The sequence below is a fragment of the Aquitalea sp. ASV11 genome (assembly GCF_016429185.1).
GTDB lineage: Bacteria > Pseudomonadota > Gammaproteobacteria > Burkholderiales > Chromobacteriaceae > Aquitalea > Aquitalea pelogenes.
The window spans coordinates 1-57671 of the sequence record NZ_JAELUD010000018.1 but is presented as its reverse complement, the minus strand read 5'-3'; the positions used below and the strand labels follow the sequence as shown (position 1 = coordinate 57671).

Here is a 57671-nt window from a genome sequence, read left to right as displayed (position 1 = left end):
ATAAAAAGATCCTCTTCCTGGTGGCCCTGGCCGCCATTTTCTCTGTCATTGTCGGTGCCGTTGTCCTGAACCGGCAGCCCAGCTATAAAATCCTGTTTTCCAATATTGCCGACCGTGACGGCGGTCAGGTTACGGCTGCCCTGCAGCAAATGAACATTCCTTATCAGTTGGGCGATGGCGGAACCGTGTCCGTACCGGCTGACAAGGTGTATGACGCCCGTCTGCGCCTGGCTGCCCAGGGCCTGCCCAAGGCCGGTGGGGTCGGCTTCGAACTGATGGACAACCAGAAGTTCGGCATCAGCCAGTTTGCCGAACAAGTCAATTACCAGCGCGCCATTGAAGGCGAGCTGGCCCGCACCATTGAGGCCATCGGTTCGGTGGAAACGGCCCGTATTCACATTGCCATTCCCAAGCAAAGCGTGTTTGTGCGCGACCAGCAACAGCCAACCGCCTCGGTGATGCTGAACCTGTTCCGCGGCCGCACGCTGGATCAGGGCCAGGTGGCCGGCATCGTGCATCTGGTGTCCAGTGCCGTGCCGAATCTGCCAGTGAAGAATGTCACGGTGGTGGATCAGGACGGCAACATGCTGTCCAAGCTGTCCGACAAGGACACTGCCGGCATGGACCAGACCCAGCTTGGCTATGTGCGCCAGGTGGAAGATGGCTACGTCAAGCGTATCGAAAGCATTCTGGAACCCATTTTCGGCCAGGGAAACATTCATGCCCAGGTAACGGCCAATGTGGATTTCTCCGAAGTGGAGCAGACTTCGGAAAGCTATCGTCCCAACTCGTCACCCAATCCGTCCGCCACCCGCAGCCAGCAAATCGTGGAGCGGCTGGGTAGTGGCGCTGCCAATGCCGGTGGCGTCCCCGGCGCACTGTCCAATCAGCCTCCATCTGGTGCTTCCGCTCCGATTACCTTGCCGCCGGGTGCTGCACCGGGTACGGCCACCTTGTCGGGTCAGGCCATGGGCCAATCGGGTGCGCTGGAACGTGACATCACCACCAATTACGAGGTGGACAAGACCATTCAGCACACCAAGATGCCGCAAGGCGTGGTGAAGCGCCTGTCTGCAGCCGTGGTGGTGAACTACCGCAAGATGCCGGACAAGAACGGCGAGATGAAACCCACGCCGCTGACCGCCCAGGAAATCCAGCAGATCAATAATCTGGTCAAGGAAACCATGGGCTACAACGGTCAGCGCGGTGACACGCTGAACGTGGTGAATGCCGCCTTTGCCGATGCCGCGGTGCCAGTGACCATGCAGGAGAAGGTGACCGACTACCTCACCAACAATGCCTCCAGCCTGATCAAGTACGCCTTGCTTACCATTGCCGTGCTGTATTTGCTGTTTGGTGTGGTGCGGCCTATCGTCAAGGACCTGGTCAAACCGCAGGATGCCGTCAAGAAAGGCCCGGATGGCAAGCCGCTGGCAGATGCCGGTGGGCGCTTGCTGGCCGTTGCCGGTGACGATGAGGGTGGTGCCGAGGGTGCGGCTGCTGGCGGCAAGGGTGCCGTGGCGACCAACCCGGATGGCACGCCGGAAAATCCGAAGGATGCCCAGATGCGTCAGTACAACCAGAATCTGGAAGCCGCTCGTGAGCTGGTGAAATCTGACCCGCGCATGGCAGCCCAGATCATCAAGGAATGGATAAGCTCCGATGAGTGATAACGGTGTGCACCGCAGTGCGGTTCTGCTGTTCAGCCTGGGGCAGGCCGAAGCGGTTGAAGTGTTCAAGTATCTGGGCCCCAAGGAAGTGCAGAAGATTTCGCTGGCCATGGCGGCCATCAATAATCTGAGCTACGACCAGATCGACGACATTGTCGGCAAGTTCCGCGAAGAGTGTGCGGCGCGCGCCAGCATCGGCGCGTCGGACGAATATCTGCGCAATGTGCTGATCGAAGCGCTGGGCCCGGACAAGGCGGCCAACCTGTTGGACAAGATCATGCAGGGCAACGATCACAGTGGTATCGAAAGCCTGAAGTGGATGGACCCGTCCTCGGCGGCCGATCTGATCCGCCACGAGCACCCGCAGATTATTGCCACCATCCTGGTGCATCTGGAGCCGGACCTGTCCAGCTCCATCCTGTCCTTCTTCCCGGAGCGGCTGCGCAACGAGGTGCTGATCCGTACCGCCACGCTGGAAGGCGTGCAGCCGCAGGCGCTGCGCGAACTGAACGACGTGCTGACCCAGCTGTTGTCCGGCTCGGACCGCATCAAGAAGAGCGCATCCGGCGGCATCAGCCTCACGGCGGAAATCCTCAACTTCATGGGGTCCAATGTGGAAGGTTCGGCGCTCAACTACATCCGCGAGTACGACCCGGAACTGGCGCAGCGCATCCAGGACAAGATGTTCGTGTTCGAGAACATTCTCGACATCGACGACCGCTCCATCCAGACCATCCTGCGCGAAGTGCAGTCCGATTCCCTGGTGGTGGCGCTCAAGGGCACCAGTGCCGAACTCAAGGACAAGATCTTCCGCAATATGTCGCAGCGTGCGGCCGAAATGCTGCGTGACGATCTGGAATCCAAGGGACCGGTCAAATTGTCCGAGGTGGAAGCCGAACAGAAGGAAATCCTCAAGGTTGTCCGCAAGCTGGCCGACGATGGCCAGATCGTGCTAGGCAGCAAGGGTGGTGACGAAGGCCTTGTCGAATAATCCCATCATTCCGGGTGAGCAACTGCAAGGCTGGCAAAGCTGGACGCCAACCGAGCTGACCCAGGGCGACGACGGTTTCAGCCCGACCCAGCTGGCCGGGCTGGAAGCCTTGCGCCGCCATCTGGAGCAGGCACCCACGGTCGCCGATGCCCAGCGGGCAGAAGGGGAGGAGGAGCCATCTTCCCCGGGCGAAAATGCCCCCGAAGCCGAAGAGCCGGCTGCGTCCGGCTATCCAACGGCCTCCGAGCTGGAAGCCATTCACCAGGAAGCGTGGCAGACCGGTTACGACGAAGGGGCGCAAGCGGGCCATGCCGAAGGTTTGTCCATGGGCTTGCAGCAGGGGCATGATCAGGCTGTGGCGCAATTTGCCCAGCTGTGGACGCCGATGCAGGACTTGGCCGCCAGTTTTTCCCGTGAAATCAGCCGGGTGGAAGAGGAGCTGTCCGGCACCTTGCTGTCACTGGCCATGCAACTGGCCGAGCGCCTTGCCGGTGAGCATCTGGCACAAAGCGATACTGCGATCATCGCCCAGCTGCGTCAGGTACTGGGCGAGCTGCCTGCCACCATGAGCCAGGCCCGGCTGCGGGTGAACCCGGCCGACCTGGAAGCGGTGCGGCAATTCTTGCAACAGGAAACCCCGGAAACCCAATGGCAATGGATTGAAGACCCGCATATCCAGCGCGGCGGTTGCATCATCGATACCGCAGCCTTGCAGCTGGACCTGCGTCTGGCTTCGCGTCTGGCTGCACTGCGCAGCGCCATGGGTCTGGATGCCGAGCACAATGACTACCCTGATTGACCGCCAGCGTTCCTTTCTGAATGACTGCATGCAGGCTGCACAGGAAGCACCGCTATGGCAGCCGTGCGGGCGTTTGCTGCGTGTCACCGGCATGGTGATGGAAGCTACCGGCATCAAGCTGCCGGTTGGTAGCGCCTGTCAGGTTGAACTGGCGGACAACCATGTGGTGGAAGCCGAAGTAGTGGGTTTTTCCGGAGACCGGGTATTCCTGATGCCGCTGGCCAATGTGCACGGCTTGCTGCCGGGTACGCCGGTGCGGCCGATGACGCCCTGTCATCCGCCCAGCTACGGGCAAAGAGTGGTTTCCGCCCGGGTCAACGGCCCGGCCGGGCGTCAGGTGCCGGTAGGTGAAAGCCTGCTTGGCCGCATTCTCGATTCACTGGGCCGTCCGCTGGATGGCAAGGGCCCCATTCATCCCGAAGCCTATTTCCCGCTGCACAGCCAGCCAATGAACCCGCTGGACCGCTCGCCGGTAAAGCAGGTGCTGGATGTGGGCGTGCGTGCCATCAACGGCCTCTTGACGGTAGGGCGTGGCCAGCGTCTCGGCCTGTTTGCCGGCTCCGGTGTCGGCAAGTCGGTACTGCTGGGCATGATGGCCCGCTTCACCCGCGCCGATGTGGTGGTGGTGGGGCTGATTGGCGAGCGGGGGCGCGAGGTCAAGGACTTCATCGAGAACATTCTGGGCGAGGAGGGCATCGCCCGCGCCGTGGTGGTGGCTGCACCTGCCGACATGCCGCCGCTGATGCGCCTGCATGGCGCGGCTTATGCCACGGCCCTGGCCGAGTATTTCCGCGCCCAGGGCAAGGACGTGCTGTTGCTGATGGATTCGGTCACCCGTTATGCCATGGCGCAGCGTGAAATCGCACTGGCCATTGGTGAGCCGCCGGTGACCAAGGGCTATCCACCCTCGGTGTTCGCCCGCCTGCCACAGTTGATTGAACGGGCCGGTAATGCGGCAAATGGCGGCGGCTCGATTACCGGTTTTTATACCGTGCTGTCCGAAGGCGACGACCAGCAAGACCCGATTGCCGACTCGGCACGTGCCATTCTGGATGGTCACTTTGTGTTGTCGCGCGAGCTGGCCGAAGCAGGTCACTATCCGGCCATCGACATCGAACAGTCCATCAGCCGGGTGATGGTGGATGTGGTGTCGCCCAAGCAGATGGATCAGGCGCGCTACTTCAAGCAGCTGTACTCACGCTACCAACGCAATCGCGACCTGATCAGCGTGGGGGCTTATGTGCCGGGCTCCGACCCGGTACTGGACGAGGCCATGCGTCGCCAGTTGCAGATGACCAGCTTCCTCACCCAGCCCATGCACGAATCCCAGGACTACACCACCAGCCAGTTGCAACTGGAAAGCGTACTGGCGTAAGGCGCTTAGGCCATGGCACAGAGCAAATACACCTTCCTGATCAAGCTGGCCGAGGACAAGCAGGCTGCGGCAGCCGAGCGCATGCGCCAGGCGCAGGCCAAGGTGCTGGACGCGATGAACCGGCAGGAGCAGCTGGAAAATTTCCGCAATGAATACCGCGAGCGGCTGACCACCGGTGGGATGAAGGGCATGAGCATTGCCCAGTGGCAGGACTTTCAGAAATTCCTGGGCCGGCTGGATGAAGCCGTGCGCATCCAGCAGGGCGATACCGAATTTGCCAAGCAGCGCTTCATCATGGAGCGACAGGCCTGGCGCAACGAGCACAAAAAGCTCAAGGCCTACGAAAAACTGCTGGAACGGGAACTGGAGCGCGAGCAGCTGGTACAGGCGCGGCGCGAACAAAAAACGACGGATGAATTTGCCACCCGTCGTTTCTGGGACCAGACCCACGGCGACGATTGAGTCGTACCTTCAGGGTCTTTGCACTTAGGCCGGCAGCAAATGCGCCCGGCCCTGCACGGCAATCCCCACCATGCTGCCCGGAGAGGGCAGATTCCAGCTGCTGGTGCGCAATTGCAGCACGGTATTGTCGTGCGGCAATTGCAGGTCGATCAGGCTGTCATGGCCACCGAAATCACACTCCAGCACGCGTGCCTGTGCCTGGGATTGCTGACTGCCCGCCAGTTGCAGTTCCAGCTGTTCCGGCCGCAGCATGATGCGCCCCTGGCCGCTGAACTGGCTGTCATTCACTGCAATGCTGCCCAGCCCACACTCGGCCTTGCCCTGATGAATCTGCGCCGGCAGGATGACCGCCTCGCCCAGAAACAGTGCCGTGGCTTCATCGGCAGGCTGGCTGTACAGCTGTTGCGGGCTGCCGGACTGAATCAGCCGTCCCTGGCGCATTACCGCCAGCTGGTCGGCAAAGGACAAGGCCTCGGCCTGATCGTGGGTGACCAGAATGGCGGTGATGCCGGCATCACCCAGCAGTTGCGCCACCATCTTGCGCATGGCCGCGCGCAAGCCGGTGTCCAGCGCCGAGAACGGTTCGTCCAGCAGCATCAGCCGTGGTTGCTGGGCCAGTGCCCGTGCCAGCGCAATACGCTGTTGCTGGCCACCGGATAGCTGATGCGGCCAGCGTTGCAGCATGGTCTGGTCCAGCGCCACCATTTCCAGCAGCTCGGCAATGCGCCGATTGCGTGCTTCGCCTTTGAGTGTCAGGCCGAAACCGATATTGTCCGCCACCGTCAGGTGGGGAAACAGCGCGCCATCCTGGGCCACATAGCCGATACCGCGCAAATGGGCGGGCAGGGCCCGGCCATCGGCTGCCAGTGTTTGCCCGTCCAGGATGATGCTGCCCTGGTCCGGGTGTTCGAAACCGGCAATCATGCGCAGCAAGGTGGTCTTGCCCGAGCCGGACGGGCCGACAATGGCCACGCGACTGGCTGCCGTGCAGCTCAGCGATACATCCTGTACCGCCTGGGTGGCGCCGTAGTGTTTGCTCAGGTGTTGCAGGTGCAGGGAAGTCATCGTCCGGCACTCCGTTTGGAATGGTCATGCAAAAGCCAGGTGAGTGGCAGCGATAGCAGCACCATCAGCAAGGCATAAGGTGCGGCCATGATGTAGTCGATTTCACTGGTCATCGCCCAGAAACCCGTGGCCAGCGTGCGCGTGCCATTGGGTGCCAGCAACAAGGTGGCTGTCAGCTCGTTGCTGATGGCGAGGAACACCATGGCAAGGCCTGCCGCTGCGCCCGGAGCCGCCAGACGCAAGGTGACCCGGCGCAAGGCCTGTCCCGGTGTGCTGCCCAGACTGCCCGCTGCCTGTTCCAGCTCGGCCGGTGCCTGGGCAATGCCGGCCCGCAGGCTGACCAGCGCGCGGGGCAAAAACATCAGCAGATAAGCCAGCAGGATGGTGAAGATGGTCTGGTAGAGTGGCCGGGCGTAATGGATGGTGATGGTGACCAGTGCCAGCGCGGTGACGATGCCGGGGAGGGCGCTGGTGATGTAGTTGCAGCTTTCTTGCAGCCTTTGCAAGCGACTGACAGCGCGCACCGACAGCCAGGCCAGTGGCACTGCAGCCACCACGGTCAGCACTGCGCCCAGCAGGCCCAGCAGCACGGTCTGTTGCAGTGCAGGCCACAGGCTGTCGTTTTGCCAGGCCTCGATGCCACCCTTCCACAGCCAGTGACCCAGCGTGATCAGTGGCACCCCCAGGCTCAGTGCGGCGGATAGCAGGCACAGCAGTAGCGCAGGCAGTGTCCATGCACCCAGACGAACCGGGGTGATCTGTCGCGCCGAGCCCGAACCCAGCCTGGCGTAGCGTGCATTGCCGCGTGTTCCCGCCTCCAGCCACAGCAGGCCCAGACAGCACAGTGCCAGTACACCGGCCAGCATATTGGCTGCCGGGCCGTTAAAGCTGGACTGGAACTGATCGAAGATGGCGGTGGTGAAGGTGTCAAAGCGCAACATGGCGTACAGGCCATATTCGGCCAGCAGGTGCAGGCTGATCAGCAGGCCGCCGCCCCATATGGCCAGCTTGAGTTGCGGCAGGGTAACGCGCCGGAACACCGCCAGCGGTGTCAGGCCCAGCGAGGCCGCGCTGTCTTCCAGTGCCGGGTCCATGCGGCGCAAGGCGGCGGTAACCGGCAGGTAAATGAATGGCGTGTAGGCAATCACCGACAGCAGCACAGCCGCGCTGATGCCATTGAAGGCAGGTAGCAGGCTGATCCAGGCGTAGCTGTGCACAAAGGCGGGCACGGCCAGCGGGGTCACCGCCAGTGCGCGCCAGCAGCCACGTGCCGGCAGGGTGCTGCGCTCGGTCAGCCAGGCCAGGGTGACGCCCAGCAGCGTGCACAGCGGCACGGTCAGTACTACCAGCAAACTGGTATTGAGCAGAAGTTCAGCCACCCGTGGCCGGAACACCAGTTGTACGACGGTGCTCCAGCCGGTCTGGATGGAAATGGCCACAATGAACACCACCGGCAACAAGGCCAGCAGTGAAACCAGCAAGGAGCTGCCTTGCAGCCAGAGCGGCACTTGCCGCCCCGGCCGACGCAGTCCTGCCGTGCTGGTCTGGCTGTCATGGGCGGACAATCCGCCCTGTGCAGTACGGGAAGACGATGTCGTCATGTGTTTACAGCAAACCTGCCTGTGTCATCAGTTCTACCGTCTTGCGGCTGTTCAGGCGGGAAGCGTCGATCTTGGGTGCGTCCAGATCCTTCAGCGGAACCAGCTTGGGATTGGACTGCGCGCCCTGGCCGACTGCATATTCAAACGAATTTTCGGTGCGCAGGATGTTCTGGCCACCCTTGCCGGTCACCCACTTCAGGAAGGCCTGGGCCTCTTCCTTGTGCTTGCTGGACGCCAGGACCGCACCGCCGGAGATGCTGACAAACGCACCCGGGTCTTGCTGCTTGAAGTAGTGCAGGGCGGTGTTCTTGCTGTTTTCGCCGGTCTTGTTCTGATCGCCGAAGTAGTAATAGTGATAGATCACCCCGCCGTCGATCTGGCTGGCATTCACCGCTTTCATCACCACGCTGTTGCCCTTGTAGGGCTGAGCGTTGGTTTTCATGGCTTTCAGCCAGGCCAGCGTGGCCGCTTCACCCTTTTGTTCCAGCAAGGCACTCACAATCGCCTGGAAGTCGGCACCGGCCGGTGCTGCGCCCCAGCGGCCTTTCCATTCCGGTTTGGCCAGGTCCAGCATGGACTTGGGTAGCTCTTTCGGGGTCAGGCGGTTCTTGTTGTAGACAAAAACGGTGGAGCGGGCGGCAATGCCTACCCAGCGGCCATGAGCAGGGCGGAAGGCCGGGTCCACCTGCGCGGTGGTGGCCGGGGACAGCGGGGCCAGCAGCTTGGCATTATCCACCAGCACCATGGCCGGGGAGTTTTCGGTCAGGAATACATCCGCCGGCGAGGCCGCGCCTTCCTGTACGATCTGGTTGCCCATTTCGCTGTCACTGCCATTGCGCACGGTAACCTTGATGCCGGTTTCCTTGGTAAAGCCTTCCACCCAGGATTTGGTCAGGCTCTCATGCTGGGCGTTGTACACCACGATACCTTCGGGGCTGGGAGCGGCATGCGCGGTGGCGGCAAACAGACTGGACAGCAGCAGGGCGGTGGTGATGCGTGCAAATGGACGGGACATCGGGCTGATACTCCTTGCATTGTTCAACAGGCAAAGCAGTGCGGTAAGGGTGGACCGCAACTGGATGAAGGCCGGATTGTAATGCAAAGGATAATGATTCGCATTAATTATCTGGTTGGGCGTGTGCTCGGATCAACTGGTGAATTTCCCTGGCATGTAAATTGCTGCATAGCCTCCATCTCTTCAGGGGGTTTAGGCCATGACAATTACTGTAGTTCCGGCGAGCAATGCCAAGGCAATCATGCCCAGCAGCAATGCCGACACCGCCACGCAAGATGCAGGCGGGCTGTTTGCCAGCTTGCTCGGCGCGCAATTGGTCAGTCTCAATCCTGTACTTCCAGGCCAGGGAGATGGTAGTGCCGGCAACGGGAAATCCAGTCAGGACAAGGATTCCACCGCCAAGGACGATACGGCTGCCACCGATAATTCCGCCAATATGCTGCTGGCAGCAATGCCCATGTTGCAGGCAGGCTTGCCCACCACGCCAGTACAAGACAAGCCGCAGGTCAGCACTACGGCCACTGACATCAGCAACAGCATGGTGAAGGACATCGCACTGGAGGCGGCCCTGCCAACAGCGGCGGCAAGCAAGCACGCCAATGGCCTGCAAGCGCAAGAATTGCCGGGCAAGGATGCCGCAGCACTGCAATTCTTGCCGCCGTCTGCCGATCAGCTGGCCGCCAGTCAGGCCGCCAATCAGAATAATCAGCAGGTGCAGCAAGTCAGCCAGACCAAAACCCTGACCATTTCCCAGCCGATGACCGATCCGAACTGGTCCAAGGCGCTGGGCGATCAGGTAATGTCCATGGTCAGCATGAAAATGGACAAGGCCACCATCCAGGTCAATCCGCCGCAACTGGGGCCGGTGGAGGTGACGCTCAAGATGAATGGCAACGACCAGGCACAGGTGCTGTTTACTTCGGCAGTGCCGGCAACGCGTGAAATTCTGGAAAACAACATGCCCAAACTGGTTTCCATGATGGCTTCCAGTGGTATAGCTCTTGCCGATGCACAGGTTTCCAGCGGACAATCCGGGAATCGGCAACAGCAATTCAATCAAAACCAGAATGGCCGCCGCCAGAATGCCGCTGGCAACGATGAGGACGATACTCTGGCTGCCATCACGTCCGCACGCGGGATACTCAGTATCTTTGCTTGATATGGCTCACAAGGGGGCTCTGTTCAGTTCGTGCGGAAATCTGGAAAATAAAATAAGGAAATGGCTTAAGCTTTCCTTATAAACCTAACCGACGGACTGAATACCCATGGCAGAAGACAAAAAAGCGGACAAGGCGGACAAGGGCGAGAAAAAAGCAGGGGGTGGCAACAAGCTGATGCTGGTGGTGGTCATCCTGCTGGTATTGGTTCTCGCTGGCATGGGTGGTCTTGCCTATGTGATGTTCACCAACATGAACAAGCCGCACGACGCTGCCCAGACCGAGCAGACCAAGGAAAAACCGAAGAAAAAGAAGGAAGGTCCGCCGATCTTTGAAAAAATCGATACCTTCGTGGTGAACCTGTCCGGTGGCGATGGCAGCCTGCTGCAAGTGGACATGCAGGCTGAGCTTGGCGATGAAGAAGCCAAGAAGAAGTTTACCGATTACATGCCGAAGATCCGCAGTGCACTGATCCTGTTGCTGTCTTCCAAGACCGCAGCCGAATTGTCCAGCCCGGACGGCAAGGTCAAGCTGAAGGCCCAGGTCAAGCAGATCATCAACGAATCGATGGATTCCGGCGAAGAAGAGCTGGTTCAGAGCGTACTGTTCACTTCCTTCATCATTCAGAAGCAGTAAAGCGATGGGCGACGATATCCTGTCCCAGGAAGAGGTGGATGCCCTGCTCAGGGGCGTCACCGGCGAGGACGAAGATGATGATGGCGCGCAGGACTCACAGGGAGTCCGCGGCTATGATATTGGCCGGCAGGAGCGCATTGTGCGCGGCCGTATGCCAACGCTGGAAATCATCAACGAACGTTTCGCCCGTAACCTGCGTATAGGCTTGTTCAACTTTATCCGGCGCAATGCGGAAATATCCGTCGGGCCGGTGCGCGTACAGAAATACAGCGAATTCATTCGCAACCTGGTGGTGCCCACCAACCTGAACCTGGTGCATGTCAAACCGCTGCGTGGTACCGGCCTGCTGATTTTCGATCCGGATCTGGTGTTCCTGATCGTGGATAACCTGTTCGGCAGCGATGGCCGTTACCACGTGCGGGTGGAAGGTCGGGACTTTACCCCTACCGAGCAGCGCATCATCCGTCGCTTGCTGGAAGTGGTGTTTACCGAATGCCAGAAGGCATGGGAACCGGTACACCCCATCGAGTTCGTCTATCTGCGTTCGGAAATGAATACCCAGTTTGCCAACATTGCCACGCCAACCGAAGTGGTGGTGGCCATGACCTTCCATATCGAACTGGGTGCCGGTGGCGGCGACTTCCACATCTGTCTGCCTTATTCCATGGTGGAACCCATTCGCGACGTGCTGTCCAGCACCATGCAGGCGGACCGCACGGAAGTGGACAATCGCTGGGTCAGCCTGATGACCCATCAGGTACAGGCGGCCGAGGTGGAACTGGTGGCCACCCTGGCGGAAACCAAGGTCACGCTGGGGCAGATTCTCAATTTGAAAAACGGGGATGTAGTGATGCTGGAAGTGCCTGACACCGTGGTAGTGGATGTGTCCGGCATACCGGTTCTGGAGTGTCACTATGGTACCGTCCAGGGCCGTTACGCCCTGAAGGTAGACAAGGTATTGGCCGGGGCTGGCGAGTTCGCCGAGCCCGCAGGAGAAAGCAAGCAATGACTGAGCAGCTAGAAGAAGGTCAGAACCCGGGGGCGGGTGAGGAAGAGGTATCAATGGATGACTGGGCTGCCGCCATGGCAGAACAGGAAACCACCGATGCCGCGCAGGCTGAGAATGTGCAGCCGGCTACCAACCTGTTTCAGGAGCTGGGCAGCGGTGAAGCCGCGCTGAATGTCCCCAGCAACCTGGACATGATTCTGGATATTCCGGTCCAGCTGACGGTGGAGCTGGGCCGGACCAAAATTGCCATTCGCAACCTGTTGCAACTGGCGCAGGGTTCGGTGGTGGAACTGGACGGACTGGCTGGCGAGCCGATGGACGTGCTGGTCAATGGCTGCCTGATTGCCCAGGGCGAAGTGGTGGTGGTGAACGACAAGTTCGGTATCCGCCTGACCGACATCATTACCCCGGCGGAACGCATCCGTCGCCTGCAAAAGTAATGTGCACAACAATCAGACCTGTTGCGGCGATGCTGGCTGCCTGCTCGGCCATCGCCCAGGCCGGGACGCTTGCTTCCCAGCCGCTGGTGGCTGCCAGCAGTCCCACGCCGGTCAGCAGCCTTTTGCAGGTCATTCTTGGCCTCGCTGTGGTGCTGGCTGCCATTGTCGGCCTAGCCTGGCTGTTTCGCCGCATGTCCGGTGGCATGCTGGGCGGCAGCAACCGCTTGCGCGTGGTCAGCGGCGTGCTGGTGGGACAGCGTGAAAAGGTGGTGATTGTCGAGCTGGAAGGCGAATGGCTGGTATTGGGTGTCACCAGCCATAGTGTCAACCTGCTGACCAAGATGGACCGCCCGCCCGATGCCGGGACTGATGTCGTGCAGCCTGGCGAGCCCTTTGCCCGCTGGCTGAAGGCGGCCATGGAAAAGGGCCGTCAGAAATCCGAAGCCGTAAACAGATAATGAAATTCACATCTCGCGTGTTGCCCTGGCTGCTGCTGGGGCTGCCCATGCTGGCACAGGCTGCCGGCCTGCCCTTGATGACCAGTACCCCGGGCGCCGGTGGCGGTCAGAATTATTCCCTGTCCTTGCAAATGCTGTTGTTCATGACAGCGCTGGGTTTCATCCCGGCCATGCTGTTGATGACCACTGCATTCACCCGCATCGTCATTGTGCTGTCCCTGCTGCGCCAGGCCATGGGCGTAACCCAGTCGCCACCCAATCAGGTGATTCTGGGCTTGTCGCTGTTCCTCACCCTGTTTGTGATGGGGCCAACCTTCGATCAGGTGTACAACAAGGCCTGGGCGCCGTTCTCGGACGACAAGATCAGCTTCAACCAGGCGGTGGAAGAGGCCAGCAAGCCGATGAAGGCTTTCATGCTCAGCCAGACCCGTGAGAAGGATCTGGCCTTCTTCATCGAGATTTCCCGCTCGGAAAAACCAGCTACCAAGGCTGATGTTTCCATGAAAACGCTGATTCCGGCCTATGTCATCAGCGAACTGAAAACCGCGTTCCAGATCGGCTTCATGGTGTTCATCCCCTTCATGATCATCGACCTGGTGGTGGCCAGCATCCTGATGGCCATGGGGATGATGATGGTGTCACCGGTCACCATATCCTTGCCCTTCAAGCTGATGCTGTTTGTGCTGGTGGACGGCTGGACCCTGCTGATGGGTTCGCTGGTCCAAAGCTTTTATACGGGCTAGGCATGGAATTCCACCCCATTACGCCGGACATGCTGCCGCTGTGTCATGCCTTGTGTGCCGATTGCATAGCCGCCTTGCCGGATGATGCCTACCCGCTGGCCGCCCGCCTGGCCTGGGCCGGTATCTGGGATGATGAAACCGCTTCAGCCTGGGCTGCGCGCCTGTCCGCCAGCTGGAGCGTTGCCGTCAGCGCGGCTGGTGAGTTGCTGGGTTTTGCCTGGCTGACCCATGCCGGAGAGTTCGACATGTTGTATGTGACGCCTGCTGCGCAGCGACGGGGGCTGGCATTGCAGATGATCCGTCAGCTGGAAGAGACGGCGGCGCAGGCCGGGCTTGTGGCCCTGCATGCCTGGGCCAGTCATGCAGCCCGGCCGGTATTCGAACAGGCGGGATATGCGGTGTTGCGCGCCAATACCGTGATGCGGGATGGCGTAACACTGGAAAACTGGCTGATGGCCAAAGGCGGCTGGCAGGAGCCTGCCGACGCAAGGAGAGAATCATGAGTCCGGAACTGGTCATCAATCTGGTGCAGAACGCACTGTATATCCTGATCATCGTCTCGGCACCGGTGCTGCTGGTGTCGCTGGTAGTAGGCCTGTTGGTCAGCGTGTTGCAGGCTGCCACGCAAATCAACGAAATGACGCTCACCTTCATTCCCAAGCTGCTGGCCATGTTTCTGGTGCTGGTGCTGGCCGGGCCGTGGATGCTCAATACCCTGGTGGAATACACCACCCGGCTGTTCCAGAGCATTCCCAGCGTGATTGGCTGACGTCACACCCCATGTTCAGTATTTCTGATGCACAGATCAGTGCACTGGTTACGATGTTTGCCTGGCCCTTTGCCCGCATCATCGGCCTGTTCCTGGTGGAACCCTTGTATGCCTATCGCGGTGTACCGCGCCGCTTCAAGGCCGGTTTCGCGCTGATGCTCACCGTGCTGGTGGTGCCATTGCTGCCACCGGTGCCAGCCGTGCCGGTATTTTCCGCAGCAGGCATCGCCATTTTGTTCCAGCAATTGCTTATTGGCCTTGCCATGGGCTTTGTCATGCGGCTGACCATGACAGCGGTGGAAATGGCCGGTTTCATCATGGGTGCGCAGACCGGTCTGGGCTTTGCCATGTTTTTCGACCCCATGCACGCAGCGCAGGTGCCGGTCGTGTCCCAGTTGCTGTCCATGTTTGTATTCCTGCTGTTCCTCACCTTTGACGGTCATCAAGTCGTCATTTCCACCCTGGTGGAAAGCTTCCAGGTGCTGCCCATCGGCATGAGCATGCCAGCCCAGGGGCTGAAGGCGCTGGTGTTATGGGGCAGCCACATCATTTCCTGGGGCATCTGGCTGTCCATGCCGGTGATTGCCGCCTTGCTGGTGACCAACCTGGCCATCGGCGTGATGACCCGTGCAGCACCACAGTTCAATATTTTTACCTTTGGCTTTCCGCTGACCTTGATGATCGGTTTCATCACCATTTATCTGACGTTGCCGTTGATGGTGCCGGCCATCGAACAGATATACGGTCAGGCCTTCACCTTCATGTTGGCCATGCTGAAGGCGAAATAGCTTTCTGCTAGAATAGCGGCCAAATTTTCGGCATTAAACCGGCCCGGTGACGGGCCAAACCAGATTGAGGCAATTATGGCAGGTCATAGCAAATGGGCGAACATCCAGCACCGCAAGGGTCGTCAGGATGCCAAGCGTGGCAAGATCTTCACCCGTCTGATCAAGGAAATCACCGTTGCTGCCAAGATGGGCGGCGGCGATGTCAACATGAACCCGCGTCTGCGTCTGGCAGTGGACAAGGCCAAGGCCGAATCCATGCCCAAGGACAATATCGATAACGCCATCAAGCGCGGTACCGGTCAGCTTGAAGGCGTGGATTATGTCGAGTGCCGTTACGAAGGTTATGGCATTGGTGGCGCTGCCGTGATGGTGGACTGCCTGACCGACAACAAGACCCGTACCGTGGCCGATGTGCGTCATGCCTTCTCCAAGTATGGCGGCAATATGGGTACCGACGGCTGCGTGGCTTTCCAGTTCAGCCATTGCGGTTTCCTGGTGTTTGCTCCGGGCGTGGACGAAGACGCGCTGATGGAAGCCGCACTGGAATGCGGTGCCGAAGACGTGATCACCAATGATGACGGCTCCATCGAAGTCATCACCGGCCCCTATGAATTCAGCGATGTGAAGCAGGCGCTGGAAGACAAGGGCTTCAAGGCGGAAATGGGCGAAGTCACCATGAAGCCGCAGAACGAAACCGAACTGGCCGGCGAAGACGCCATGCGCATGCAAAAGCTGCTGGATGCGCTGGAAGACCTGGACGACGTGCAGGACGTGTACACCTCGGCTACCCTGCTGGATTGATGGTCTGATGCCATACGGCAAGGCTTGCCCACGGGCAAGCCTTTTTCATGCCCGCCATTTACTGATTGTCAGCATCGGCAGCGCTGTCGCAGCAGTGTAAACTGCAGCCATGCCGGGATGTTGGCCGGTTCAAGTCATGCGAAAGAGTCATCATGTACCAGAGTCATGCCGAACGCCGTACGCGTCTGATGCAGCAGATGGGGGAGGGCATTGCCATCCTGCCTACCGCGCCCGAAGTGGTGCGCAATGCCGACAGCCACTACCCCTACCGGGCGGACAGCCACTTTCTCTATCTGACCGGCTTTGCCGAGCCGGAAGCCGTACTGGTGCTGGATGCCGGTGCCGGCAAATCCATCCTGTTCTGCCGGGAAAAGAACCTGGAACGCGAGGTCTGGGAAGGTTTCCGCTTTGGTCCGGACTGCGCGCGTGAAGCTTTCGGCTTTGATGAAGCCTATCCCCTCAGTGAGCTGGATATCCGCATGCCCGACCTGCTGAGTGGCCAGAAATCGCTGTGGTGGAATGTAGGCCGTCAGCCCGCTTTCGATGTGCGGGTGAATGGCTGGCTGGACGCCGTGCGCCAGCGTTACCGCAGTGGTGAGCAGCCGCCCGCGCTGTACCACGACCTGCTGGTATTGCTGGATGAAATGCGCATGATCAAGGACGCTGGCGAGCGCGCCACCTTGCGCCGCGCCGGACAGATTTCCGCCCAAGGCCATATCCAGGCCATGCGTGCCACCCGGCCGGGCATGATGGAATACCAGGTGGAAGCGGAAATCCTGCACACCTTCATTCGCAATGGTGCCCGCTATCCCTCCTACGAAAGCATCGTGGCTGGCGGAGCCAATGCCTGCACCCTGCATTACGCAGCCAATAATGCCCGCCTGAATGATGGCGATCTGCTGCTGATTGATGCGGGTTGCGAACTGAACGGCTATGCCGGCGATATCACGCGCACCTTCCCGGTGAATGGCAAGTTCAGCCCGGCCCAGCGCGATGTCTACGAAATCGTGCTGGCTGCGGAACTGGCCGGCATTGCAGCGGTCAAGCCTGGGGCAGTCTGGAACGAGCCGGGCGATGCTGCGCTCAGGATACTGGTGCAAGGCATGCTGGACCTGAAGCTGCTTGACGGCAGCGTGGACGGGGTGATCGAATCCGGTGCCTTCCGCCAGTTCTACATGCATGGCATCGGTCACATGATCGGCCTTGATGTCCATGACGTCGGCCAGCGCAAGCAAGGTGGACAGTGGCGTACCTACCAGCCCGGCATGTGCACCACCATCGAACCCGGCCTGTATATCCGCCCGGCTCCGAATGTTCCGGCTGCGCTGCACAATATCGGCATCCGTATCGAAGACGATGTGCTGGTGACTGAAACCGGGCACGAGGTGTATACCGCCGACGTGCCCAAAGAAATCGATGCAATTGAAATCCTGATGCAGGGTGTCTGAACATGAAGAACACAGACAGACAACACAGCCGCGACTGCGGCCACGATGGTGGCGAACACGCCGACATCATTATTGTTGGCGGCGGGCCGGTAGGTGCGCTGGCCGCACTGCGCTTTGCCGCCGCCGGACGGCGGGTACTGCTGGTGGAAGCCCGCGCCAAGGATGCGCCGCTGACCGATGCGCGCGCGCTGGCACTTTCCTGGCATAGCCGGGAAGCGCTGGCCGCTTCCGGCGCATGGCCGGAGGACTTGTCCGCCAGCCAGATCGACAGCGTGCATGTGTCGCAGCAGGGGACGTTTGGCCGTACCCGGCTGGATGCGGCTGATCTCAAGCTGCCACATCTGGGCGTGGTGGTGGATTATACGGCGCTCACCCTCGCCATCAATGCCCGGCTGGAGCAGGCTGGCGTGCAGGTGTGGTGGGAAACCCGGGTGGAGTCGGTCAACAGCATGGCCTGCTATGCCACAGTGAAAACCAGCGGCGTGCATGGCGATATCAGCCTCACTGCCCGTCTGGTGGTGCTGGCTGAAGGCGGTGCGCTGGCGGACAGCCTGCCTGGTATCAAGCGTCTGGTGCATGACTACCAGCAATGCGCGGTTCTGGCCGAAGTCAGCACCGAACTGCCGCCGGCCGGTGTGGCGTATGAACGCTTCTCGAAGCAGGGGCCGTTTGCCCTGCTGCCACACGGTGATAATTACATGCTGGTGTGGACGCGTAGCCACGACGATGCCAAGGCCTTGCAACAAGCGCCGGATGAACAGGTGATGGCCGAGTTGCAGCAAGCCTTTGGCGAACGCCAGGGCAAGGTGCTGTCCGTCGGCCCGCGTGCCAGCTTTGCGCTGGCACTGCGCCAGGTCAACCGCGTCAGCAGTGGTCGGGTGGTGCTGATTGGCAATGCGGCCCAGACCATGCATCCGGTGGCGGCGCAGGGCCTGAACCTGGGCCTGCGTGATGCCATCGGCCTGACCGATGCCCTGAACGAGGTCAGCGATCCGGGCGATGCAGCTGCCTTGGCGGTATATGCCGCCAGCCGTAAACTGGACAGCCATGCCGTGGTGGGTTTCACCCATGGCCTGATCAAGCTGTTTGATGGTGACTCGGCCCTTGTCAGCACCTTGCGCGGCGTGGGCATGAGCACGCTGGACAGTGTGCCGCCCCTGCGCCGTGCATTTGCCCGCCATCTGGTATTCGGGCTTTAGGAAAACAATACATGACACAGTACGACGTCATCATCGTTGGTGGTGGCCTGGTAGGTGCCAGCCTGGCACTGGCGCTGGCTGATAGCGGGCGCAAGATTGCCTTGCTGGAAGGCTCAGACGCACGTTTTGAAGATCTGGAGCAAGGCTGGGATGCCCGCATTTACGCTGTCAGCCCGCTTAACCGCCGTTTTCTGGAACAACTGCAAGCCTGGCCCGACATGTCCCGTGTCGGCACCATCGCCAGCATGGATGTCTCTGGCGATGCAGGTGGCCGCATCCAGTTTGCCGCCAGCGATGCCGGTGCCAGCGCCCTGGCCTGGATTGTGGAAAACCGCTGGTTGCTGGCCAGCCTGTGGCAGCGGCTGGCTGCCAGCCCGGTCAGCTGTCTGACTGGTGTGCGACCCGCCTCACTCTCCACTACCGCCAGCACGGCCAGCCTGACGCTGGACGATGGCCGGGTGCTGCAAGCCAGCCTGGTGGTAGGGGCCGACGGGGCCAACTCCTGGGTGCGCAGCCAGACTGATCTGGCCGCCAGCATCAAGCCTTATGGCCAAAGCGGTGTGGTGGCCAATTTCAGCTGCGAAAAGCCGCATGGCAACATTGCCCGCCAGTGGTTCACCGGCGACAGCATCCTGGCCTGGCTGCCCATGGCAGGGAATCGCATTTCCATGGTGTGGTCTACTGCCAAGCCAGATGAACTGATGGCTTTGTCCCCCGAGCAACTGTGTGCCCGCGTGGCGGCAGCCGGCAATCACCAACTGGGGCATCTGGGCCTGCTTGGCCCGGCGGCAGCGTTCCCGTTGCGCTTGATTCAGCCCGCGGCTGTGGTCAGCCAGCGCTTGGCGCTGGTAGGCGACGCCGCCCATACCGTGCACCCGCTGGCCGGGCAGGGCGTCAACCTGGGCTTTCAGGATGCGGCGCAACTGGCCGCCTTGCTGCAATCACCGGGTGATGCTGGCGACTGGATGCTGTTGCGTCGTTACGAGCGCGAGCGGCGCGAAGCGGTAAAAACCATGCAGTTCACCTGTGACGGCCTGTACCGGCTGTTCCATACCCAACATGTGCCCGGCCTGTCCTGGCTGCGCAATACCGGCCTGAGCCTGACTAACCGGCTGACCCCGCTCAAGCGTCAGTTCGCCCGTCATGCCATTGGCTTCTGAACCCGAGGATATTGAATGAACACCACTGTAAAAGCGCTGGCGCTGGCTGGCACCCTGTTGCTCACCATGACGGCCTGCAATGCCAATGCCACCTCCACTGGCACCGAGCAGGTACAGAAAGCCTTCACCACCCGCTTCCCCAATCGTCAGGTGCTCAGCGTCAGCGAAACCCCGGTAAAAGGCATTTTTGAAGTGGTGGTGAAGGGCAAGCAGATTGTCTACACCGATGCTTCGGCCAAATACCTGTTCGTTGGCGACCTGATTGATGCCGATGCCAAGGCCAGCCTGACTGAAAAGAAAATGGCCGAGCTCAATCACGTGGATTTCAACAAACTGCCACTGCAGTACGCCATCAAGGAAGTCCGTGGCAACGGCGCACGCAAGCTGGCGGTGTTTACCGACCCGGACTGCCCGTATTGCAAGCAACTGGAACGTGAAAGCCTGCCGGGCATCAACAATGTCACCATTTACACCTTCCTGTACCCGCTGGCCCAGCTGCATCCTGATGCACCGCGCAAGGCCCGTCAGATCTGGTGTTCCAAGGACAGGCTGAAAACCTGGACTGCCTTCATGCGCGATGGCCAGGAGCTTACCGGCAGCGACAAGTGCGATACCAGTGCGCTGGACAAGGTGGAAGCGCTGGGTGACGAGCTGGGCATCACCGGCACGCCGGGCTTGCTGTTTGCCAATGGCCGTCTGGTGCCGGGAGCCATTGCCAAGGAAGACATCGAAAAGCTGCTGGATGCCAAGTAAACGTCCTGCCAGCATTCCTTTTGCATCATGAAGCTGCCTTTCGGGCTGCGCTGGCTGCCGGGGTCTTGGCACTGGTCTGCGCTTGGTGATGCAGACAGGCTGATGCTGGCGCTCAGCCTGTCCTTGCTGTTGCACGGCCCCTTGCTGTTGCGGTTGCTGCCGGATGGCAGCCCGCAAGGCAAGCCACAGCCCTTGCATGTGCGTTTGCAAGGTCAGCCCACGCCGCTAGCCCGGCCAGCAAAGCCCGCACCACCCGTCTTGCCGGTGGTTAAAAAACCGCCAGTCAGCCCGGAAATCATGACCGGGCACAGCCAGTACCGCCTGCCCAAACAAGCCAGTGCTCCCCAGGCCTTGACGGCTGAAACACTGGCACAGCAAGCACCTGCCAGCGCACCGCAGGCCAGTCAGCCGGCTGTTGCGGCCGATCAGCCACTGCCAGTACAGACTGCCACAGCGGCAACGACCGATACGGGTGCGGATGCCCAGCAATGGGGTGTGGATGTCTACTATGCCGCCCGGCAGGTGGATGCGGTGGCGCTGGAACAAATGCCCATTGTGTTGCTGGCCCCTTACGGGCTGGGCATGGACGATGTGGATGTCACCTTGCGGGTGTATATCAACGAGCAGGGTACGGTGGATGCCGTGCAACTGGTGTCTGCGCAGCCTGCAGGGGTGGAACAACCATTGATTGAAGTGTTCCGTCAGGCCAGGTTCTATCCGGCGGTGCGCGACGGCCGTGCGGTGAAAAGTTTCAAGCTGGTGCGCATTGGCCCGCAGGGTGACAGCGATGCTTCGGCTGCCCAGTGAGGGCGCATCAGTTCGTGGCAAGCGGTGGCAAGCACGCTTGCCGGTTTCATGCTAAATTCAGCCATCCCGGCCTAGCCGGGCAGGTCCGGTCCCAGTGGCAAGGACCGCTTACAGTACAGCGGAACATACCGCTTTTTTATCCGACCACGAAGGAAGAAACATGTCTGATCTGAATACACTGTTCACCCAGGCCCAGGCTGACGTTACCTCGCTGTCCGAACGTCCGGACAACCAGACCCTGCTGCAACTGTATGCGCTGTACAAGCAAGCCAGTGAAGGGGATGTATCCGGTGAGCGTCCTGGCATGATGGATTTCATCAACCGCGCCAAATACGATGCCTGGGACAAGCTCAAGGGCATGGCCAGCGATGAAGCCAAACAAGGCTATATCGATGTGGTGCAAAAGCTGCTGGCTGAGTAATCCGCCGGGAGTTACAGGGATACCCCTGCTACCGGGCCATTACCCGGCAGATGGACGAAAAAAAACCGCTGACCCATTACATGGGCAGCGGTTTTTTACTGCTGTTTCCGCTCAGGAGGCTGCCTTGATGGCCTCTACCGGGTCGACATAGGGGTAGCCAAGATCATCCGCCACAGCCTTGTAGGTGATCTTGCCGTGACAGACGTTCAGGCCGTTACGCAGGTGGGCATTATCCAGCAGGGCCTGACGCCAGCCCTTGTCTGCCAGCTCCAGAGTGAAGGGCAGGGTGGCATTGTTCAGGGCCTGGGTGGAAGTGCGTGCCACGCCGCCGGGCATGTTGGCAACGCAGTAATGCACGATGCCGTCCACCACGTAGATGGGGTCCTGATGTGTCGTTGCACGGCTGGTTTCAAAACAGCCGCCCTGGTCGATGGCCACATCCACCAGCACCGCACCGGGCTTCATATTGCCCAGCATGGCACGCGTTACCAGCTTGGGCGCGGCAGCGCCCGGAATCAGCACCGCGCCCACTACCATGTCCGCCTCGCGGATGGATTCGTCGATATTGGCGGTATTGGATACCAGAGTCTTGATGCGGCCGCCAAACACCATGTCGATTTCTTTCAGTCGCGGCAGGGACTTGTCCAGAATGGTGACATCAGCACCCAGCCCGGCGGCCATGCGGGCCGCATTCAGGCCGACCACGCCACCACCAATCACCACCACGCGTGCCGGGGCTACGCCGGGCACCCCACCGAGTAATACGCCACGGCCTCCCTGGGCTTTCTCCAGCGCATGGGCACCCGCCTGAATGGCCATGCGGCCAGCTACTTCCGACATGGGGGCGAGTAGCGGCAGGCCGCCACGTTCATCAGTGACGGTTTCATAGGCAATGGCCACCGCACCGGATTCGGTCAGCAGCTTGGTCTGCTCCGGGTCCGGTGCCAGGTGCAGGTAGGTGAACAGGATTTGTCCCGGACGCAGCAGACGGCATTCCACCGGCTGAGGCTCTTTCACCTTGACCACCATTTCCGCGCGGGCAAAGACATCTTCGGCAGAAGATGCAATGGAGGCTCCGGACTGTATGTATTGTTCGTCAGTAAAACCGATGGCAAGGCCCGCCTGGGTCTGCACCAATACCTTGTGGCCATGGGCAACCAGTTCGCGCACGCCAGCAGGGGTGAGACCCACGCGGTACTCGTGGTTTTTGATTTCCTTGGGTACACCGATCAACATTACCGTCTCCTTCTGTTATTGGATGGAAGCAACAGCAAACGTCACGGGCAGGGGGGGAGCAGCCGGGCAAGACTGCCTGCACGACAAGCCGGATTGATGGCGTCCAGTCTCTCCGAAGGAGCCTGTGCCAAAGGCGGATTCCCGGCATTGATTGATTTGTAGTATATGGAGCGCGGCTTGGTCTTATTCACTGTTGTTGAAAAAATGGACAGTGAAATTTCATGTCCTAGTCAAAAAAATCAGTGATGAAATGCTGTTTTTACATGCGGCTGAAGCGGGCTTGATCATGGTCAAACAAAGTGTCCCGGCCCGGTACTTTTGCAGGCGTAAACAGTGCAATGCAGCATGGCTGGCGGCAGGCTGGCGCTAATTGAAACGGTAGCAATCACCGCCGGCATGCTTGGCCAGGTACATGGCCTGATCGGCTTCCTGCATCAGTGAATCGGCCGTGCTGTCTGGCCCGGCCAGGCTAAGACCAATGGAAATACCCACCTTGTAGGCATGGGTGCCGATGCGTAATGGTTCCTGCATGGCCTGAATGCATTTGTCGGCCACGGTGCGTACTGCTTCAGCAGCGTGCTCATCCAGATTGCACATCAGCAGGACAAACTCGTCGCCCCCAATACGCGCCAGGGTATCGGTCTCGCGCACGATGGCTTGCAGGCGGGTGGTCACCATACGCAGCGCCTCGTCACCTGCCTCGTGCCCCATGCTGTCGTTGATCTGCTTGAAACCGTCCAGGTCCATGAACAACAGGGCCAGATGGGTGCCGTGGCGGCGCGACTGCGCCAAGGCCAGTTTCAGGCGGTCTGCCAGCAGGCGGCGGTTGGGCAGGCCGGTGAGAGGGTCGTGGTGGGCAATACGCTCCAGCTGGCCTTGCTGTTCGTGCAACTTGCCCAGCAAACGATTGAAGGCGGCAATCAGATGTCCGACTTCATCATTGCGCCGGATCGACAAGGGAACCAGCGGGGTTTCGCCGCGCGTCATCCGCTCGGCATCTTCCGCCGCCTGAAACAGCGGGCGCAGCACGATATACATGCACAGGGTGGCCAGCATGGCAAACAACACGGTGGCGATGATGGAGCCGCGCACGGCAAAGCCTTGCGCATGCCTTACCGTAGCAAAAGCTTCGCTGGCCGGTGTATACGCCACTACCAGCCAGCCGGCGCTGGGGACGGTTACCGTGGTGGATACTTGTTCTTCTCCCCGTGTGTTGGTGGTGATCTCCGTGCCGTGATAGCCGCTCAGGGCGGTATCCTGCAGCGGATTCACGCCGACGGGCGACAGGGAGGCCATGGCCAGCTGCTTCTGGGTGTCGGCAATAAACAATTTGTCGCGTGGCGATAACAACAGGAATCCGCCCTTGCCATTGCCAATACGGGATTTCTGCATTACATCCAGAAAGCCGGGGGCGGACAGTGGGGTGATACCGACCAGGATGGCTGTCACCTGCATATTGTGGTCAAACAAGGGGGTGGCCATCGGCAGGATGGGAATGCGCAAGGCGTAACCGATCACCGGCTTGCCGATATAGCGTTTGCCTTGCTGGGCGGCGTGGATATAGTCGCGGTCCGTGTAACTGTGGTTCTGGCGTCCCGGTGCGGTAGGGTAGTCTGCAATCACCCTGCCTTGGGCGGTGGTGACAAACAGGCCGCCGGGAAACAGGCTTTGGTAACGGTAGTGCTGACGCAGCCAGTCCTGCAGGGCGGCAGGTTGTTGCAGCAGTTGCTGTGGCAGGTCGGTGGCCAGTTGGTCAAGCAGGGCCTCGCGCTGGGTGATCTTGTCATCAATGTCACGCGCAACATAGCTGGCCAGTGTCTGTTGCTGTTCCTGCACCACAGTGCTGAGGTCCTGGCGCAAAAAACTGCCCAGCGCAAAATAGCGCACCACCGTACCCAGGCTCACCAGGCAAACCACCATGATCACCAGACGGGTGATGATGCTGTCAAAAATACGGCGCAGGCTCATCAGTACACGGGAGGTAAAGGAAATGACCGGCCAGTTTAACCGACGTCATTCCTTCCGTATATCGCCAATCCCCTTTTCTTGTTATGGAATTGTCATGGCCGTCGCTGTAAGGCGTCAGGCTTCCTTGCTGCCTTCCGTATCCGGCTCGGTCGGACTGCCGGCTGGCGGAATGAAAAACTGCAAGGGCTGGCGGATAAAGCGTTTGAACAGCAAGGGCAGCAGGGGCAACACCTGATGTCCGGAGAGCTTGCGCGACCGTAGCGCCACCCACAAGGCCAGAATGAAACTGACTGCCAGGTTGGTCAGACCGATCAGCGCCACACCGCCGGCGTAGAGTGCCATCTGCGCCAGCGGCAACTGGAAATCCAGCGTCACCAGGCCAAAAGCCAGGTTGGCGGCCGAGAAGGTAATGTGCCGGATGTCCAGCGGCAAACCCAGCATGATGCCGATGGTGCCGGTCAGGCCCAGAAACAGGCCGAAATAGAAGTTGCCGGCCAGTGCGCCCAGATTGTGTTCCACATAATGCCCCAGCTTCCAGGCGCGGTGCTTGCCCAGCAATCTGTTCAAGAGCGGGTGGTTGGCCAGCCGTTCCGGAATGCGCCGGTAAATGGCCTTGTTGTCGTAATAACCGGCAATCAGCCCGGACAGGAACAGGTAAACCCCGGCAATGCCGGCATGCAGCAAGGCCAGGCTGTGCCACGGGTCCAGATCGTGCAGCAGGTGTGCTGCCTTTTCTGTCGACACCACCGGTGTACCGAACAAGGCCTGCCAGCCATAGGCAATCAGTGCGGCAGTGGGGATGGCCAGCAGCACATTCCCCAGAATGGCGACAAACTGGGTGCGCATGACCTTGGTGACCAGATCGGCCAGATCATCCAGTGCAACACGGCTGCCGCTCTTTTCCTGCTGATGCAGCGCCGCAGCAATACGTGCTGCCGTCATGGCCGGTTGCTTGGTGGCAATGGTGAAGTGCAACAGCTGCACGATGATGAAGCCGATGGCGTAGTTCATGCCATAAGCCAGGCCTTCCCACAGCAAGGGCAGGTGAGCCTGCGCCAGCAGCAGCTTGATCAGCGCCATTACGCCGACAATCAGTCCGGCACCCATGGCGGCGCGCGCCATGCTCCCCCATTCCCGGCGTGTTTCGGCAATATAGTGCTCGCCATGGCGCCCGGCATGTTCGGTTACCTGCAAGGCCAGTAGTTCGGTATTGGATTTGAATACATCGCTGACGCTGTATTTGCGGTTTTCCGCCCGGGCAAAGTCCAGCAGCAAGTGGAACAGTGCAGGATTGCGCGCCGGGTCGTGATCCGGTTCCAGCAGGCACAGCAGGGCACGCAGGCGGTTCAGGCTTTGCAGCAGGCGCAGGGCCTGATAAGTGAGATTGACCGAGATGCCGTTGCGCGAGGCATTCTTGCGGATCTTGCCCAGAATCAGCTCGCATTGCTCCAGCAATACCAGAATGTGCTTGTCGTCCTCCGCCAGCGCTGTGCCATCGGCCAGTGCCTGGCGATAACTGTCGGCATAGCTCAGCACGGCGGCGTTCAGGTGCAGGAAGGGCGACTCGAAGCGTTCGATGTCCGGATACACCCGCACCAGTTCCGGCTCCAGGCCAATGGCCGTGACCCGCGCGCTGAGGATTTGCACCGCTTCCACCATTTGCAGGCGGGTCTGGGTCCAGCCGGTGCGGTCTTGTTCTTCATGCCAGGCCATGGCTTGCCACAGCTGCTGCCAGGTGTCGTCCGGAATACCGGCCAGCCAGACATGATCGCGTTTCCAGCGGAACAGGCGGCCAAAGCGGTCTTGCAGCGAATCTTCACGCACCGGCATGGGCAGCAGCCGTTCACCCACCCGCTTTGACAGGGTGGAGAAAAAGCCGGTATTGGCGAGGATGCCGGACTCGGTATACAGCGGAATCTGGCGGGTTTGGGTCAGTAATTCCAGCAAGGCGCTGCGCAAGGCCTGGCGGTAGTCGGCGTTGTGCTCCAGCAGCCAGCTGAGCGCACGCATGTTCATTACCGCTTGTTCATGCCTGTCGGCATGGGACGGGCGCAGCTGGCGCACCAGCTCGGCCAGTGCCGCACCCGGGGTGATGTTTCCCTGCTGCAGATCGAAAAACAAGGTGTCTAGCGTGGAGTTTGGCAAGGTGAACAGCGCTCCGTGGTTGGTGCCAGCCGCAGGGCCGGGCAGTGTTGCAGCAGTTTCCACTGCACAGCGCAGTGCAATACAGCGCCGCTGTGGGTACTTGACTGAAACATGGGCTGGTAAAGGAAATATCAGACTATTCTTATGTTAATTCAGTTCAATCCAGAGTTTATTAATCCGGATCGAGAGTGCCATTTTTCCGTTCAGCGTTCTGCAGCAAGAGTTTGCTGAATAATGGCCTGAACCGCCATGTGCTGCAATTTACGGCGGTTGGTAATGGCGTAATAGTGTTCTTCCACTCCACTGACTTGCCCCAGCAGGCCCAGCTTGCCGTTTCCGGTAATGTCATCAGCAGAAAATGCCGGTGCAGGAAACAGGCCCGCGCCTTGTTCGCCAAAGGTTTGCAATAGCGCGCCATCCTTGAATTCCCCCACGATTTCCGGCCGTATGCCCAGCTCGTCCAGCCAATGCTCCAGTTGCGCCCGCAGCACATTGTCACGGCTGGGGAGCAGCAAGGGCGCGCGGTGCAGGCTGTGCGGGAAGTCCGCCTGGTAGCGCGCGGCCAGCTCTGGCGTGGCGTAGATCATCACCGGGCAGCGTGCCAGCAAATGCGATTGCATGGCTTGCTGTCCGGCGGCCGGGGCCGGGCGGTCGGCCAGTACCAGATCCAGGCTATGGCTGGCCAGTTCGTTCAGTAATTGGTCGAAAGCCCCTTCCGTGCAGTGCAGTCGCAAACGCTGTGGCAAGGCCAGTGCCGGTTTGAGCAGACGGTAGGCAATGCTTTTGGGGAGAACATCGCTGACGCCGCTGCTCAGGCGCAGCGTGTTGTCCAGTTGTTCGTCGGCCAGCAGCTCCTGCAACTCCTCGCCCAGCTGGAAGATGCGGTCGGCATAGGTCAGTGCCATGCGTCCTGCCTCGGTCAGCACCAGGCCACGGCCTTGCTGCTTGAACAGGGCGCGGCCGATTTGCTGCTCCAGTCGGGAAATCTGGCCGCTTACCGTCTGGGCGCTCATGCCCAGCTGCTGGGCGGCGGCAGTCACACTGCCTGCGCGTGCCACTGCCCAGAAATAATGCAAATGCTTGTAGTTTAGATTGCTGAGCATGATGATTCGAAAAAATCGTAAAAACATTACTATTTTATTTGATTTTTTCGTGGAGAAGAAACATCTATCATGCAGCATCTGAATGTCGTGGCCACGTAAGGGATACGGGCCATCAACCAACCACCACCGAGGGGATAGATCATGAAACGCGTGATTCTGCTGATCGCCACCAATATTGCGGTGATGCTGGTGCTGAGCATCGCCGCCCAGTTACTGGGTATCAACCGCTTCATCACCGCCGGCGGCCTGAACATGGGCAGCCTGCTGGCCTTTGCTGGCCTGATGGGCTTTGGCGGTGCCTTCATTTCGCTGTGGATGTCCAAGACCATGGCCAAGTGGAGCACCGGTGCCCGTGTGATTGAGCAGCCGGCTAACGAAACCGAGCGCTGGCTGCTGTTTACCGTACGCAAGCTGGCTGACCGTGCCGGCCTGCCGATGCCGGAAGTCGCCGTGTATGAGGGCGAGCCGAATGCCTTTGCCACCGGTGCCAGCAAGTCCAATTCGCTGGTGGCGGTGTCTACCGGCTTGCTGGCCTCCATGACCGAGCAGGAAGTGGAAGCCGTATTGGCCCATGAAATTGCCCATATCCAGAATGGCGACATGGTGACGCTGACCCTGATCCAGGGCGTGGTGAATACCTTTGTCTTCTTCCTGGCCCGTGTGGTGGGCTATGTGGTGGACAACTTCCTGCGCCGCAATGACGAGGAGTCGTCCAGCGGTACCGGTATCGGCTACTTCATTACTGTCATCGTGTGTGAAATCGTGTTCGGCATCCTGGCCTCTTTCATCGTGATGTACTTCTCGCGTCAGCGTGAATACCGTGCCGATGCCGGTGCGGCCAAGCTGCTGGGCAGCCCGCAGCCCATGATTGCCGCGCTGCACCGTCTGGGTGGTGTGCATGCTGGTGAACTGCCGCAGAACATGGCCGCGTCCGGTATTTCCGGTGGCGCCGGCCTGATGGGGCTGATGTCCAGCCACCCGTCGCTGGAGTCGCGCATCGCTGCCTTGCAGGCTGCGCGCTGATTCATCCGGGCGGTTTCAGGAGTGAACGATGAGCAGGCCCGGCCTGCTCATCTGCGTTTTATCCGGTCACCTGCCGTCATGGCAGTGAACCAAAAGGAAAGATGAAAACAATGGAATGGCTGAATCTGCTGTTTGCCGGTACGCCCTTGTGGATGTGGCTGATGTTCATGGGCATCGTTGCGGCCTTGCTGGTATTTGACCTGGGCGTGCTCAACAAGGACGACCACGAAATCGGGGTACGCGAAAGCCTGAAGCTGTCGGCCTTTTACATTGCCATCGGGCTGGCGTTTGGTGGCTGGGTGTGGTGGTATCGCGGTGGCGATGCCGGCATGCAGTACCTCACCGGTTATCTGGTGGAAAAATCGCTGTCGATGGACAACATCTTCGTGATGTCGCTGATTTTCAGTGGCATGGCGGTGCCGCGCCTGTATCAGCACCGGGTGTTGTTCTGGGGCATTCTGGGCGTCATCGTGTTGCGTGCCGTGATGATAGGCCTGGGGGCGGTGCTGGTGGCCGAATTCAAGTGGGTGCTGGTGTTGTTCGGCCTGTTCCTGTTGCTGACCGGGGTCAAGATGCTGTTCAGCCAGGAGGAAAGCCACCCGTCGCTGGATGACAACAAGCTGTATCAGTGGCTGCGCCGTCACCTACGCCTGACGCCCACCTTGCATGGCCATCATTTTCTGGTGCGTGGCGAGCAGCACGGGCTGAGCCGCGGCTGGTGGGCGACCCCCTTGCTGCTGACGCTGCTGCTGGTGGAAAGCGCCGATCTGGTCTTTGCGGTGGACAGCATTCCGGCCATCTTTGCCATCACCCAGGACCCCTTCCTGGTGTACACCTCCAACATCTTTGCCATCCTCGGCCTGCGCGCGCTGTACTTTGCCCTGTCCGCCATGGTGCACCGCTTTGAATACCTCAAGTACTCGCTGGCCGTGGTGCTGGTGTTCATCGGGGTGAAAGTGGGGCTGGTGTATCTCAACGATATCCAGCTGGTGCAGTTCCATATCCCGACTGGCGTGTCGCTGGTGGTGACACTGGGCCTGCTGGCCGGTGGCGTGCTGTATTCGCTGTACAAGACACGCAATGAGTCGGGCGACAGTCTGTCCTGAGGCTGATCTGCCGGTTTAATACCTGTTCTGCTGCTGGTCTGGCCGGGCTGTCCCTTTGGGGTCGCCCGGCTTTTTGCTTGTCGCCGGCCGGCTTTGCCGCTAGCATGACTTTTCTTCGGGAGATGGCATTCCTCCCGCCTGTTGGCTGCTTCCTGCCCGGACGTAGCGGCAGCGAACCGCCCGTCCGGGCTGATGATGCCTGCAGGTATCCCGTGCCGGGAGCTGCAGGTGCGTCAGTATGTTCCGGCATTGGGGGTGATTTCGAGTCCTCATTCAGAAGAATTCCATGTCTGCCATTTCCCGTTCCGAAACCCTTGCCATGCTGCCGCGCATGAGCAAGCTGCTGTTACTGGCCTGCCTGGTTGCCCTGTTGGCCGGTTCTGCTTCTGCCTTCTTTCTGCACAGCCTGGTGTGGGCCACGTCCCTGCGCGTAAGCCAGCCCTGGTTGTTGTTTCTGCTGCCGCTGGCCGGTTTTGCCGTGGGCTGGGTCTACTTGCGCTATGGCCGTCAGGTGGAGGCCGGCAATAATCTGCTGATCGATGAAATCCACGACCCCACCCGCATCGTGCCCCTGCGCATGGTGCCGCTGGTGCTGTGGGGCACGGTGATGTCCCACCTGTTTGGCGCATCGGTCGGGCGCGAAGGCACCGCCGTGCAAATGGGCGGGGCGCTGGCCGATCAGGTCACCCATTTGCTGCGACTGGGCAATGCCGACCGGCGCATCCTGCTGATGTGCGGGATTGCCGCCGGGTTTGCCTCGGTATTCGGTACTCCGCTGGCCGGGGCGGTGTTTGCGCTGGAGGTGCTGGCCATTGGTCGCATGCGCTATGACGCGCTGTTTCCCAGTCTGCTGGCGGCCATCGTGGCCGATCAGGTGGGTCTGGCCTGGGGCGTGCAACACACCCATTACGCCATCAGCCAGTTTCCCGTGCTCAGTGCCTGGACCTTGCTGGCCACGCTGGTGGCCGGGGCGCTGTTTGGCCTGGTTGGCAAGCTGTTTGCCAACAGCACCCATGCCTTGTCGGCACTGATCAAGCGCCATGTGTCCTATGCGCCCTTACGGCCCTTGCTGGGCGGCGTGTTGCTGGTGGCCATTGTCTGGCCCAGCGGTGCCGAGCGTTTTATCGGGCTGGGTATTCCCACCATTGTTGATGCCTTCACCCAGCCGCTGCCTGCCTATGACTTTGCCGCCAAGCTGGGGCTGACCGTACTGTCACTGGCCAGCGGCTTCAAGGGCGGGGAAGTGACGCCGCTGTTTTTCATCGGCGCCACGCTGGGCAATGTCCTGTCGCCGCTATTGCACCTGCCGTTCTCCCTGCTGGCAGGACTGGGCTTTGTCGCGGTATTTGCCGGGGCGGCCAATACGCCATTGGCTTCTACCATCATGGCGATGGAGCTGTTTGGCAGTGAGGTGGGCATCTACGCCGCGCTGGCCTGCGTGGCCAGTTATTATTTTTCTGGCCATAGCGGTATTTACCGCTCACAGCGTATTGCCCATGGCAAGCACCGGCCTTTTCCGCGTGGCTTGCGCCTGAGCGAGCTGGCTGCCTGGCGGCGTCGCCAGGAGTGAATGAAGCTGCTGTAAATGCAGTTTTTTCTGACGGTCTTACTGTCCTGCAAGGCAGTAAATTTCATGGGTGAAATTAAATGTTCATCCATGGAATTATTTTGACCGCGGGATAGGTGACTGGTTTGATGGAGCCAATACTCTAGTCAAGGAGTTTGGCCCCATGCAGTGCTATCAGAATTTCATCAACAACCGCTTTGTCCTGCCCGAGAGCGATGTCAGTTTCATCGTGGCGGACCCTGCCACCGGCCAGCCTTGTGCGCAGGTGTCCGCTGCCACCACTGCCGAGGCGCTGTCGGCAGTCGAGGCGGCAACGGCAGCACAAAAAGGCTGGGCAGCCTTGCCTGCCTGTGAGCGGGCACAGTATTTGCACAAACTGGCTGAGGCACTGCAGCTGCGTTCACCGCAGATTGGTGCCGCACTGGCTGACGAGTCTGGCAAAAGCCTGAGCGATGCCATGGCCGAAGCTGGCTATGCGGCTGAAATCACCCGCTTTCACGCCGAATGGGCCAGACGTATCGAAGGGGAGGTCATCCCCAGCGATAACCCGCAGGAAAACCTGCTGCTGATGCGCGAGGCCATCGGCGTGGTGGTCTGCCTCATTCCGTTCAACTTCCCTGTCTACACCTTGCTGCGCAAGATTGCGCCAGCACTGATCACCGGCAATACCGTGGTGGTGCGGCCCAGCAACAACACCCCGTGCTCGGCCTTTGAAATTGCCCAGGCGGTGCTGGATGCCGGCCTGCCTGCCGGGGTGGTGAATATCCTGACCATGAGTCATGTGGTGGCCGAAGCCGTGTGCACGCATCCGCGCGTGGGCATGATCACCCTCACCGGCAGTGTAGGGGCCGGCCGCAAGGTGCTGGAGTATTCCCAGGTGAATATTGCCAGGTCATCGCTGGAATTGGGTGGCAAGACCCCGGCCATCATCGAGCCGGATGCCAGGCTGGTGCAGGCTGCCAATGACATCGTGGCATCCGCCCTCAGCCACTGCGGCCAGCTGTGTACCTCGGTGGAGCGGGTGTATGTGCAGGAAAGCGTATACGACGATTTTGTGCGCTTGCTCAAGGAGCGCTTTGCGGCACGCCAGTACGGCAATCGGGCCCGGCATCCCAACTACATGGGTCCGCTGGTGAATGCGACCACCCGGCTCAATATCCACCAGATGGTAGAGCGTGCTGTCGATGATGGCGCGGTGCTGGAAACCGGCGGTTTCATTCCGCAAGGCCCTGGTTATTTTTACCCGCCTACCTTGCTCACCGGCTGCCGTCAGGACATGGAAATCGTACAGGAAGAAATATTCGGTCCTGTGCTGTGTGTCCTGAAATACAGCACGGCAGAAGAGGCCTTGCAACTGGCCAACGACCACCAGTTTGGCCTGGCCTCGGTGCTGTTCACCGAAAACTACCGCACCGCCATGCGTTTTGCCAACCACATCGAAGCGGGCGAGCTGTATGTCAACCGCACCCCGGCCGACCCCTACCAGGGCTATCACGCCGGCTGGAAACGTTCCGGCCTGGGCGGAGATGACGGCAAGCACGGCATGCTGGAGTTCACCCAGACGCGGCTGGTTGTCCTGAAATACTGAGCTTCCGCCCGGTCATTCATCCGGAATCACAACAAGTCTGCACACGACAGGATGGCCAACGCATAAGGCCAGCCACAAGTCCTGCGGTGCAGCAGGAGACACCATCAAGATGAATCATGCTGAGTCTTTGACAGCAGCGTCGCCGCTGCATGTCCGCAATCGTTTGCGCTTTTTCCAGTTTGGCCTGCTGCTGCTGGCCGCCGGTGCCATCTATCCGCTGCTGTATCTGCGGCAGAATTTTGAAACCACCATCCTGCAAAGCTTCCACATCAGCAGCAGCGATCTGGGCGTGTTTTATTCCATGCTCGGCGTGGTGTATGCCGTCAGCTACTTGCCCAGCGGCTGGCTGGCAGACCGCTTCCCGCCACGCTTGCTGATTTCCTTTTCCTTGTCTGTTGTGGGTGGTCTGGGGCTGTGGTTTGCCACCTTTCCGGCGTATCAGGCTTTGGAAATCATCTTTGTCGGCTGGGGACTGGCCGCCGGGCTGACCTTCTGGGCGGCACTGCTCAAGGGGGTGAAGATGCTGGCCGCAGCCAATGAGCAAGGGCGTTTCTTTGGCATTCTGGATGGCGGCCGCGGCCTGGTCGAGGCGGTGCTGGCCTCCATTGCGCTGGCCATCTTTGCCTTTCATGTCCAGCAGGGCGACGAGGCAAAGCTGGCATTGCGGCAGGTGATTTATCTGTATTCCTTTACCTGCCTGGCCATTGCCGTGCTGATTCTGCTGTTTCTGGACAAGGGCGTGGCGGAGCGCGACAGCGGGGCGGCGCGCCAGAGCAATGTGCTGGCTGATTTGCGGCTGTTGCTGGGCATTCCGCAAGTCTGGCTGCTGGCTGTCATCATTTTCTGTGGTTATCAGCTGTTCTGGGCCACCTATTCCTTTTCGGCCTACTTGCAGCAGGGCTATGGCATGAGCGCGGTGGCGGCCGGTTTCATTACCGTCACCAAATTGTGGATGCGTCCCATCGGTGGGATTGGCGGCGGTTTTCTGGGCGACCGCTTTTCCAAGGAGGGCGTACTGGGGCTGTGCATGCTGTTTGCCTCGCTCAGCCTGTGTGGCCTGATCTTTTTCCCTGGCAGTGGCGGAATGTATTTCCTGCTGGCGCTGGTGCTGCTTATCGGCGTGCTCACCTATGCCATCCGCGGCTTGTATTGGTCCTTGCTGGATGCCTGCCGGGTGCCGCTATCCGTAACCGGACTGGCCATTGGCCTGATTTCGGTCATCGGCTATTTGCCGGACATTTTCCTGCCCATGATCGATACCGCGTTTACCGCGCATTACCCCGGTATCGATGGCACCCGCTTCTATTTCGCTTATATCGCCTGCTGCGGCCTGCTGGGCACGGTTGCGGTGTTTTATTTCAAACAACTGAATAAACAAGGGGAGTCTGTGTGATGAAAATCATCTCCATGGAAACACATGTAGTGGCAGTTCCTCCACCACATGTTGGCGGTATGTACTGGATTTTTGTCACCCTGAAAACCGACTGCGGTATCGAGGGCGTGGGCGAAGTGTATGCCGCCACCTTCCACCCCGCGGTGATGGTGCCTGCCATCAACGACGTCTTCGAGCGCTATCTGTTCAATCATGACCCGCATCAGGTGGAACGCTTCTTCCGCGAGTGTTATTCCAGCGGTTTTACCCAGCGCCCGGACCTGACCATGATGGGCATCACCAGCGGCCTGGAAATGGCCTGCTGGGACATCATCGGCAAGGCGGCCAATCAGCCGGTTTACCAGCTGATTGGTGGCAAGGTGCATGAGCGCCTGCGCTCCTACACTTATCTTTATCCCGAGAATGCCCACGGCCAGTACGATTATGACGACCCCGACCTGGCGGCAGAATGTGCCGCACAGTACATGCAGCAAGGCTTTACCGCACTGAAGTTTGACCCGGCCGGGCCTTATACCGTGTATTCCGGCCACCACCTGTCACTGGAGGTGATGGACCAGTGCGAATTGTTCTGCCGCAGAATTCGCGAGGCCGTAGGCAGCAAGTGCGATCTCTTGTTCGGCACCCATGGCCAGATGACGCCGGCCTCGGCCATCCGCCTGGCGAAACGGCTGGAAAAATATGACCCGCTATGGTTCGAGGAGCCGGTGCCGCCCGGTCAGGCCGATGCCATGGCGCAAGTGGCCAGCAAGACCAGCATCCCGATTGCCACTGGCGAGCGCCTGACCACCAAGTATGAATTCCATGAGCTTTTGCAAAAGGGCGCGGCTTCCATCTTGCAGATGAATCTGGGACGGGTGGGCGGCATTCTGGAAGCCAAGAAAATTGCCGGCATGGCCGAAGCTCATTACGCCCAGATTGCCCCGCATCTTTACAACGGGCCGGTGGGTGCTGCGGCCAGCATTCAACTGGCCACCGCCACGCCTAATTTCCTGATCCAGGAAAGCATCATGACCTGGGATGGTTTCCATTCCCAGGTGCTCAAACAGCCTATCCGCTGGGAAGACGGTTTCATCATTCCGCCGACCGAGCCTGGCCTTGGCGTGGAACTGAACATGGACGTCGTCAAGGCGCACTCGCCCTATGTGGGCGAGCGTTTGCACTTGCTGATGGACCCAAAGCCGTTTGATGTGCTGACGCAGTCATCCGACGCCTGGAAAAACCGCTGGAACACGGATAAAAGCCTATGAGCCAACAATTCGACTTCATCATCGTGGGGGCGGGCTCTGCCGGATGCATCCTGGCCAGCCGCCTGAGCGAGTCCGGCCAGCATCGCGTGTTGTTGCTGGAAGCCGGCGGCAAGGATGATTCCTTCTGGTTCCGTCTGCCGGTGGGCTACGTCAAGAACTACTACAACCCGCAAACCAACTGGATGTATTACACCGAGCCGGAGGCAAACCTTGCCGGGCGCAAGCTGTATGCACCGCGCGGCAAGGTGCTGGGTGGTTCCGGTGCCATCAATGCCATGATTTATGTGCGCGGGCAGCCGGCAGATTTCGACGACTGGGAAGCCGCAGGCAATCCGGGCTGGGGCTATCGCGATGTGCTGCCTTACTTCAGGAAGCTGGAAAACCACCCGGCTGGAGAAACCCAGTGGCGCAGCAACAAGGGGCTGATCGGCATCACGCCAATGCGGGAGCAGGCGCACCCCATCTGCCAGAACTATCTGGAAGCCTGCCAGCAGCTGGGTTTGCCGCTGAATGACGATTTCAATGCCGCCCGCTTTGAAGGGGCAGGCATTTACGAGGCGAATATCCGGCATGGCGAGCGTTGCTCCAGCGCGGTGGCCTATCTGCACCCGGCCTTGAGCCGGCCTAATCTCACGGTCGAGACCCACTGTCAGGCCGAAGCCATCCTGTTTGACGCTGCCGGGCGTGCCAATGGGGTTGCGGTCAGGCAAAACGGCGTGACACGCCAGTTTTTGGCCAGCAAGGAAGTGATTGTCGCGGCCGGTGCGGTGGACTCACCCAAGCTGCTGCAATTGTCCGGCATTGGCGATGCCGCCTTGCTGCAAGAACTGGGCATTCCACTGCGCCGGCACCTGCCGGCCGTGGGGCAGAATCTGCAAGATCATCTGTGCGTGTCCTTTTACTACCGCGCCAATTGCAAGACGCTGAATGATGAACTGGGCAGCCTGTGGGGGCAGGGGATGGCAGCGCTGCGCTATGGCCTTACCCGCAAGGGGCCATTGGCGCTGAGTGTGAATCAGGCCGGGGGCTTTTTCCGTGGCAGTGAAGAGGAGGAGCGGCCGAATCTGCAACTGTATTTCAATCCGCTGTCCTACAGCATTCCCAAGGATGCCAGGGCGGCACTCAAGCCGGAACCTTACTCGGGCTTTCTGGTGTGCTTCAACCCCTGCCGCCCCAGCAGCCGGGGTTCGGTTGCCATCAGCAGTGCCGACCCGGCGCGGCCTGCCAGCATCCGCCCCAATTACCTGTCTACCGACAAGGACCGGCGCGAAGCAGTGCAGGGCAGCCGATTCATCCGTCGCCTGATGCAGGCCGAGGCCTTGCGCCGCATTACGGTAGAGGAGGTTTCTCCGGCAGGCAGGGTGGACGACGATGACAGCATGCTGCGTTTCTTCCGCGAGGAGTCCGGTTCCATCTATCATCTGTGCGGCAGCTGTGCGATGGGGCCGGATCCGGCCAGTGCTGTTGTCTCTCACCGGCTGCAAGTGCATGGAGTTGCCGGGCTGCGGGTGGTAGATGCCTCCATCTTCCCCAACATCACCTCCGGCAATACCAATGCACCGGTGATGATGGTGGCGGAAAAGGCGGCCGAGATGATTTTGCAGGACTGGCACTGAGCCGCTCAGCATCAGCATTGTTATCAACCAGGCCCTGCGCTGGCCATCTGTGCCGACAGCGCAGGGCTTTGTCACAGGAACGCATCTTGCCCGCGCGACCAACCGCCCCCGCTGTCGATGGCTCCATTGCCATTTTGCAGTTGCTGGTGAATGCCTCCTATCCGCTGACCCAGGCCGAGATCAGTGCGCAAACCGGTATTCCTGCCGCCAGCTGTTACCGTATTCTGGGCAGCCTGTTACAGGCCCAGCTGGTGGTGATGGACCCGGGGCGCAAGAAGTCCTACGCCATCGGCTCCAGGATTTTCCAGATGGCCTCCTCCATTTATGGCCGGCAAAGCATCATTCCCTATTTCCACCCGATTGCCGAAATCCTCAAGAACGAAGTACACAAAACGGTGCTGCTGAGCATTCCGGTGGGTAATACCGTGGTAGTGGTGGCCAAGCTGGAGTCCGCACTCGGTCATCGTTTTCATGCTTACATCGGCCAGACCTTGCCCTTGCACCGTGCCGCTGCTGGCAAGGCCATTCTCAGCCTGCGCAGCAAGGATTATCTGCAAGCGTATCTGGATGGCGAATACCTGCTTGCACCACCGGAGCTGCGCACCCAGCTGGAACGTGCCCAGCGCCTGGGTTATGCCGTGACGCATGATGAAATCGAAAGTGGCGTCAGCTGCCTGGCTGCTCCAGTGGTCAACCTGAGCCATGAGCCGATTGCCGCCATCAGCATTTGCGTTGCCAGCAATGAGCTGAGCGAACAGGCAAGCCGCAGTTATTCCAGCCCCCTGATTCAGGCGGCGCGCCAGCTGGCCGCGCGCATAGGCTGAGCCACCGGCTGGCCTGATTTTGCATTTCGCCTTGCCTTGGGGTTCCCGGCGGGTGCAGCCTGGCATCCCGGATGCTATGCTCACCCGACCTGCTGATGATGTGCAGTGTGCTGTCGGAAAAACGGCACAACAGCCAGGAGCCGCGTGATTGCTTGCCGCAGTGCGGCACATGGCAGACCGCCCACTTTAACTGTGGGCGGTTTTCTGTTTGCAGCAGCATGCGTGCGGAATGCTGAACAAAGCGGCGTAGCTGTCGATTGATGGCAAGTCAGGGCTGGGTTTGTCATGGATAATGACATTGTTTTGAAAAAGGCGTGGCAAGGGGTGGCATGGCAATGGAAGGCGTAATGGTGGTGGAGCGTAGCTGGCGCAGCATGCTGCGGGCGGTAGCCAGCCTGTTGCTGGCCTATGCCTTGCTGGTGGTGGGCAATGCGCTGGGCAATACCGAAACCTCGCTCAGCCTGCTGGCCAATGGCGTGCCGGTGGCTGTGGCGGGCATGGTGCAGTCGGCCTACTATGCCGGTTTTTTCATTGGAGGTTTCTTTTGCAGCGGCATGATCCGCCAGTATGGCCATCACCGCGCCTTTGCCGCGCTTACCGCCATGATCTGCGTGCTGACCCTGTGTCAGGCCCTGTTTACTTCCCCCTGGTTATGGCTGCTGGCGCGGCTGGGGAATGGCCTGGCCATGGTGGGTATCTACATGGTGGTGGAAAGCTGGCTGAACGGCTGTGTGAGCAACAGCCAGCGTGGCCAGCTGTTTTCCCTGTACCTGATCATCAGCTATCTGGGTGCCAGTGCCGGGCAGTGGCTGCTCAAGCTGCCGTTCAGCCAGCCTGGCTGGGCCTTCATCATTGTGGCCATGCTGTTTGCGCTGGCCATCATTCCGGTCACGCTTACCGGGCAACGGCCACAGGCCTTGTCGGCACCGGCTGCTGGCAATGTGCTGGCACGGGCGCTGCGTACCTTGCGTCTGCTGGGGCGGCGTGCACCGCTCAGCCTGGTGGGTGCGGTGTTGGCTGGCTGTTTCAACAGTGCTTTTTACACCATGATGCCCGCCATGCTCAGCCAGCTGGGCAGGTCGGCGGCTGATATCGCCGGTTTCATGGGCATGGCCTTGCTGGCCGCACCACTGTTGCAATGGCCGATGGGCAAATGGGCGGATAGCAGCGACCGTGCCCAGTTGCTGGCCTACTCGGCACTGGTGGTGGCGGTGCTGTCGCTGGTGTTGATCCTGCTGACGGGGTCGGGCTGGATGCTGCCACTGGTGATGGTTTACGTGGCGATTGCCTTTACCTTCTACGGCACGCTCAGCGGCATTGCCAACGATGCCATGCCGCCACGCCACCGGGTGGAAATCAGCGCATCCTTGCTGATGGTGTATGCACTGGGTGGCACGCTGGGGCCCTTGCTGTGTTCGGCGGTGATGGCATCCGTCGGGCCTGCCGGTTATTTCGTGGTGTCGCTGGGTCTGGCGGCCTTGCTGGGCGTGTATGCGCAGTGGACGGTAAAGCGCTGGCCATTGCCCAGCCTGCTGCCGCCGCGCTGAGCGACGTTTTGTCACCCGGCTGATTCATCATGCGGTTTTTCCTCTGGCGAAAGCATCATTCCATGACGGTGAAAATCTTCCGCGGCAGTGCCGTGCTGGCGCTGCTTGGCTTGCTGGTGTCGTGGGCGGTGCATGCCGCCAGTGCCGATGCCTTGTGGAATATCGTGCATCAGCAATGCGTGCCGCATTGGCAGCAGACGCAGGACCCGGCCCCGTGTGCTGCGCTGGACATGTCACAGGGTGAGCCGCAAGGGCATGCCATCCTCAAGGACATCCACGGCGTTTTGCAATATCTGCTGATTCCCACCGCGCGGGTCAGCGGTATCGAAAGCCCGTTGTTGTTGCAAACTGACGCGCCGGACTACTGGGCCGCCGCCTGGCAGGCAAGGCAGTGGATGGCGCGGCTGCATGGCAGTGTGCTGCCGCGCGAGGCGGTGGCGCTGACAGTGAACTCGCAATGGGGCCGCAGCCAGAACCAGCTGCACATTCATGTTTCCTGCGTCCGGCCAGAGCTACCCGCGCGTTTGCAGCAGGCAGGCATCGGGCTGCAGTGGCAGCCGCTGGCGGACGGTATCAACGGCCATGCCTATCTGGTGCGTGCCGTACCGGGTGAAACACTGGATGGCGTGCAGCCATTCCGTTTGCTGGCCGATGAGGTGGCCGGTGCCAGCGGGCAGATGGGCAGCTACACGCTGGCGGTGATTGCTACCCGCCTAGCCGACGGGCCGGGTTTCTGGCTACTGGCCAGCAAGGCGGATGTGCTGGCCGGCAACTTTGCTTCCTCCGAGGGCGATGTGCAGGACCATGACTGCCAGGTACTGTTGCCTCAGCCCGCCAGGCCATGATGGCGGGGGCCGGACAGCGCCCAGGCGCAGATGCCGGTGAGGCTGCACGCGGCCCCGGTCAGCACCACGCCCATCCAGCCCCAGTGGCCATAGGCCCAGGCTGAGGCCAGCGAACCGGCAGCCCCGCCGATGAAATAGCTGGTCATGTAGGCTGAGGTCAGCCGGTTACGCGCTTCCGGCCTTATGCGGTAAATCGCCCCCTGATTGCTGACATGGCAGCCTGCCACCCCCAGGTCCAGCAGCAGGATGCCCAGCAGCAGGGCGGTAATCGAGTGCGGTGCCAGCGCCAGCGGCAACCAGGCCAGCAACATCAGGCCCAGGCTGAGCCGGGAAGCCATCGCGCCACGGCCCTGGTCACTCAGCCGTCCCACGATATTGGCCGACAAGGCTCCGGCGGCCCCGGCCAGGCCGAACAGGCCGATGGTGCTGTTGGAAAAGCCGAATGGCGGCGCAGACAGCAAGAAGGCGACCGAAGTCCACATCACGCTGAAGGTGGCAAATGACATGGCACCCAGCAGGCCGCGCAGGCGCAGGCTGGGTTCTTCCGCAAACAGGCGCAGTACCGACAGCAGCAGCTGTCCATAGCGCAAGCCCGGTGTGGCAGGCGTGTGCGGCAGCTGACGGGACAGTACCAGCGTCATCATCAGCATGCCGCCGGTGCCGCACCAGTACACGGTGTGCCAGCCGCCCAGGTCGGCCAGGCTGCCTGCCACGGTGCGGGCCAGCAAAATGCCGCTCAGCAGGCCACTCATGATGGTACCCACCACCCGGCCACGCTCGGCTTCGCTGGCCAGGCTGGCACCCAACGGCAGCAGGATTTGCGCCACCACCGAACACACACCGGCCATGGCGGTGCCCAGCAACAGCTGGCTGATGCTGCCTGCTGTGGCGCTGATCAACAGGCCGCAACTGGCCAGCAGCATCATGCTGATGATCAGCCGTCGCCGTTCCAGCATGTCGCCCAGCGGCACAATCAGCAGCAAGCCCAGCGCATAGCCCAGCTGCGCCGTGGTGATGATGCTGCCGGCACTGGCAGCGCGGATGCCCAGTTCGCGGCTGATTTCCGGCAGCAAGGGCTGGGCGTAATAATTACCGGCCACGGCCAGGCCGGTGGCTACCGTCATCAGCCACATCAGCAGCGGGCTGAGCCCGCCATGTTCATGGCCGGGGTGGGGGAGGGTGTGGGTGGTGTGCATGTGTGTGCTTTCGGTGTGGCTGCGCAGGGGGTGGTCAGAGCCGCTAACAAAACCCCTGCTGCTGCGTTGCGACTCCTTGCCGTACCCTTGTACTGTCGGCGTCGGCAGGCCTTGCCCCAGGGACGCTACGCTGTTTTGTCAGCGGCATTTAATGCATGCCGGGGCAGTATCTACTGGCCTAAAGAATGACTCCAATGTATTGTTTTCATGTTTTTCATCGTGAAACGAGATGGATTGAATGAACTTGCGCCAGATTGATTACGTGCTGGCGGTGGCCGAAGAAGAAAACTTCACCCGTGCCGCCGAGCGCTGTCATACCGTGCAATCGGCGCTGAGCCACCAGATTGCCCGGCTGGAACAGGAGTTCGGTGCCCGGCTGTTCGAACGGACCTCGCGCCAGGTCACGCTCACCCCTGCCGGGCAGACTTTCGTCAAGCATGCGCGTCAGGTGCGGGAAGCGGCGCAAAGGCTGGAAGACGAAATGGCGGCCGCTACCGGAGAAATCCGCGGCAGCCTGCGCATTGGCTGCATTTCCACGCTTGGCCGGCTGGATTTGCCTGCCTTGCTGGCCGAATACCACCGCCGCCATCCGCAGGTGGATGTGCAACTGGCCATGCGCATGAGCGATGTGATGATGGAAGAACTGCGCGTGCAGCAGATAGACGTGGCCTTTCTCGGCGTGTGGCCGGGGGAGCCGGTGCTGGGGCTGGATGCCCGTTTGCTGTGGGAGGAGCCCTTGCTGGCCTTGCTGCGTCCGGACCACCCGCTGGCCGCCCTGCCGCAGCTGGATTTGCAGCAGCTGGCCGGCTGCACCCTGGTGGACTGGCCGGCAGGCAGCGGCCCGCGGCAACAAACCGATATGGCCTTTGCTGCGCAGGGTATTCGCAGACGGGTGGCGTTCGAGGTGAACCATGCCGACATGCTGATCAGCCTGGTGCAATCACTGGGTGCCGTGGCCATGGTGCCCGCGCTGGGGGCTGGCGAGCATGCCGCTCTGGTGGCACTGCCGGTGTGCGACGGCCCGCGGCGCCGGGTGTATCTGGCCAGTCACGACAGCCCCACCCCTGCGGCGGCAGCCTTCCTGAATCTGCTGGCCCACTATCTGCCGCCAGACCCGGACGGAACAAGCGCATGAAAAATGCAGCCCGCAGACGGAGGCCAGCATGAGCGGGAGCGTTTTCGCCTTGCTGATGCTGGCCGCCTGCCTGCATGCCAGCTGGAATATCCTGATCAAGGCCGCGGGCTCGGCCTGGTTCGGCACCGTGCCGGTGGCGGGCTTTGCCAGCCTGCTGGCCCTGTGCGCCCTGCCATTCCTGCCGGCACCCGCCGTGGCCAGCTGGCCGTGCATTGCCGCTTCGGTCTTGCTGCAGTTGCTATACCTGTGGCTGATTGCCCGCAGTTACGGTCAGGCTGATCTGGGGCTGGTGTACCCGGTGATGCGCGGTACTGCGCCCTTGCTGGTGGCGCTGTGCAATGTTGCGCTGCTGGGTGAAAGGCTCAGCGGCATGGCCGTGGCCGGTATCTGCGTACTGTGCGCCGGTTTGCTGGGCATGGCCTGTTCGGTGCCGCGTGGGCGGCGTAATGAGGTGGGGCTGGCCTTGCTCAATGCCCTGGTGATTGCCGGCTACACCCTGGTCGATGGTGTGGGCGTGCGGCTGTCCGCGACACCAGCCAGTTATACCTTGTGGATTTTCCTGCTGTGCGGCTTGCCCTTGCCGCTGTGGGCTGCGCTGCGGCAACCGTCAGCACTGGCCGCGGCCTTGCGGCGCGACTGGTGGCGTGGCCTGCTGGGCGGGCTGGGCACCATCAGCTCCTATGGCCTGGCCTTGTGGGCCATGACCCAGGCACCGCTTGCCGTGGTGGCGGCACTGCGGGAAACCTCCATCCTGTTCGGCTTGTTGCTGGCGCGGCTGGTGTTGGGCGAACACACCGGGCGACTGCGCCTGCTGGCCGCGCTGGTGATGTTGTCGGGCGTTGTCCTGCTACGGCTGGCCTGAACGGCTGGCAGGCTTCTTGCGTTGGCCAGTTGATCTGTCTTGCAGGAATGCACCGTGTCCAAGCCACCACCTTCGCCCCCCCAGCAAGTCATCCAGCTGCGTCGTGACTACAACAGCTGGGTGGCGCGTGAATCGCTGGAAGACTACGCCCTGCGTTTTACCCCACGCCGTTTCCGCCAGTGGTCACTGTGGCGGGTGGCCAATACCGCACTGGGCGGAGCAGCGTCTTTTCTGGTGCTGGAAGCCGTGGGCGCCACCATGCTGGTGCAAGCCGGGTTTTTCAATGCCTTGCTGGCCATCCTGCTGACCGGACTGGTGATTCTGCTGGCCGGGCTGCCCATTTCCGTTTATGCCGCCCGCTACGGGGTGGATATGGATCTGCTTACCCGTGGCGCGGGTTTCGGTTATATCGGCTCTACCGTCACTTCGCTGATTTACGCTTCCTTCACCTTCATTTTCTTTGCGCTGGAAGCGGCCATCATGGCTTATGCACTGGAGCTGGGTTTCGGCATTCCGCCGGTGGCCGGTTACCTGCTGTGTGCCTTGCTGGTGCTGCCGCTGGTCACCCACGGCGTCACTGCCATCAGCCGCCTGCAAAGCTGGACCCAACCCCTGTGGTTGCTGCTACTGGTGCTGCCCTATGCCTGTTTGCTGTGGCAGGAACCCGAAGCCCTGCAAGGCCTGTGGCATTACCCTGGTGCGCAGGGCACAGGCATGCAGTTTGATTTGCGCCGTTTTGGTGCGGCCTTTGCCGTGGGCATTGCGCTGATCACCCAGATGGGCGAGCAGGCCGACTACCTGCGCTTCATGCCGCCGCGCACTGTCGGCAATGCCCGCAGCTGGTGGCTGGCCTGCCTGCTGGGCGGGCCGGGCTGGGTATTGCCGGGGGTGGCCAAGATGCTGGGCGGCGCACTGCTGGCCTGGCTGGCCCTGCGCAATGCGGTGCCGCTGGCCAAGGCGGTGGACCCTAACCAGATGTATCTGATTGCCTATTCCCACGTGTTCAGCGACGGGCATCTGGCGATTGCCGCCACCACGCTGTTTGTCATCGTGTCCCAGCTGAAAATCAACGTCACCAATGCCTATGCCGGCAGCCTGGCGTGGTCCAATTTCTTTTCCCGCCTCACTCACAGCCATCCGGGGCGGGTGGTGTGGGTGGTGTTCAACACCGTGATTGCCCTGTTGTTGATGGAGCTGCAAGTCTTCCAGGCACTGGGTCAGGTGCTGGCGCTGTACAGCAATATCGCCATTTCCTGGATCATGACCGTGGTGGCGGATTTGCTGATCAACAAGCCGCTGGGCCTGAGCCCGCGCGGCATCGAATTCCGCCGCGCCTATCTGTACGACATCAATCCGGTGGGGCTGGGGGCAATGACGCTGGCGTCCTTGCTGGCGGTGGCGGCCCATCTGGGTGCGCTGGGCGAGGTGGCACAGGCGCTATCCCCGCTGGTGGCCATGTGTGCGGCACTATTGCTCTCGCCGCTGTTTGCCTGGATGAGCGGTGGGCGTTACTACCTGGCGCGCCGCCCCTCGGCCAGTGCGCATGCCCATCACCGCTGTGTGCTGTGCCAGCGCGAGTACGAAGCCGAGGACATCGTGGTTTGCCCGGCCTATCAGGGGCATATCTGCTCGCTGTGCTGCACGCTGGACGTACGTTGCGGTGATTTGTGCAAGCCGCAGGCCACGCTGGCAGCGCAATGGCAAGGCTTGTTGCAACGCCTGCTGCCACGGGGCTTGCAGCCATATCTGCAACGCGGGCTGGGGCATTACCTGTTGCTGATGGCCGGTATCAGCACCTTCTGGCTGCTGTTGCTGGGCCTCTTGTACTTCATCGCCGTGCAGGAAGGCGCGGTAGCCGGGCTGGGCGGCTTGTTGTTCCGCCTGTTTGCCGTCTTGCTGCTGGCCAGTAGCGTGCTGGCCTGGTGGATGGTGCTGACCCATAACAGCCGACAGGTGGCGCAGGAGGAATCGCGCCGCCAGACCGGCCTGCTGCAACGCGAGATCGACCTGCATCGCCAGACCGACCAGCTATTGCAACAAGCGCGTGAGGCGGCAGAGCAAGCCAATCAGGCCAAGAGCCGCTACGTCACCACCATCAGCCACGAGTTGCGCACCCCGCTCAACAGCATTCTGGGCTATGCGCAAATCCTGCATGCCGATGCCAGCCTGCCCGCAGCGGCGCGCCAGTCGGTGGAGGTGGTACGCAGGAGTGGCGACCACCTGCTGTCGGTGATTGAAGGCACCATGGATATCGCCCGTATTGAAAGCGGCAAGCTGACGCTGGACATGCGCCCGCTGGACTTTACCGCCTTCATGCGCCAGCTGGTGGCCATGTTCAGCCTGCAGGCGCAGCAAAAGGGGCTGGATTTCAGCTTTGTCCCGCAAGGCGAACTGCCAACGGTGGTGCGGGCGGATGAAAAGCGGCTGCGGCAAATCCTGATCAACCTGCTGGGCAATGCCGTCAAGTTCACCGAGCGCGGCGAGGTCAGCCTGGGGCTGCGCTACCAGCGCGAAATGGCCACCTTTACCATTCGCGACACCGGCCCGGGCATTGCCGAGGCCGATCAGGCACGGCTGTTCGAGCCTTTCGAGCGCGGCCGCCAGTCGCAGCAGGGCGGCAGCGGGCTGGGTCTGACCATCAGCAAGATGCTGACCGACCTGATGGGCGGGGAAATCCGCCTGGACAGCACGCCGGGGCAGGGCGCGCTGTTTACCGTGCGGCTGTTCCTGCCGGCCCTGCACGGCCAGCAAGCCGAACAGGCCCTGCCACGGCAGCAGCGTACCGGCTATCTGGGGCCGCGCCGCCGTGTGTTGCTGGTGGATAACGAGGCGGTGGACCGCGCCATGCTGCGCCACATGCTGCAAGCGCTGGGCTTTGAGCTGGCTGAGGCCAGCAACGGGGAGGACTGTCTGGCGCTGCTGCCCGCCTTCCGCCCGCATGCGGTGTTCATGGACCTGGCCATGCCCGGCATGGATGGCTGGCAAACCTTGCGCGCCATTCGTCAGGCGCAGGCAGGCATGGCAGATGCCGCCGCCCTGGCCATCATCTCGGCCAATGCCTTTGAAAAGGGGCAGGACAACGATGTCGGCATTCTGCCGGCAGATTTCTTCGTCAAGCCCATCCGCATCGACGACATTCTGGACTGGCTGGGAAGGTGCTTGCAGCTGGAATGGCAGACCGACAGCCAGCCCATGCCCGACACCGTGTTGCAAGGCCTGCATGCCAGCGCCGCCAGCCTTACCCTGCCGGATGCCGCCTTGCTGCACCCGCTGCGCGAGGCGCTGGAGCTGGGTTACCCCAAGGGGGTGAAAGCGGCATTGCAGACCTTGTCCGGACAGGCGGCCGAGCATGGCGAATTCCTGCGCCGTGCCCAGAGCCTGGTGGACGCCTTCCGCTTTGATGCACTGCGCAGCTTGTTGCAGTACCAGGAAGAAACAGATTGATGGAGCAAGATTGATGGAACAGGCGGCCAACCGCAGCGCGCTGGTGCTGATCGTGGATGACATGCCGGACAACCTGCAAATGCTGCACGATGCGCTGGATGCAGCAGGCCATACCGTGCTGGTGGCCACCCATGGCGAAGCCGCCTTGCAGCGGGCCAGGCTGAGCCTGCCGGATGTGATCCTGCTGGATGCGGTGATGCCGGGCATGGACGGCTTTGAAGTGGCGCGTCGCCTGAAGCAGGATTTTGTCACCCGCGCCATTCCCATCGTGTTCATGACCGGCCTTACCGACAGCGAACACGTGGTGGCGGCTTTTGCCGCCGGCGGGGCCGACTATGTCACCAAACCGCTGCGCCCGCCGGAAGTGCTGGCACGAATTGCCGCCCACACCGCCAATGCCCGCCAGATGCAGCAGGCCAGCAGCGCGCTGGATGCCTTTGGTCAGGCCACCCTGGCTCTGAACCCGGACAGTGGACGGCTGGTATGGCAAACCGCGCTGGCCCGGCAATTATTGCAACGCTATTTCGGTGTCGAGGATCAACAGGCACCCGAAGCACTATGGCGCTGGGCCAGACTTGCCCGGCAGGCCAGGCTGCAAGGAGAAGAATTGCCCGGTCAATGGCCGGGTGAGGCCGGGCAGAAGCTGCTGGCCAGCTTCCATCTGACTCCCGGCGAGCCGGAATGGCTGGTGGTGCTGCGCGAAGAAGGGCTGCAAGCCACGCTGGCTGCGCTGATTGCGGCCTTCCGGCTGACCCAGCGCGAGGCCGAGGTGCTGCACTGGCTGAGCCTGGGCAAGACCAACCGTGACATTGCCGACATCCTTGGCATGAGCCCGCGCACGGTCAACAAGCATCTGGAGCATGTGTTTGCCAAGCTGGGGGTGGAAACCCGCACCTCCGCCGCTGCCATGGCGCTGGGGCGCGGGCATGCTTAAGGTCCGCTAACCCCCCGCGGCAGGCTGCGCTACGCGGTTTGCTCAGCGTTTGTCAGCCGCACTTGGCCCGAAACTGTTAATCACAAGCCGTCATGTTCGGCAAATACCTCTTTTGCCGCAAACATGCCGTTGAGCGCGGCCGGAAAACCGGCATACACCGCCATCTGCAGGATGGTTTCGTGGATTTCCTGCTGGCTGAGGCCGACATTGAGCCCGGCGGCAATATGCACCTTCAGCTGCGGTGTGGCGTTGCCCAGTGCCGTCAGCGCGGCAATGGTGGCCAGCTCGCGCTGCTGCAGGCTGAGGCCGGGGCGGCAATACACCTCACCAAAGCCGAATTCGATGATGTAACGCCCCAGGTCCGGGCTGATGTCCTGCAAGCTGGCAATCACGCGTTCGCCCGCCTCTGCGTCAACTTCACGCAGGCGGTTCCAGCCTTGTTGGTAAAGAGGGTTGGTCATAGTCTGCTCCTGTGCTGTCCGGCTGAGCGTCCGCTTGCAAGGCGCTGGCAAGTCCGGTGTAGAAGGCCACCTTGTCGCGCATCACGCTGAGATTGTCTTGCAATGTCGCCAGCCGGTTTTCCAATGTCAGCACATGCTGTTGCAGCATCTGCTGACGCCGGACCACACTGTCCCGTTGCTGCCCGTCGCGGCGCAGCGTGGCATAGGCCAGCATGTCCTGTATCGACATGCCGGTGGCACGCAAGCGCAGCAGAAAGGCAATCCAGCGCTGGTCGTGCTCGCTGTAGCAGCGGTGGCCGCTGGCGCTGCGGCGTACCGGGTCTATCAGCCCGATGTCCTCGTAATAGCGCAAGGTATGGGCGGATAGCCCGCTGGCGCGTGCCATTTGCCGGATGGTCAGTGTAGTCATGGGGTTCAGCCTGAAGCTTCGAGTGCACTCTAAGTCAAGCCTGATGATAGCGTGTTTGCCGCCTGGCGGATTCGCGCATGCCATGTGGCTGTGCTAGATTGGCCCGCTTGTGCTGTCCGGCCGTATTTTGCCCAGGAGTGGTGCCGTGCTTTCTCCCCGCCAGTTGTTCAAGCGCCTGTCCGGCAGGCTGACCGCCCTGTTTGGCCGCGGCCTGGTGTTGTCCATGTCGTCCATCATGCTGGGCGGCGTATTGCTGATGTTGCTGGGTCTGTGGCTCACCAACTCTGCCGCCCCCACCACCCTGACCATTACCAGCGGACCGCCGGGCAGCGTGTTCCAGAAGACGGCGCTGCGCTATCAGCAAATCCTGGCGCGCGAGGGGGTGAAGGTGAAGATTCTGCCTTCCGACGGCTCGCTGGATAATCTGCATCGCTTGCTGGATGCACGTCAGACGGTGGATGTGGGTTTTGTACTGGGCGGGGAGGCAGCCAATGTCGACGCCAAGGGCCTGATGTCGCTGGGCAGCATTTCTTATCAGCCGCTGATGGTGTTCTATCGCGGGGCTACACGGCCGCTGTTGTCTGATTTCAAGGGGCAGCGGCTGGAAATCGGCGAGGCGGGCAGCGGCACGCACAATCTGGCGCTGGCCTTGCTCAAGCTCAATGGCATCACCCCCGGTGACGGCACGGTGTTGCTGGATACCGTGGCGGGCAATGCGGTGAAGGCCTTGCTGGACAATCAGGTGGATGCGCTGTTCGTGATGGGCGATTCCACCTCCACCGACCTGTTGCGCCAGCTGCTGCACACGCCGGACATTCATCTTTTCAATTTTGCTCAGGCGGACGCCTATGCACGCCGGGTCAGCTATCTGAACAAGCTCACCCTGCCGCGCGGCGGGCTGGATCTGGGCAAGGACATTCCCGAAGCCGATACCCAGCTGATTGGCTCCACCGTGGAACTGATTGCCCGTGAAGGCCTGCATCCGGCCTTGTCCGACCTGTTGCTGGAAGCCGCCCGCGAAGTGCATGGCAAACCCGGCCTGTTCAAGAAAGCGGGGGAGTTTCCGGTGCTGGCCGAGCATGAAATCCGCCTCAGCCCGGATGCCCAGCGCTATTACGCCTCTGGCAAGAGCCTGCTGTACCGTACCTTCCCCTTCTGGCTGGCCGGGCTGGTGGCCCGCGCCCTGGCGGTCATCCTGCCCCTGGTGCTATTGCTGATTCCCGCCCTCAAGGTGGCCCCGGCCATTTACCGCTGGCGCATCCAGTCCGGCATCAACCGCTGGTATCGGGTGTTGTTTGATATCGAGCGCGAGGCGGTGGCACAGCGTACCGTGCCGGGCAAGCAGGAGGAATTGCTGCGCCGCCTGGCCCATGTGGATGCCACCGTCAGCAAGATCGTGGTGCCGGCGGCCTTTGGTGATTTGCTGTACGAGCTGCGCGGCCATATCGACTTTGTCCGCAGCCGCTTGCAGGCCGATGCCGATGCGCAGCTCCATCAGGACCAGCAGGGCTGATTCAGTTGCTGTCTTTCACCGGCAGCAGGCGGAGGATCAGGCGGCTGATGCCCTGACGCAAGGCTGGCAGGTGCAGGGCCAGTCCACCCAGCAGTCCCACCAGACCGCCAGCCAGGGTGTCGTAGAAGCGCGCCTCGATCAGGGCAAAGGCCGACCCGTGGCCCAGATGAGCCGCCTCGGCCAGCAATATCGCCATCGGCGTGATGAACACTGCCGCCATGCCGTAGTGGCGCACCACCAGCGTTTCCACCACCACACTCAGCAGCATGACCAGTAGCGATACCGTCCAGGCGTTCAGCGGCAGGCTGAATACACCCCAGGTGAGCAACAGCCCCAGTGCCGTCCCCAGCAGCCGCTGCAACTGGCGGTTCCATACCGCACGCAGGCTGGCTCCTTGCAGCACGGCCAGGCAGCTCACCGGCACCCAGTAGGGCCGTTGCAGCTGCAGCCATTCGGCCAGCACCAGCGACAGGAAAATCGTCAGGCCGATGATCAGCGCATCCATCACCACGAAGTCGAAATCCGGCGCAGGCAAGGGCTGGACCGGTTTGGGCGTGCGCCAGCGCAGCACATGCAGGCTATAGCCGAAGGCCAGCACGCAGGCCAGCAGGCTGCCCATGGCCACCAGACCAACCCGCAGTGGTATCTCCAGCATGGGTACCGGGGTGTAGGCGGCAAGGGCAGCCAGCATCACGAAGAAATAACTGCCGGGCGGTGGCAGGCGGTAAAAGCGGCAGATCATCGTCACCAGAATGGTGATGACAGCCAGCACGGGCGCCGTGGCCAGTGGTAGGAGTTGGCTTAACAGGCCCAGGGTGAAACTGGCGATCAGACCGAAGCTGCAGGCCATGATGGTGACCATGCGATGGTGCATGGGCGTGGCGGGCAGGTAGAGAAAAGCCATGCCACCCAGGGATGACAGCAGGCCAAAGGCCAGGTGGCCGGTCCAGGCGGCAATCAATAGCGGCAGGCCGGTGGCCAGCGCGGCGGTCAGCGGCATCTGCCATGGCCGGTCGCTGGCTTGAAAACTGCGTAATTGCTGCCATTCGCGGGCAATCAGGGCGCGTATCCGCGGTACTGGTCTGGCTGGCTGCATGGTGATTTCCGTCAATAGCCAATAAAAAGTGCAGCCTGACGAAAAAGTCAGTGCATTGGCAAGCGCTCAGTGTCGCGCCGCTGCCGCCAGCCGCTCAGCACAAACAGCAGGGCAATGGCCCACAGCACGGCCACCATCCAGCTGCCGCCGGCATGCTGCATCACCAGGCCGGTGGCAGCCGGGCCCAGGCTGCTGGAGGCATTCCAGCTCAGTGAAATCAGCCCGGAAACACGCAGCAGGGCGGCACCGCTGAACAGTTCGCCGCTGGCCACCATGGATAAGGTATAGATGGCGCCGGCACATGCGCCCAGCACAAACAGATAAGCCTCCCACAGCAGCGGTAGCTGCATCATCCATGGCAGCAAGGGCAGCAGCAGGCAGACCAGCACCCCGCACAGCAGGTGTACCCGGCGACGGCCAAGGTGGTCGGCCAGCCAGCCGATGCCAAACTGCAAGGTGGCATCGCCAGCCAGCAGGATGGAGGCAGAGGCCAGCGCGCGGCTCTGGCTCATGCCGCTCTCCATGGCCACCAGCGGCAGAAAACTCAGCATGACGGTATCGAAAGAGGCAAAAAACGCCGTGCCCAGCAAAATGGCGGGCGCAGCTTGCACAATGCCCAGCCAGCCGGTGTCGCTGGCCTTGTCGTCGGTGGTGGACGCTGCGTGTTGCGGATGACTGCCGTCACGTGCTTCCGGCCGGGCCAGCATGATGCCCGGAATTCCCAGCAAAAACAGCGCGCCACACAGGAGAAATGCCTGATCAGGCCAGCGGGCCAGCAAGTCGGTCAGCATCGGTCCCAGCACCTGGCAGGCGGTAAAGCAGGTGGAATAGATGGCGACGATGCGGCCACGCGCATGGTCGCCAGCCAGGGTGTTGATCCAGCTTTCGCCCAGCACGAACAAGGGTGCCATGGCGGCACCAAACAAAAAGCGCGCCAGCATCCAGCCGGGAATCGACTGCAGGTATTGCAGCGGCATCACCGAGATTGAGGCCAGCAGCAGGCAGCCCAGCATCACATTGCGCCGCCCCAGCCGCAGCGCCAGTGCAGGTGCCGCCATGGTGGCCAGCACCCCGCCCAGCGCGCCGGCGGCCACGGTCCAGCCGATGACTTCCGGGCTGAAGCCGCGGGCAGTGAGGGTGAGGGCGGTCAGCGGCATGGTACTGCCCAGCCCCAGGCCCAGCAGGGCGACACTGAAGATGACGGCGGCAAAATCGCGCCAGGCGCTGCGTGGCAGCATGAACAGCTCCGTGGGAAAGGGAAGGACAGCCTAGCACAAGGGCATGGCGCTGCGCCAAGCCATCCTGGATACCCCTGCGCAGCCATCTACGTCATGTAACGTATTTTGCCGATGGCATGCTGCGGTTACCTTGATGACGCAGCGCAACATCCATCACACATCATCAGGGGAATCTCATGGCAAGCACTCGTCGCACTTTTCTGAAGTCCGCTCCGCTGGTTCTGGCCGCCGCCGGCCTGCTATCCATGCCGGCCTTTGCCGCCGACACCATCAAGGTAGGGGTGTTGCACTCCCTGTCCGGCACCATGGCCATTTCGGAAACCTCGCTCAAGGACATGGCGCTTTTTGCCATCGACCAGATCAATGCCAAGGGTGGCGTGCTGGGCAAAAAGCTGGAACCGGTAGTGGTGGACCCGGCCTCCAACTGGCCGCTGTTTGCCGAAAAGGCGCGTCAACTGCTGAGCAAGGACAAGGTGGCAGTGACCTTCGGCTGTTGGACCTCGGTATCGCGCAAATCGGTACTGCCGGTGTACGAGGAGCTGAACGGCCTGCTGTTCTACCCGGTGCAGTACGAGGGTGAGGAAATGTCGCCCAATGTGTTCTACACCGGGGCGGCACCCAACCAGCAGGCAATTCCGGCGGTGGAATACCTGATGAGCAAGGAGGGCGGCGGTGCCAAGCGCTTCTTCCTGCTGGGGACCGACTATGTCTACCCGCGCACCACCAACAAGATCCTGCGGGCCTTCCTGCACAGCAAGGGCGTGAAGGACGAAGACATCCAGGAGATGTACACCCCCTTCGGGCATAGCGATTACCAGACCATCGTCGGCAACATCAAGAAGTTTGCCGCCGGTGGCAAGACTGCGGTCATCTCCACCATCAATGGCGATTCCAACGTGCCCTTCTACAAGGAACTGGGCAATCAGGGCCTGAAAGCCACCGACGTGCCGGTGGTGGCTTTCTCGGTGGGTGAGGAAGAACTCAAGGGCATCGACACCAAGCCGCTGGTGGGCCATCTGGCGGCCTGGAACTACTTCATGAGCGTGAAGAACCCGGTGAACAGCAAGTGGATTGCCGACTACCGCGCCTGGGCCAAGAAGAAGGGCCTCGCGAATGCCGACAAGCTGGTGACCAACGACCCGATGGAAGCCACTTATGTGGGCATCAATATGTGGGCCGAGGCGGTGAAGAAAGCCGGCACCACCGATGTCGCCGCCGTCACCAAGGCCATGGCCGGCATCAAGTTTGCCGCCCCGTCCGGTTTCACTCTGGAAATGGACCCGAAAAACCATCACCTGCACAAGCCGGTGATGATTGGCGAAATCCAGCCCAACGGTCAGTTCTCGGTGGTGTGGAAAACCAAGACCCCGATCCGCGCGCAGCCGTGGAGCCCCTTCATTCCGGGGAATGACAAGAAGCCCGACACCCCGGTGAAGAGCAAGTAACAGCGGCTGACAACATCCCTGCTGTGCCTGTTTATCAGCCGGTCTGGTTGATTGTTTCAGGCACAGCACGGGACGACGCACGCCCTTGCCCGCTGCTGCCCTGTCCGGGTGGTGGCGGGCATATCCTGTAAGGAAAGCACCATGCAATTGTTCAAACCCCTGTTCCTGCTGCTGTCCCTGCTCTTGCTAATGTCATTGTGCAGTGGTCTGGTGGCCGCCAGCCCGCTGTCCGAGCTGGCACATGCCGACCCGGCCGACCGTGCCGGGCTGATCACCCAGTGGACGGTGCAGGCCGATGGCCCGCGTCGTCAGGCGGTTGCCGCGCTGGAAGAGGGCAGGCTGTTTACCAGCGCCGATGGCAACCATGTGTTGTTGCAAGGCGCTGACGGCAAGCTCAGCGATGTGGACAGCGGCCAGCCGGTAGCTGGCGATGCCAGCAGTCTGGATGCCTTGCCGGTCAACAACAGCGTGCGCAGCGCGCTGGAGGCGTTTCATGCGGCCGGTGATCTGGCCGACCCGGACCGCAGCAAGCGCCTGAGCGCCATCCAGGCCTTGCAGGACAGTGCCAACCCCGGCCTGCTGCCCTTGCTGCTGAGCCGGCAACAGCAGGAACAGGACAGCCAGGTCAGACAGGCCCTGCACATGGCCAGCGCCCGCTTGCAACTGGCCAGCCCGGATGCGGCACAGCGGCTGAATGCCATCCACACCCTGGCCGACAGTGCCGACCCGGCCACCCTCAGCCTGCTGGCCCCGCTGACGGTAGCCGCCAGCGAGCCGGAAGCCAGCGTGCGCGCCGCCGCCAGTCAGGCCATGGCTGACATCAAGTCCAGCCAGTGGCGTTACAACATGCTGGGCTATGCCTTCAGCGGCATCAGCCTGGGCTCGGTACTGCTGCTGGCCGCTCTGGGCCTGGCCATCACCTATGGCCTGTTGGGCGTCATCAATATGGCGCATGGCGAAATGCTGATGATCGGCGCCTACGCCAGTTATGTGGTGCAGAACCTGTTCCGCAGCTGGTGGCCGGGCGCTTTCGATGCCTATCTGCTGGCGGCGCTGCCGGTGGCCTTTGCCGTCACCTTTGTCATCGGCATGGCGCTGGAGCGGCTGATCATCCGCCATCTGTATGGCCGCCCGCTGGAAACCCTGCTGGCCACCTGGGGCATCAGCCTGATGCTGATTCAGGCGGTGCGCATGCTGTTTGGCGCGCAGAACGTGGAAGTGGCCAACCCGTCCTGGCTGTCCGGCGGCTGGGAAATCACCCCGGCGCTCACCCTGCCGTATAACCGGCTGGCCATCATCGCCTTTGTTGCGGGTGTGCTGGTGCTGACCTGGCTGCTGCTCAACAAGACGCGGCTGGGTCTGTTCGTGCGTGCCGTCACGCAAAACCGCCGCATGGCCGACAGCGTGGGCGTGCCCACCGGCAAGGTGGACATGCTGGCTTTCGGTCTGGGTTCCGGCATTGCCGGGCTGGGCGGGGTGGCATTGAGCCAGATCGGCAACGTCGGCCCGGAGCTGGGGCAGGGCTATATCGTGGACAGCTTCATGGTGGTGGTACTGGGCGGGGTGGGTCAGTTGGCCGGGACCGTCACCGGGGCCATGGGCCTGGGCATCGTCAATAAGATTCTGGAACCGTCGCTGGGGGCGGTGCTGGGCAAGATCCTCATCCTCGGCTTCATCATCCTGTTCATCCAGAAGCGTCCACAAGGCCTGTTCGCCCTCAAGGGCCGGGTACTGGACTAGGAGCACCATCATGCAAACCGCACTTTCCCTGCGGCTGGCCACCCGTGTCGGGCCGCAGCCGCTCAAGCTGGCCGGTGCTGCGGCACTGGCCGTGCTGCTGGCCATGCCGGCCCTGCATTTGTGGACCGACCCGTCCAGCAGCCTGCATGTGTCGGCCTACACCCTGACACTGGTGGGCAAGATCCTGTGCTATGCCATCGTGGCGCTGGCCATGGACCTGGTGTGGGGCTATACCGGCCTGCTCAGCCTGGGCCACGGCCTGTTCTTTGCCCTGGGCGGCTACGGCATGGGCATGTACCTGATGCGTGCCATCGGCCATGACGGCAATTACCAGAGTGACCTGCCCGACTTCATGGTGTTTCTCGACTGGAAAACCCTGCCCTGGTTCTGGCAGGGCAGCGAGCATCTGGCCTGGGCGCTGTGTCTGGCGGTGGGCGTGCCCGGGCTGCTGGCGCTGGTGTTTGGCTGGCTGGCTTTCCGTTCACGCATCAAGGGCGTGTACTTTTCCATCATGACCCAGGCGCTCACCTATGCCGCCATGTTGCTGTTTTTCCGCAATGAAACTGGCTTTGGCGGCAATAACGGCTTTACCGACTTCAAGCGCATCCTCGGCTATGGCATTGCCGCGCCCGGCACTCGCGCCACCCTGTTTTTGCTGACCGTGTTGTTGCTGGTGGCTGCGCTGGCTGCTGGCTTCTGGCTGGTCAACAGCAAGTTCGGCCGCATCCTCACCGCCATTCGCGATGCCGAGTCGCGGCTGATGTTCTGCGGCTACAACCCGCTGTATTACAAGCTGTTCATCTGGGTGGCCTCAGCCATGTTGTGCGGCCTGGCCGGGGCGCTGTACGTACCGCAGGTGGGCATCATCAATCCGGGGGAAATGTCGCCGGCCAACTCCATCGAAATTGCCATCTGGGTGGCAGTGGGCGGGCGTGGCAGCCTGATCGGCCCGGTGCTGGGCGCTGGTTTCATCAATGCAGCCAAAAGCTGGTTCACCGTGGCTTTTCCCGAATACTGGCTGTTCTTTTTGGGTGGGCTGTTCATTGCCACCACGCTGTTTTTGCCGCGGGGCCTGCTGGGCCTGCTGCGCCGCCACAAGGAGAACGCATGATGTCCGTCACTACTTCGCAAGCGGTACAGCGTGAAAGCTGGGATGGCGATACTCCGGCCAGCGGCCGCCTGTTGCAGCCGGGGGTGGATGTCACCCATGGCCAGATCCTGTATCTGGACGACATCAGCGTCAGCTTTGACGGTTTCCGTGCGCTCAACCGCCTGTCGCTGTCCATCGGCGTGGGCGAGCTGCGCTGCGTCATCGGCCCCAACGGTGCGGGCAAGACCACCATGATGGACGTGATTACCGGCAAGACCCGTGCCGACAGCGGCTCGGCCTTTTTCGGCCAGACCATCAATCTGGCCCAGCATT

The 57671-nt window shown here is 61.3% G+C and carries 51 protein-coding genes, 1 pseudogene and 1 riboswitch (1 of these 53 running past the window's edge); of the genes and pseudogenes, 40 read left to right on the top strand and 12 right to left on the bottom strand.

The features are described 5' to 3' along the window. The 5 genes in view from fliF to fliJ are tightly spaced (at most 12 nt apart) and all read left to right on the top strand, a layout consistent with a single transcriptional unit that may run on beyond the window. Positions 1–1670, top strand: the 3' portion of a protein-coding gene (gene fliF, locus JHD62_RS08405) for a flagellar basal-body MS-ring/collar protein FliF (protein ID WP_199102510.1). Its footprint begins 88 nt before the window's first position; the window shows 1670 of its 1758 coding nt (coding positions 89–1758); its start codon lies beyond the left edge, outside the window; its stop codon occupies positions 1668–1670. After that, complete coding sequence (gene fliG / locus JHD62_RS08400) at positions 1663–2661, top strand: flagellar motor switch protein FliG (protein ID WP_045848354.1); 999 nt, start codon at positions 1663–1665, stop codon at positions 2659–2661. Before fliF ends, fliG begins: the two co-directional genes overlap by 8 nt. Then, entirely contained in the window at positions 2651–3460 is an 810-nt protein-coding gene (locus tag JHD62_RS08395) for a flagellar assembly protein FliH (protein WP_233160765.1), read from the top strand. The genes fliG and JHD62_RS08395 overlap by 11 nt, the downstream gene beginning before the upstream one ends. Beyond that, a complete protein-coding gene (fliI, locus tag JHD62_RS08390; protein ID WP_199102508.1) occupies positions 3444–4835 on the top strand; it encodes a flagellar protein export ATPase FliI in 1392 nt (463 codons plus the stop codon). Before JHD62_RS08395 ends, fliI begins: the two co-directional genes overlap by 17 nt. Before the next feature lie 12 nt (positions 4836–4847). After that, complete coding sequence (gene fliJ / locus JHD62_RS08385) at positions 4848–5297, top strand: flagellar export protein FliJ (RefSeq protein WP_045848351.1); 450 nt, start codon at positions 4848–4850, stop codon at positions 5295–5297. A 24-nt stretch (positions 5298–5321) separates the two neighbouring features. On the opposite strand, the gene JHD62_RS08380 is transcribed toward fliJ, so the two are convergent. From JHD62_RS08380 to JHD62_RS08370, 3 genes are read right to left on the bottom strand one after another with little or no spacing between them, the layout of a single operon-like run. After that, positions 5322–6362, bottom strand: coding sequence for an ABC transporter ATP-binding protein (locus tag JHD62_RS08380; protein ID WP_199102507.1), 1041 nt, complete (start codon positions 6360–6362; stop codon positions 5322–5324). After that, positions 6359–7963, bottom strand: coding sequence for an iron ABC transporter permease (locus JHD62_RS08375; RefSeq protein ID WP_199102506.1), 1605 nt, complete (start codon positions 7961–7963; stop codon positions 6359–6361). Before JHD62_RS08375 ends, JHD62_RS08380 begins: the two co-directional genes overlap by 4 nt. A gap of 4 nt (positions 7964–7967) precedes the next feature. Then, positions 7968–8978, bottom strand: a complete 1011-nt coding sequence (locus tag JHD62_RS08370) for an iron ABC transporter substrate-binding protein (protein ID WP_199102505.1) — start codon at positions 8976–8978, stop codon at positions 7968–7970. A 199-nt stretch (positions 8979–9177) separates the two neighbouring features. Here JHD62_RS08370 and JHD62_RS08365 point away from each other — a divergent pair, with 199 nt between their 5' ends. The 16 genes from JHD62_RS08365 to JHD62_RS08290 all read left to right on the top strand — a co-directional run bounded on the left by JHD62_RS08365 (position 9178) and on the right by JHD62_RS08290 (position 21567). Next, positions 9178–10137 (top strand): flagellar hook-length control protein FliK, encoded by a 960-nt coding sequence (locus JHD62_RS08365; protein WP_199102504.1) that lies wholly within the window; start codon positions 9178–9180, stop codon positions 10135–10137. Positions 10138–10243: 106 nt separating this feature from the next. After that, the gene (locus tag JHD62_RS08360) at positions 10244–10771 is read left to right on the top strand and encodes a flagellar basal body-associated FliL family protein (protein WP_045848347.1); all 528 of its coding nucleotides are present in this window, start codon (positions 10244–10246) and stop codon (positions 10769–10771) included. Positions 10772–10775: 4 nt separating this feature from the next. Beyond that, positions 10776–11780, top strand: a complete 1005-nt coding sequence (fliM, locus tag JHD62_RS08355; protein ID WP_199102503.1) for a flagellar motor switch protein FliM — start codon at positions 10776–10778, stop codon at positions 11778–11780. Continuing rightward, positions 11777–12220, top strand: coding sequence for a flagellar motor switch protein FliN (gene fliN / locus JHD62_RS08350; RefSeq protein ID WP_199102502.1), 444 nt, complete (start codon positions 11777–11779; stop codon positions 12218–12220). The genes fliM and fliN overlap by 4 nt, the downstream gene beginning before the upstream one ends. Further along, positions 12220–12678 carry a flagellar biosynthetic protein FliO gene (gene fliO, locus JHD62_RS08345; RefSeq protein ID WP_233160764.1) on the top strand — a complete coding sequence of 153 codons (459 nt, stop codon included), beginning with the start codon at positions 12220–12222 and terminating at the stop codon, positions 12676–12678. The genes fliN and fliO overlap by 1 nt, the downstream gene beginning before the upstream one ends. Next, positions 12678–13421: a flagellar type III secretion system pore protein FliP gene (gene fliP / locus JHD62_RS08340; RefSeq protein ID WP_045848344.1), complete on the top strand. Its 744-nt coding sequence runs from the start codon at positions 12678–12680 to the stop codon at positions 13419–13421. Before fliO ends, fliP begins: the two co-directional genes overlap by 1 nt. A gap of 2 nt (positions 13422–13423) precedes the next feature. Then, a complete protein-coding gene (locus JHD62_RS08335; protein ID WP_199102501.1) occupies positions 13424–13924 on the top strand; it encodes a GNAT family N-acetyltransferase in 501 nt (166 codons plus the stop codon). After that, on the top strand, positions 13921–14190 hold the full coding sequence (fliQ, locus tag JHD62_RS08330; RefSeq protein WP_045848343.1) for a flagellar biosynthesis protein FliQ: 270 nt from the start codon (positions 13921–13923) through the stop codon (positions 14188–14190). Before JHD62_RS08335 ends, fliQ begins: the two co-directional genes overlap by 4 nt. Before the next feature lie 11 nt (positions 14191–14201). Beyond that, positions 14202–14978, top strand: coding sequence for a flagellar biosynthetic protein FliR (fliR, locus tag JHD62_RS08325; protein WP_062791417.1), 777 nt, complete (start codon positions 14202–14204; stop codon positions 14976–14978). Between the two features lie 75 nt (positions 14979–15053). Next, a complete protein-coding gene (locus JHD62_RS08320; RefSeq protein ID WP_124644319.1) occupies positions 15054–15779 on the top strand; it encodes a YebC/PmpR family DNA-binding transcriptional regulator in 726 nt (241 codons plus the stop codon). A gap of 152 nt (positions 15780–15931) precedes the next feature. After that, a complete protein-coding gene (pepP, locus tag JHD62_RS08315) occupies positions 15932–17227 on the top strand; it encodes a Xaa-Pro aminopeptidase (RefSeq protein ID WP_199102500.1) in 1296 nt (431 codons plus the stop codon). Between the two features lie 2 nt (positions 17228–17229). Next, positions 17230–18426: an FAD-dependent oxidoreductase gene (locus tag JHD62_RS08310; RefSeq protein ID WP_199102499.1), complete on the top strand. Its 1197-nt coding sequence runs from the start codon at positions 17230–17232 to the stop codon at positions 18424–18426. Between the two features lie 11 nt (positions 18427–18437). Then, positions 18438–19586: a UbiH/UbiF family hydroxylase gene (locus JHD62_RS08305; RefSeq protein ID WP_199102498.1), complete on the top strand. Its 1149-nt coding sequence runs from the start codon at positions 18438–18440 to the stop codon at positions 19584–19586. 15 nt (positions 19587–19601) lie between these two features. Further along, a complete protein-coding gene (locus tag JHD62_RS08300; protein ID WP_131354528.1) occupies positions 19602–20339 on the top strand; it encodes a DsbC family protein in 738 nt (245 codons plus the stop codon). Between the two features lie 27 nt (positions 20340–20366). After that, positions 20367–21146 carry an energy transducer TonB gene (locus JHD62_RS08295; RefSeq protein ID WP_199102497.1) on the top strand — a complete coding sequence of 260 codons (780 nt, stop codon included), beginning with the start codon at positions 20367–20369 and terminating at the stop codon, positions 21144–21146. A 160-nt stretch (positions 21147–21306) separates the two neighbouring features. Then, positions 21307–21567: an acyl-CoA-binding protein gene (locus tag JHD62_RS08290; protein WP_045848335.1), complete on the top strand. Its 261-nt coding sequence runs from the start codon at positions 21307–21309 to the stop codon at positions 21565–21567. Positions 21568–21678: 111 nt separating this feature from the next. Here the strand turns inward: JHD62_RS08290 and ald are convergent, their stop codons facing one another. From ald to nhaR, 4 genes are all read right to left on the bottom strand, one after another. Beyond that, positions 21679–22803 carry an alanine dehydrogenase gene (gene ald / locus JHD62_RS08285; protein WP_199102496.1) on the bottom strand — a complete coding sequence of 375 codons (1125 nt, stop codon included), beginning with the start codon at positions 22801–22803 and terminating at the stop codon, positions 21679–21681. 366 nt (positions 22804–23169) lie between these two features. Further along, complete coding sequence (locus JHD62_RS08280; RefSeq protein WP_199102495.1) at positions 23170–24771, bottom strand: GGDEF domain-containing protein; 1602 nt, start codon at positions 24769–24771, stop codon at positions 23170–23172. Positions 24772–24885: 114 nt separating this feature from the next. Next, positions 24886–26916, bottom strand: a complete 2031-nt coding sequence (locus JHD62_RS08275; RefSeq protein WP_233160763.1) for a site-specific recombinase — start codon at positions 26914–26916, stop codon at positions 24886–24888. Positions 26917–27119: 203 nt separating this feature from the next. Then, a complete protein-coding gene (gene nhaR, locus JHD62_RS08270; RefSeq protein ID WP_199102494.1) occupies positions 27120–28019 on the bottom strand; it encodes a transcriptional activator NhaR in 900 nt (299 codons plus the stop codon). A gap of 141 nt (positions 28020–28160) precedes the next feature. Between nhaR and htpX the strand changes: the two genes are divergently transcribed. The 10 genes from htpX to JHD62_RS08220 all read left to right on the top strand — a co-directional run bounded on the left by htpX (position 28161) and on the right by JHD62_RS08220 (position 40775). Further along, the gene (gene htpX / locus JHD62_RS08265) at positions 28161–29042 is read left to right on the top strand and encodes a protease HtpX (RefSeq protein WP_199102493.1); all 882 of its coding nucleotides are present in this window, start codon (positions 28161–28163) and stop codon (positions 29040–29042) included. Positions 29043–29143: 101 nt separating this feature from the next. Next, positions 29144–30148, top strand: coding sequence for a TerC family protein (locus tag JHD62_RS08260; RefSeq protein WP_233160761.1), 1005 nt, complete (start codon positions 29144–29146; stop codon positions 30146–30148). 109 nt (positions 30149–30257) lie between these two features. Further along, a riboswitch (Fluoride riboswitch) is annotated at positions 30258–30357 on the top strand. Between the two features lie 77 nt (positions 30358–30434). Further along, complete coding sequence (locus JHD62_RS08255; RefSeq protein ID WP_199102492.1) at positions 30435–31718, top strand: voltage-gated chloride channel family protein; 1284 nt, start codon at positions 30435–30437, stop codon at positions 31716–31718. A 160-nt stretch (positions 31719–31878) separates the two neighbouring features. Beyond that, positions 31879–33303 (top strand): aldehyde dehydrogenase, encoded by a 1425-nt coding sequence (aldA, locus tag JHD62_RS08250; protein WP_199102491.1) that lies wholly within the window; start codon positions 31879–31881, stop codon positions 33301–33303. Positions 33304–33412: 109 nt separating this feature from the next. Beyond that, positions 33413–34696 carry a nitrate/nitrite transporter gene (locus tag JHD62_RS08245; protein ID WP_199102490.1) on the top strand — a complete coding sequence of 428 codons (1284 nt, stop codon included), beginning with the start codon at positions 33413–33415 and terminating at the stop codon, positions 34694–34696. Continuing rightward, complete coding sequence (locus JHD62_RS08240) at positions 34696–35943, top strand: mandelate racemase/muconate lactonizing enzyme family protein (RefSeq protein ID WP_199102489.1); 1248 nt, start codon at positions 34696–34698, stop codon at positions 35941–35943. The genes JHD62_RS08245 and JHD62_RS08240 overlap by 1 nt, the downstream gene beginning before the upstream one ends. Beyond that, positions 35940–37559, top strand: coding sequence for a GMC family oxidoreductase (locus JHD62_RS08235; RefSeq protein ID WP_199102488.1), 1620 nt, complete (start codon positions 35940–35942; stop codon positions 37557–37559). Before JHD62_RS08240 ends, JHD62_RS08235 begins: the two co-directional genes overlap by 4 nt. 86 nt (positions 37560–37645) lie before the next feature. Then, the gene (locus JHD62_RS08230; RefSeq protein WP_197077255.1) at positions 37646–38383 is read left to right on the top strand and encodes an IclR family transcriptional regulator; all 738 of its coding nucleotides are present in this window, start codon (positions 37646–37648) and stop codon (positions 38381–38383) included. A gap of 314 nt (positions 38384–38697) precedes the next feature. Next, the gene (locus JHD62_RS08225; RefSeq protein ID WP_199102487.1) at positions 38698–39930 is read left to right on the top strand and encodes an MFS transporter; all 1233 of its coding nucleotides are present in this window, start codon (positions 38698–38700) and stop codon (positions 39928–39930) included. Positions 39931–39992: 62 nt separating this feature from the next. Continuing rightward, positions 39993–40775: a CDP-diacylglycerol diphosphatase gene (locus tag JHD62_RS08220; protein WP_199102486.1), complete on the top strand. Its 783-nt coding sequence runs from the start codon at positions 39993–39995 to the stop codon at positions 40773–40775. Here the strand turns inward: JHD62_RS08220 and JHD62_RS08215 are convergent. Next, a complete protein-coding gene (locus tag JHD62_RS08215) occupies positions 40757–41971 on the bottom strand; it encodes an MFS transporter (RefSeq protein WP_199102485.1) in 1215 nt (404 codons plus the stop codon). The two genes, JHD62_RS08220 and JHD62_RS08215, sit on opposite strands and share 19 nt — an antisense overlap. 238 nt (positions 41972–42209) lie before the next feature. On the opposite strand from JHD62_RS08215, the gene JHD62_RS08210 reads away from it, so the two are divergent. The 4 genes from JHD62_RS08210 to JHD62_RS08195 are packed head-to-tail and all read left to right on the top strand — an operon-like array spanning position 42210 to position 48346. Then, complete coding sequence (locus tag JHD62_RS08210; RefSeq protein ID WP_199102484.1) at positions 42210–43106, top strand: LysR family transcriptional regulator; 897 nt, start codon at positions 42210–42212, stop codon at positions 43104–43106. A gap of 28 nt (positions 43107–43134) precedes the next feature. Then, positions 43135–43968 carry a DMT family transporter gene (locus JHD62_RS08205; RefSeq protein ID WP_199102483.1) on the top strand — a complete coding sequence of 278 codons (834 nt, stop codon included), beginning with the start codon at positions 43135–43137 and terminating at the stop codon, positions 43966–43968. 54 nt (positions 43969–44022) lie between these two features. Continuing rightward, positions 44023–47412, top strand: coding sequence for an ATP-binding protein (locus tag JHD62_RS23060; protein WP_199102482.1), 3390 nt, complete (start codon positions 44023–44025; stop codon positions 47410–47412). Between the two features lie 13 nt (positions 47413–47425). Then, positions 47426–48346: a DNA-binding response regulator gene (locus JHD62_RS08195; RefSeq protein ID WP_199102481.1), complete on the top strand. Its 921-nt coding sequence runs from the start codon at positions 47426–47428 to the stop codon at positions 48344–48346. A gap of 80 nt (positions 48347–48426) precedes the next feature. Here the strand turns inward: JHD62_RS08195 and JHD62_RS08190 are convergent, their stop codons facing one another. Together JHD62_RS08190 and JHD62_RS08185 are read right to left on the bottom strand one after the other, a co-directional pair. Next, positions 48427–48807 carry a carboxymuconolactone decarboxylase family protein gene (locus JHD62_RS08190; RefSeq protein WP_045848000.1) on the bottom strand — a complete coding sequence of 127 codons (381 nt, stop codon included), beginning with the start codon at positions 48805–48807 and terminating at the stop codon, positions 48427–48429. Beyond that, positions 48764–49216 (bottom strand): MerR family transcriptional regulator, encoded by a 453-nt coding sequence (locus tag JHD62_RS08185; RefSeq protein ID WP_199102480.1) that lies wholly within the window; start codon positions 49214–49216, stop codon positions 48764–48766. Before JHD62_RS08185 ends, JHD62_RS08190 begins: the two co-directional genes overlap by 44 nt. A gap of 145 nt (positions 49217–49361) precedes the next feature. Here JHD62_RS08185 and JHD62_RS08180 point away from each other — a divergent pair, with 145 nt between their 5' ends. After that, complete coding sequence (locus tag JHD62_RS08180; RefSeq protein ID WP_199102479.1) at positions 49362–50729, top strand: TAXI family TRAP transporter solute-binding subunit; 1368 nt, start codon at positions 49362–49364, stop codon at positions 50727–50729. Between the two features lies 1 nt (position 50730). On the opposite strand, the gene JHD62_RS08175 is transcribed toward JHD62_RS08180, so the two are convergent. Together JHD62_RS08175 and JHD62_RS08170 are read right to left on the bottom strand one after the other, a co-directional pair. After that, positions 50731–51825 carry an FUSC family protein gene (locus tag JHD62_RS08175; RefSeq protein WP_199102478.1) on the bottom strand — a complete coding sequence of 365 codons (1095 nt, stop codon included), beginning with the start codon at positions 51823–51825 and terminating at the stop codon, positions 50731–50733. Positions 51826–51872: 47 nt separating this feature from the next. After that, on the bottom strand, positions 51873–53063 hold the full coding sequence (locus JHD62_RS08170; protein WP_199102477.1) for an MFS transporter: 1191 nt from the start codon (positions 53061–53063) through the stop codon (positions 51873–51875). Positions 53064–53320: 257 nt separating this feature from the next. On the opposite strand from JHD62_RS08170, the pseudogene urtA reads away from it, so the two are divergent. The 4 genes and pseudogenes from urtA to JHD62_RS08150 all read left to right on the top strand — a co-directional run. Next, positions 53321–54508: pseudogene (gene urtA, locus JHD62_RS08165) on the top strand (urea ABC transporter substrate-binding protein); the annotation flags it as partial. 141 nt (positions 54509–54649) lie between these two features. Continuing rightward, complete coding sequence (gene urtB / locus JHD62_RS08160; RefSeq protein ID WP_199102476.1) at positions 54650–56248, top strand: urea ABC transporter permease subunit UrtB; 1599 nt, start codon at positions 54650–54652, stop codon at positions 56246–56248. A 10-nt stretch (positions 56249–56258) separates the two neighbouring features. After that, positions 56259–57359, top strand: a complete 1101-nt coding sequence (urtC, locus tag JHD62_RS08155) for an urea ABC transporter permease subunit UrtC (RefSeq protein WP_199102475.1) — start codon at positions 56259–56261, stop codon at positions 57357–57359. Further along, positions 57356–57671 (top strand): ATP-binding cassette domain-containing protein (locus tag JHD62_RS08150; protein WP_233160759.1); only part of this gene is annotated, 316 nt, incomplete at its 3' end. The genes urtC and JHD62_RS08150, both read left to right, overlap by 4 nt.

Bases quoted from the DNA above. Each gene is read 5' to 3' on its own strand.
- fliI (WP_199102508.1), top strand. From the start codon at position 3,444: ATGACTACCCTGATTGACCGCCAGCGTTCCTTTCTGAATGACTGCATG.
- fliP (WP_045848344.1), top strand. From the start codon at position 12,678: ATGAAATTCACATCTCGCGTGTTGCCCTGGCTGCTGCTGGGGCTGCCC.
- JHD62_RS08185 (WP_199102480.1), bottom strand. From the start codon at position 49,216: ATGACTACACTGACCATCCGGCAAATGGCACGCGCCAGCGGGCTATCC.
- JHD62_RS08215 (WP_199102485.1), bottom strand. From the start codon at position 41,971: ATGCACACCACCCACACCCTCCCCCACCCCGGCCATGAACATGGCGGG.
- JHD62_RS08360 (WP_045848347.1), top strand. From the start codon at position 10,244: ATGGCAGAAGACAAAAAAGCGGACAAGGCGGACAAGGGCGAGAAAAAA.
- fliG (WP_045848354.1), top strand. From the start codon at position 1,663: ATGAGTGATAACGGTGTGCACCGCAGTGCGGTTCTGCTGTTCAGCCTG.
- fliO (WP_233160764.1), top strand. From the start codon at position 12,220: ATGTGCACAACAATCAGACCTGTTGCGGCGATGCTGGCTGCCTGCTCG.
- JHD62_RS08280 (WP_199102495.1), bottom strand. From the start codon at position 24,771: ATGAGCCTGCGCCGTATTTTTGACAGCATCATCACCCGTCTGGTGATC.
- ald (WP_199102496.1), bottom strand. From the start codon at position 22,803: ATGTTGATCGGTGTACCCAAGGAAATCAAAAACCACGAGTACCGCGTG.
- pepP (WP_199102500.1), top strand. From the start codon at position 15,932: ATGTACCAGAGTCATGCCGAACGCCGTACGCGTCTGATGCAGCAGATG.
- JHD62_RS08205 (WP_199102483.1), top strand. From the start codon at position 43,135: ATGAGCGGGAGCGTTTTCGCCTTGCTGATGCTGGCCGCCTGCCTGCAT.
- JHD62_RS08370 (WP_199102505.1), bottom strand. From the start codon at position 8,978: ATGTCCCGTCCATTTGCACGCATCACCACCGCCCTGCTGCTGTCCAGT.
- JHD62_RS08195 (WP_199102481.1), top strand. From the start codon at position 47,426: ATGGAACAGGCGGCCAACCGCAGCGCGCTGGTGCTGATCGTGGATGAC.
- fliM (WP_199102503.1), top strand. From the start codon at position 10,776: ATGGGCGACGATATCCTGTCCCAGGAAGAGGTGGATGCCCTGCTCAGG.
- fliN (WP_199102502.1), top strand. From the start codon at position 11,777: ATGACTGAGCAGCTAGAAGAAGGTCAGAACCCGGGGGCGGGTGAGGAA.
- fliJ (WP_045848351.1), top strand. From the start codon at position 4,848: ATGGCACAGAGCAAATACACCTTCCTGATCAAGCTGGCCGAGGACAAG.
- JHD62_RS08320 (WP_124644319.1), top strand. From the start codon at position 15,054: ATGGCAGGTCATAGCAAATGGGCGAACATCCAGCACCGCAAGGGTCGT.
- aldA (WP_199102491.1), top strand. From the start codon at position 31,879: ATGCAGTGCTATCAGAATTTCATCAACAACCGCTTTGTCCTGCCCGAG.
- JHD62_RS08365 (WP_199102504.1), top strand. From the start codon at position 9,178: ATGACAATTACTGTAGTTCCGGCGAGCAATGCCAAGGCAATCATGCCC.
- JHD62_RS08245 (WP_199102490.1), top strand. From the start codon at position 33,413: ATGAATCATGCTGAGTCTTTGACAGCAGCGTCGCCGCTGCATGTCCGC.
- JHD62_RS08240 (WP_199102489.1), top strand. From the start codon at position 34,696: ATGAAAATCATCTCCATGGAAACACATGTAGTGGCAGTTCCTCCACCA.
- JHD62_RS08335 (WP_199102501.1), top strand. From the start codon at position 13,424: ATGGAATTCCACCCCATTACGCCGGACATGCTGCCGCTGTGTCATGCC.
- JHD62_RS08295 (WP_199102497.1), top strand. From the start codon at position 20,367: ATGAAGCTGCCTTTCGGGCTGCGCTGGCTGCCGGGGTCTTGGCACTGG.
- JHD62_RS08380 (WP_199102507.1), bottom strand. From the start codon at position 6,362: ATGACTTCCCTGCACCTGCAACACCTGAGCAAACACTACGGCGCCACC.
- htpX (WP_199102493.1), top strand. From the start codon at position 28,161: ATGAAACGCGTGATTCTGCTGATCGCCACCAATATTGCGGTGATGCTG.
- JHD62_RS08305 (WP_199102498.1), top strand. From the start codon at position 18,438: ATGACACAGTACGACGTCATCATCGTTGGTGGTGGCCTGGTAGGTGCC.
- fliQ (WP_045848343.1), top strand. From the start codon at position 13,921: ATGAGTCCGGAACTGGTCATCAATCTGGTGCAGAACGCACTGTATATC.
- JHD62_RS08255 (WP_199102492.1), top strand. From the start codon at position 30,435: ATGTCTGCCATTTCCCGTTCCGAAACCCTTGCCATGCTGCCGCGCATG.
- JHD62_RS08235 (WP_199102488.1), top strand. From the start codon at position 35,940: ATGAGCCAACAATTCGACTTCATCATCGTGGGGGCGGGCTCTGCCGGA.
- JHD62_RS08190 (WP_045848000.1), bottom strand. From the start codon at position 48,807: ATGACCAACCCTCTTTACCAACAAGGCTGGAACCGCCTGCGTGAAGTT.
- JHD62_RS08300 (WP_131354528.1), top strand. From the start codon at position 19,602: ATGAACACCACTGTAAAAGCGCTGGCGCTGGCTGGCACCCTGTTGCTC.
- fliR (WP_062791417.1), top strand. From the start codon at position 14,202: ATGTTCAGTATTTCTGATGCACAGATCAGTGCACTGGTTACGATGTTT.
- JHD62_RS08290 (WP_045848335.1), top strand. From the start codon at position 21,307: ATGTCTGATCTGAATACACTGTTCACCCAGGCCCAGGCTGACGTTACC.
- urtB (WP_199102476.1), top strand. From the start codon at position 54,650: ATGCAATTGTTCAAACCCCTGTTCCTGCTGCTGTCCCTGCTCTTGCTA.
- JHD62_RS08310 (WP_199102499.1), top strand. From the start codon at position 17,230: ATGAAGAACACAGACAGACAACACAGCCGCGACTGCGGCCACGATGGT.
- JHD62_RS08220 (WP_199102486.1), top strand. From the start codon at position 39,993: ATGACGGTGAAAATCTTCCGCGGCAGTGCCGTGCTGGCGCTGCTTGGC.
- JHD62_RS08210 (WP_199102484.1), top strand. From the start codon at position 42,210: ATGAACTTGCGCCAGATTGATTACGTGCTGGCGGTGGCCGAAGAAGAA.
- JHD62_RS08175 (WP_199102478.1), bottom strand. From the start codon at position 51,825: ATGCAGCCAGCCAGACCAGTACCGCGGATACGCGCCCTGATTGCCCGC.
- JHD62_RS08170 (WP_199102477.1), bottom strand. From the start codon at position 53,063: ATGCTGCCACGCAGCGCCTGGCGCGATTTTGCCGCCGTCATCTTCAGT.
- nhaR (WP_199102494.1), bottom strand. From the start codon at position 28,019: ATGCTCAGCAATCTAAACTACAAGCATTTGCATTATTTCTGGGCAGTG.
- urtC (WP_199102475.1), top strand. From the start codon at position 56,259: ATGCAAACCGCACTTTCCCTGCGGCTGGCCACCCGTGTCGGGCCGCAG.
- JHD62_RS08375 (WP_199102506.1), bottom strand. From the start codon at position 7,963: ATGACGACATCGTCTTCCCGTACTGCACAGGGCGGATTGTCCGCCCAT.
- JHD62_RS08260 (WP_233160761.1), top strand. From the start codon at position 29,144: ATGAAAACAATGGAATGGCTGAATCTGCTGTTTGCCGGTACGCCCTTG.